This is a genomic window from Pseudomonas sp. CAN1, assembly GCF_030462585.1.
Classification (GTDB): domain Bacteria; phylum Pseudomonadota; class Gammaproteobacteria; order Pseudomonadales; family Pseudomonadaceae; genus Pseudomonas.
This window is the reverse complement of sequence record NZ_JASMRU010000006.1, coordinates 225,396-279,807: the sequence shown is the minus strand read 5'-3', so window position 1 is coordinate 279,807 and position 54,412 is coordinate 225,396. Positions and strand designations below refer to the sequence as shown.

The following is a 54,412-nucleotide window of genomic DNA, read 5'->3' as shown; positions in this document are numbered from 1 at the left end:
CCGGCTTCTAGCTTGAAGCCTTGCCTACCAAGCGCAGCCATTGCATCCGAGGGAGACTGCAATGCCTTCCCCACAGTCTCGGCTGACTGCTCAACGCTGATTCCCAATCGCTCAGCCTGGTCGATGGTTACCTGCAGAGCATCGGGAAACTCCTTCGCCAGGATGTCGGTGTACGACAGCAGCCGCGTCTCCGCGGAGACAATCTCTTCGGTAGAAAGCATCGAGGCATCACGGAGACCCTCTGCCATTTCCAGCAGCTTCTCACTGGTAAGCCCCGCGGCATTGCCGGTGGATTTCAGCGAGGCCTCAAGCTGGGCCATGGCTGCCTCGCCATCGCTCCCATCAGCGATCACTGCTCCAATGCCGTCCTTAATCAGACCGAAGCCCGCTGCAAGCCCTTGGAGCGCCTTGTCGACCAGGTATATGGAGACCAACCATTTGCCGAAGTTGAGCGTCGCCTCGGTCACTCCGGTCTTGATGTTCTGGACGGTCTGGCCCATCCCGCTCGCTGAGTCGGACGTTCTCCGCTGCTGCCGCTCAAGCTCGCGCAGCTCCTGCGTGGCCTGGCTGAGCTTCTCCTTCGCCTGCGACACCTCCGCCGCGAGACGTCTCTCCTCATCTGCCAGCTTGCTGGTATCGACGCCTGCCTCTTTGGCTGCGCGTTCCTGCTCAGCATGCTTGGTCGTCAGTGCGTCCAGATTACGGCGAAGGCTTGCAGCTTCGCGCTCGGCTGCCTTCAGAGACGTCTCAAGCCCTTTACTGCCTGGGTTCTTGTCCAATGCATCGCGCAATGCCCGAACGGTGGTCTCCGCCCGGACAACGGACTTCTCGGTCTGCACGATTGCCCGCTCGGTGTTGGACAGCCCGGCGATCAGACCTCGCGCATCCTTAGCCGAGTCCAGGGCCTGATTCAGCTCACCAGTTTTCGCGCGCAGCGCCTCCATTGCTTCCGTGGCTTGATGGGCGGGGGTAGAAAGATCGTCCTTGCCGCGCAACACGAACTGGATCAGGCGCTGGATTGGGTTTGCCATGAAAATCTCCGGGCAAAAAAAACCCGCCAATTGGCGGGTTTCCTAATAATGAACAGAGTGAGTCAAGGAAGAGAGTACTTTTCCTTCAGCTGCTTCAACCGGCTAGCCTCACGCTCGCTCAGACCTCTTGCGTCGTAGAGCGCTTCGTTATTGGCTCCATCAAGCCGCTCGACTTCAACGGTGAAAACAGCATCAGCCGGTGTCTCGACCTTCCCCCACTCACTGAACGAGTTCGGAGCCAAGGTCCACTCCGCGCTCTCTCCCGGCTCCAGACCTCCAGGGATCTGGTAGTTGAAGTCTTCGACTAGCCAAGGGATCGAACGGCCAGGAGTCGCAATGGTTCCCTTGAAGTAGGCCCTGGACACCGGCTGGTTAGTACCGTTGTGAACGGCGATCTGGATTATCGGCTCCTTCCTGTAGCTGTACTCGCGCTCTCGAAGTGAGAACCTCGACCGAGTGACCGTGAACTTTGCAAGCTGCACTTTTGCTTGCTCTGCCGTATCAAGCTTCGCTTCCAGTTCTTTGATCTCTGCAAGCGCTTGCTCTTTCTCTCGCGCCTCACGCGCCACCCTGATGGCGTCGGCCTGGGCAATCACTTCGTCTGCGGTCTTGCCATTGAGCGAAGCCATTGAGTTCGCCGCAGCCCCTTCCGGGCTCACTTCACCCTTCATGATTGCTTTGAAATCCAAGCCCTGTAGGGCAATGAGCGTGAAAGCTTCCTGGAACTTCTGACGCTTGTCAGGCGGCAACTTCTCAGCAACCTTCTGAGCCGAGGCCTTCATGGCAGCCTCGCTGGAACCATCCAGTTTTGGCTCGCCGCAGCCGGTCAGCGCCAGCGCAATGCACAGCCCTGCAATTTGATGAACTCGCATGGATTCCCTCCCAAGGGCAGCAGACAAGGGAGGGAATCTACATCTACCGGGCCGGCTCCGCCAACTCAGGCAGGCTCGACCAGATCCATCTGGCAGAACTTAGAAATGCCAGCCGCAGTGACAAGCGGATCGGAGAGCAGCTCGGCTGGGCCGGTCAGCTTGGCGTACTCCTGCCCCAGCACTGCGAACTCCTGCAGCATGCCGAACTTCACGCGGCGCGCACGCAAGGTGAAAGGCTCACCAGACTGAGCGTCGTTCAACCCCGCCACGTACAGCTCCAGCTCCTTCTGCGAGCCGTTGAGCATCTGGACAACACTGCTCGGCCGGGGGGTGTAACTGACCGTAATGCCCGTGGCATCAATGTCACCACCGCTGAGAACCTGGATACCGTGCGGAACCAGTTGGTAGTCGGTGCCGACTTCGAGCGGATCGCCCCCAGCCGTCTTGACCACGACCGTCTTGGTCAGGTCCGGCAGATACTTGAACGGGATCAGTTCCAGCGCCACACCCTTCGACACATGCGCCTCGTCGGGAATGGCCGCGGTCGGCGCCATCTGGATGGTCGAACGAGTGACCAGCGCGATGTTCTCCGCGGTCAGGTCGTAGAAACCCACAGACGAGGTGACGTCGGTCACGCGCTCACGCACGTTGCGATTGCCGCCGCCCCCCATGTAGTTGGGCAATGCCTTTCGGTCAGTGGCAAAGCTGATGTTGAAGATGTCGCAGTTGCCGAACGGCAAGAGCGGGTCCTGGGTACCGTATAGGCGGGCATGGACAATGCCCTCGCCGATGAACGAACGGTCAATGATCTGTTGCATATGGCTCTCCTTGGGGCGATGCAGGCGTTGGGTTACTTGACGTCGTCGCCGGCCGGCTGCGGCTCGCGGCCGCGCTGCACGGGCTGGGCGGGTTTCGGCGCCTGGGCGGGCTTTTCATCATCGAGAAAGCCGTGGGCCTTGGCGTGGTCTGCCACTGCCTGGGAAACCTCCACCTCTTCCTCGCTTGCGATGTAACGCTTCACACCCGCGCCCTCGCGGAAGTGGAAGGCTTTGTTGATGGTGACTTTGGGCATGGCGCCCTCCAGAAATGAGAAGGCCGCCCGGAGGCGGCCTTGGGTTACAGGGGTTGTACGTAGGTGAAAGTGATCGGGATGATTCGATACCCCCAGCGTCGGCCCTGATCCGGCAGGCGAACGACTGATGCAGGGAAGTCGACCTTGATCAGGCCCTGCACATCCAGCCCTGCCTTCACCCCTTTCAGGGCGCGCTTGATCTCCAGACGCGCTGTGCGCAGTGATGCGGCTGCGTTGGCCTTACGGGTCATCGCCACGATGTTGAGCGTCCACTCTTCCTGGCAGGTTCCGGTCTGACGAGCGCGCTCGACGGTGTCGCCTTCCTGCAGAACGATCATGTAGTCCGGCAGGCTGTCGTCTCCGGAATCGAGGACGCCGGCCACCGAATCCTCTAGAACGGAGCTGCCAAACAGCGGCACGCCTGCCAGCAGGAGCTGAAGCTGGCCGATGACCCCGGCCTGAACATCGAATACCTGGTTCATGCGGGCACCACGTAGAAGGTGATCCAGTCGCCATCGTCGGCATGGATGCCGGCGATGCTCCAGGCGTTGCCCTCCTCATCGAGGAAGGAGCCCTTGCTGTCGACCCGGGGCAGGAGGCGCTTGAGCACCTCCAGCGTCCTGAAGCGGTCAATCGCGGAAACATCGAGTCGTTCCACGCCCTGCTCGACGATGCCGGCCAGCGATTCGACCAGGCGCACTCCGTTGCGGTCGAGGTAGTCGAATGCACCATCGCCGAGGGCTTCAGCGAGGGTGGCGTCCATGTCATCGACCAGTTCGCTGAAGCCGCCCATGGTCAGATGGTCAGCTGGATGACGGAGCGCGGGCGGGTGCAGAGGTGCAGCGGGTTGGACTGCACCTCGCCGTCCACCCCCTTGTCCATGCGCATGCTTTCCAGCTTGCCGTAGTACGGCAGGCCCAGGGTGTTGACGGTCTCCATGTAGTCCGCCGGAGCGAAGACCGAAATGAACAGGCCTTCGGCCCCTTCGGCTACGACGTAGGCACTGTCGTCGTCCACGAACGGCATGCCCGGCAGCTTGCCGCGGTAGCGATCCCAGGTGATGCCGCCGAAGTCGAAGGCCTTGCGGCGGTCAGCTCGCAAGGCAGAGGCCGCCTCACTCGCCAGGTAGGTCTCGCGGACCTTCGGGTGGGAGATGAGCTTTTTCCAGAAATTCCGGCCGCACCAGGCGCGGGCGCCGGTGCTGGCAAGGCCGTAAAGCTCATCTTCCTGCTGGTCCAGAACGTCCACACAGAGAGCGCTGACGTCGGTGTCAGCGTTGTTCAGCTCCAGGGACATCGGCTTCAGTCGTTTCAGGCCGAAGGACTGGAAGATGTCGACCAGTACGGTTTCACCGTCGGAGTCGATCACCTGCCCCTTGATGGCGCCGATGCGCTGCCATTCATGGGTCGTGTCCAACTGGCGGCGGGCCTTTTCCAGGCGCGCAGTTACTACGTCCTGAACGCCTTGCAGCTCCGTGCGCGAGCCCACGGCGCGGATGCCTTGGATTTCATCCGCCAGGATCTGGAAGGTTTGCGGCAGGTGCACGCTGTTGAACGGCACCAGACGGCGCTTGTCAGCGATCACGGCCTGGCCGCCCGAGCCGCGCGGCTTGGCCTCGACGAGCTGCAGGGTCATACCGTCCTTCTCGATCTGCTGGACGATGGTTTGGCTGCCCTGCTCGGTGAACAGACCGGACGCAGCGATCTGACCGGGGACGACGTGGTCCTCGTTCAGGGTCAGGATCAGGTTGGGGACGCTGAAAGCCTCGTCCTGGAAAATAGAAATCTCAGCCATGAGGGGCTCCTAGAAATGGCGAACCCCGCCGGAGCGGGGTTCATAGTGATGGTGTGGTGAGTGGTTGGGGATCAGGGTCGGATGACGATGCCCAGTGCGGACAAGTCGGCGGCACCCGCGTTGTCGAGACCGGTGAGCAGGCGCTCGATGACTTCGCAGTCGCGCACGACCGCAGTGGCTTTCACATCCACCAGGGTGGCGTCGACCGAAGCGAAGAGGATGCCGTCAGCGGTGCGGCGACCATCGTCGGTGCCGTCGTCGTCATAGGCCGTCCACTCGCCGAGATTGCCCTTCACTACCAGAGTGAAGCTATCGCCCACCACGAAGTCGGTGGAGCCGTCGGCCAGAGTGAAGGTCATACCACCGCCGGTGAACGGCTGGCCTACATGCCCCTCGCCCACCACCACCCCGGCCGGACTGGTTACTTCGTAAACGCCCCCGTTCGCAGCGGCTTCGGTGATGGTCAACACGTAGGTGCCGCTGGCAGCGGCGCTGGTTACAACGACAGCGCCGACAGTGCCGTTGCCGGTGTTACCGGCTTTGGCAGTCGGGGTCAGGGCGTTGGCCGCGGTCAGCTGGGCAATCAGGGTGCCGGCGCTCAGGAGGCCGGAGCCGGCGCAGATCACCACCACATCGCGGCTGCGATAGCCATTGGCCTCCGAAAGGAGGAATTCGCCGGGGTGGATACCTTCGGTCTTGATGGTCATTGCTGCGCTCCTTTCGAGGCGGATTGGCGGCGGCTGGCATAGACGTCGCGGGGGTTCAGGGTTTTGTTGGAGGTGGGCAGTTGGTCATCGTCCACCGGGATCTTGTTGTCGAGCTCGACCTGGCTACTGCGCGCGGCAACCTTGTCGTACAACTTCAGGCGCGCGCCGTTGCCGTCCAGGCCTTGCTCGATCAGCGCCTTTGCCTCGCCGGGCAGCTTGGCCAGCACGCAGACGGCCTTCACTTCCTTGGCACGCGCCACGACTACCTGTACCGCGGAGCGGTCCTTCAGGCCGCTGGCCTTGATGAGGTAGGGCATGCTGTCGTTGAGCCCAGCAGCCGCGCACTCGGAGGCCAACTCGGCTGCCAAGTCCGCAGTCTCTGGATCTGCCGGAGGGTCGCCAGGGTTGTCGTCAGGCTCGTTCTTCGGGGCTGGTTTCGGCTTTTCCGCAGCGAGCAGTTTGCGCGCCGCGTCGGGGGTGTTGAGGTATCGGTTGAGCACCTTGCCCAGGCTGGCATTGATCCCCACCGGCTCGGCCGCACCGAGGACCTCATCCACGAAGCCCTTTTCCTTCGCCTCGGGCGCGGTCAGCCAGGTCTCGTCGTTGATCATGCGCCGCAGCTCTGCATCGTCCACGTTCAGCGCCCGATGCTGGTAGCTGGCCACAATGCCCTCGAAGGCCTGGTCCATCATGTCGGCGACCTTGCGCAGGTCCTCGCTGTCGCCTGCGGCGAAGGTCCACGGGTTATGGATCATAAACAGTGCGTTGTCGGCCATTTCAACGCGGTGTGCGCCACAGGCGGCGACACTGCCCGCGCTGAAGCACGCACCGTCGATGCGCGCCGTGCAACGCTCACCAAGCCCACGCAGGGCATTGTGAATGGCGATGCCATCGAAGAGGTCGCCGCCGATAGTGTCGAAGTGGACCAGCACAGGCGAGGTACCGTCGTCGACCGCCTTCAGGTCGCGGATGAAGTCGGCCGAGGTAATGCCCCAGAAGCCGATCTCTCCGTAGATATAGATTTCAATCGACTTGCCCGCCGCCTCGCTCTCGCCCAGCGCCTTGACGCTGTACCAGTGCTCGGCCTGCAGCTCCGGTGCGCCCTGGGCCTTGTTCATGATCACCGGCTGGGCCGCGGTGCACACACCCAACGTCCCCAGTGCAACAGCCAGGGCGAGGGTGAGATGGTGTCGCTTCATCATGGCTTTTTGTCCTCTTCATCATCCACCAGTGCGTCGGTGGCAGTCGTGTACTTGAGGCCCAGATCGCGGGCCCGTTCGTTGTCCTGGGCGTTCTCTTCGTCCACCACTTCGGCGTCGTAGCCGGTGCGCAGGACGTGCTCGCTCCGACTGGCCAATCCGGCACCGATCTCCAGCAGCTTGCCCTGGACGTCCTGAACCGGATGGATGTATGCCCAGCCCTGAGGCACCCAGCGAGTACGTAGGTACTCCCGGCGTCGGGCGGGGTAATCCGCAAGCGACAGAGCTCCGCTGAGGTACGCCGTGTCGAGCCAGGCCGCCCGGACCGGACGGCAGAGCTGGAAGACGTAAACGCTGAACTGCACCTGCTCGATGCGGCGCCGGAACTCATTGAGCAACACGCGGAGCGTGCGGTCGCTGATGTCGCCCATATCGCCAGTGAGCAGTTCGTAGGGCAGCTCCACGCCAACAGCCGCAGCCATCAGTTGTTGCTTCATGAAATCGACGTAGGTGTTGCCCGCGTCCGGCGGGTCGGAGAAGACAACCTCCTCCCCTTCCAGCAGCTCCTGCATGGTGCCTGGCTCAAGCCCCACCATCGGCGTGCCGTCTCGATCCGCAGCAGGCGCCTGGCCCGTGGTGGGATCGAACATCGGCGGACCGTCCTGCCGTGGTCGGGTGATAAAGCCGGCGAACAGATTCGCCACCTCCTGCCGGAACAGCACTGCGTCGTCGTAGTTGTCCAGCGACTTCAGGCGCAGCAGCACCGGAGCGAGTCGAGGGATGCCGCGCAGTTGGCCGCCTTCCAAGGGCTCGAAGATGTGCAGCACCTGGTCCGCTGGAATGCGGTTGAGCTGGTTGTAACCGCGACGAGGTGCCGTCGGATCACCTGGGTGGCTCTGCCACATCCAATAGGCCACCCGCTGGCCGATGGCGTTGAACTCGATGCCGGCACGCACGATGTTGCCGGCTCGGGTTTTGAAGTTGCGATCCACCGGCACGAAGTCAGGCGGGAGTACCTGGAGCTGGAGCGGCACCGCGAAGCCATCCTCCAGTCGCCGGTTGCGCAGACGCACGAAGCACTCGCCGGACTCTTCGACCATCCGCGACACGACCATCTGCAACCCGTAGAAGTCGGTCAGGCCATCGGCGTCGGCCTCGTCGACCCAGTCCTCCCACAGCTGATTGATCTCCGAGCGCAGGTCCTTGTCCTTGATCTGCGACCGGGGCGTGATGCCGGTGCCAATGATGTTGGTGACCCGGCGGGAGATCGCGCTGAGCGCGTAGGGATCATTACGGACCGCCGCCCGAGAGCGCTTGCGCAGTGTCGGCAATGCCGGCAGTGCAATCGCATTGAGCGCAGCCTCAGGGGCATCCCAGCCCGCAGCGCGCCGGCCAGTGCCGGCTCCCTCGTAGCTGTTGCGCAGCCGCTTGGAGACAATTCGATATCGGCCGGTCATTTGATCCCCTTGCCTCCGCTGTAGAGGCGAATTTGCCGCGGGCGGCGGCTGTTGGCAGCCGCCTCGGCCTGGGCAGCCTCTGCGTACTCGGCTTCGAGAATGCGCAGGCTGGCCAACTGCGCATGGTCGATCTGTCGGTCCCCTTTTCGGACCGACTGGCCTTTCCTGAGGATGACCTTGATTGCCGCCCGGACTTCGTCCAGGCGTTGTTGTGCCGTGTCCATGGTGACCTCGATCTATCGACGGCTGAGATACCCGCTGCGCGAGGTACGCCTGCCAGATGGCTGGGGTTGTGGGGCGGATGCCTTGGCGATGGCCGCAGCAGGAGCCGGACTGCTCTCGGCAGCTTCCAGCGCGTCATCCTCATCGGCGGCGCTGGGCGCAGGCTGCACTCGCTCTGCGAACAGGCTGCCTTGCCCGACCGTGGCGCGAAGATTGGCCCATTGAGGTTCGTGGTACCGGTGCAGACCGAGGAACTGCGCGGCGGCGAGGTTGTAAACCATCAGGTCGAGAGCTTCGTTGCGCTCCGACTTGGCCTTCACCCAGTCGACACGCTTGAAGCCCTTCACGTAACGCACCACCTTGCGCTCGGCCACACACTGCTCGAAGAACTCTTCGGGCAGGTCGGCAGAGAAGTGCAGCGCACCAGGGCCCTCTTCGAACTGGTAGCGGTTGTAGATCCAGTCCTTGGCGGTGTCGGTGCCGACCATCCACAGCTCGGCGCCTTGCTTCTCGGTGTTACCCCGCCAGGTGACGTCGACCTTTGACGGGCGCTGGGCCAGCACAGGGCGGCCACGCTTGCTGGCACCCTTCACCGCCAGTACGTTCCGCCAGCGGCGCAGTCGAGTGAACTGGTACACCTCGTCGGTGTGGTGGCCACCAGAGTCGATGCAGGTGGCGCAGATCGACAGGTCCACGCCACTGACGTGCCGGTACCGCTCCTTCAGCTTCTCGTCCAGCAGGGCCCAGGTGCGCTCGTCCGCCGGGTCACCCGGAATCACCTGGAAGTCGACCGTCCAGCGCTCCAGCCCCTCGCCCCAGCCCATGACCAGCAGCTCAAGGCGGTTGTGCTGGGTGTCCACCGCTGCGGTGAGGATCAGCGCACCAGCAGGCACCAGGCCAAGCCGGTGACCTTCAGCCTCGGCTCGCTTGCGCAGCTCATCGGCCTTGGTCATTTCCTCGGCGCTATCCCACACCTTGGCGAGGCGCGTGTTGTAGAACACCTGCATGGAACCGGGGTCGCCCTTCTCCTGCAGCTTCTTCGCCTCCTCATACTCCTTGGCCATGTCGGTCCAACTCAGCCAGCCGGCAGGCGCATAGAGCGCGCTGAGCGTGAAGCTCACCGTCTCGCCGTCACCCTTGCCGTGTGCTCGCCATTCCCCCGCGGCCAGCATCGCGGCCTTGTGGTGCTCCTCGATGAGAGCGCAGCCAGGCACGCAGCACTGGTACTGAACGAAGCGGAAGTCATCGGTGTACTTCAGCCCTTCCCACTCCAGCACCTGCATCGCTCCACAGTGGGGACAAGGCACGTAGTAGTGGCGCTGGTCGCCCTGCTGGAACAGGTCGTGGATGCGCGAGATACCCTTCAGGGTCGGCGAGCTGGAGTAGTAGTACTTCGCACGACGTCCGAAGGTGGACCCCCGCGCCTCGGCCTGCTTAATGGGATCACCGTCATCGTCGACGTCCATTTCCCAGCGGTCGACCTCGTCGCCGTAGATCCAACGCGCGGACAGCTCAGCCAGGTTGGAGGCCGAGCCGGCGGTGGCGCAGTACAAGGCGCCGCCCTCGAACTCCTTGGTGTCGAGGGTGTTGCGGGCATCCCGGGAACGCGACTTCGCCACGCGCTCCGCCAGCACCTGCACGGCCTTGATGGTCTTGTCGATCCGGCCCGACACCCGCTTGCTCAACTTCTCGGTGGGCAGCAGCACCAGGATGTTGGCCGGCGACATGTGGATGCAGCCGCCGATCCAGTTCAGAGCCACCTGGGTCTTCATCAGCTGCGAGGCGATCATCGTTACCACGCGCTTGGCTGGGTGGACTGGCGACAGGCAGCGCATCGGCTCGCGTGCGTAGGGGGTACGGTCGGTGTGGTACTTGCCCGGCTCAGCTGCACCAGTGTCCTTGGGAATCATCTGGTACTTGTCGGCCCATTCATCAATCCACAGCTCAGGGTCAGGCTTCAGGCCTCGGCGGTATGCCGCCAGGTACGCGGCGGCACCGTCGGCATACGGTTGTTCCATGGCTCAGTTCGGCTCCTTGCCACCCTGCTCGATCTCGGCGTCGAGCTGCAGCAGTCGGTCAGCATCTTCGAGAGCCCGGCGCATCGCCTCGGTCAGGCGGCGCTCGATCTCCCATGGGTCGGTGAGGGTTACCAGCTCCCCCGCGATCTTCGGGGGAACGCCCAGTAGCAGGTCACGCAGCGACCGGGCAGCAGTGAAGGAGGCGGAATCCACACGCTCACGCTCCACCAGCTCCCCACGGCTCTTGCGGTGCTCATCTTCAGCGAGCAGCGCAAGGGCGTGCTCTCGGCGGGCGCGGGCCTTCTGGTAGTCGGGAGTCCCGGTGGCGGTAGCGCCTGCCGGTGGCAGGGCCGGGCTGGGGGCTGCCGTCGGCGCAATGTACGCGTAGACGCCCTTCTCCACCCGCTCTTGCTGGTGCCGCTCGGCGACACCCGCCTTGCTCGGGTCTGCGGTACTGGCCAGCAGTTGGTCGCTGGCCTCCGCATCCACCTTGCCGTCGTCGTTGACGACCAGCCGGCCCTGTTTCACCAGTTTGGACACGTAAGGGCGCGACCAGCCGCGGCTGTCCGCGTACTCAGCCTTGGTCATCAACGCCATAAGAGATACCTGTTAACCACGATGAACCACGGGGGTTAACCGGGTTAACCCTGTTAACTAACTTCCCGGCCCAGTCACTAGCGTGAAAACGGGGTTCGAATCACCCTTACGCCCTCGCCAGCCCCAGGGGCCCCCGGCGTATGCCGACGGACCGCACCGGCTTCCCGGTGGGCCTGCCGCCGGCCCTCCAGGGGGCGCCGCCGTGAGGCGTGAACCCTGCTCGGCGGGCCAGCCAAGGCATCAGCTCGACGCCTTCGCTCGCATCGCCTTGGCGAGTGCCTGCTCGATGTTGGCCTCCAGCCTGGAGTCATCCTCGGCAATGCGTCGGACCACCTCGTAGAACTGCAGGCGTACCTGGTACTGGGGCTGACGAACAAAGGCGAGAACCATGGTCACCGCGCCCTCTCGACGCTCGGCGATGCCAATGGGGACCTTGCCGCGCTTCATCACGAAGTAGGCCTTCTGATGCCCCTTGGCCAGCGAGCGCGCGCTCTGAGTGGCGTTGCCCTTGAAGCCCGAGGTTTGCTCAAGGGCGCCGAGTCCAGACAGGATCTGGATCATCTGGCCTCGACTCATGTTGCCGTACTGGTCCAGACGGGCACCGGCGCCGGGAACGATGAACAGCCCAGCGGGCAGGATGCCCTTGGATCGCAGGCTGCGTTCCGATGCCTTGTCGACGCGTGGACCACCGAACACCTGCGGAGCCACCCAGTCTTCTGGTGCCTGCCCCTTCGAGGCGTTGTCCTTTTCATCTTTCACCCACAACGACGCCTCAAGGCGGTTGGCTGTCGCATTCATGATGCGCACGGCGTTGCGGGTGAATGAGGTGGGCCGGTCGAAGACGTCGTCGATCTCGCTGACCAAGGCCTGGTTGGCCTGGTTCGCCGTGTGGTTCAGCGCATCGGCCAACACCTTGTTGGGCAGGTCGCCGCCCAACACCTGGAGCGATGCCACTGCGTCATCCAGGTCTTTCGCCGAGATACTGCCGCGCATGGCTACTGCGTCCGCCAGACCTGGGCCATGTTGCCCCGCGCCTTGAACACCGCGAAGGTAAACACGCCGAGCAACACCACCAGCGGCCAGCTGTACAGAGGCATCAGCAGCATGCCCTTGAGGATGAACAGTACCGCTGAGCCAGAGCAGCCCATCACCGCCCAGGCCATCCACGAAATGCTACGGCGGAAGCGAGCATCGCCACGCTGGAAGGTGAACAGTCGCAGGAACAACACGACGCAGAGCCAGAAGGTCGTCTGCGTCAGCACCAGTTGCACCAGGTGGTTACCCATCCTGACCTCCTCGCGTCATCGCGCCGGGGCCGGACTTCCCTCGCTTGATCAACCAGAGCGAGATAGTCACCACCAGCAGGGCAGCGACGAAGGCGGCAATCCCGGAGAACTGGAACGGGCGGTAGCCGTAGACATCGACCTCACGGATACCCGGGGCGATCACGTAGCCCATCACGAACGACGCGACCAGGAACAGCAATCGCTGCCAGTTCGGGAATTCTTGCGTGGTGGTCGAGAAGATCAACGCACCGAACAAGGCACCCACGGCAGCCATGATGTCAAAGCCAGCCAGGAAGCCGGCAACGCCAGCGCCCGCGGCGCCGGCAACTACTGCAGCGGTCGTGCTCGCAGGCTCTCCCATCGCTCAACTCCATGCCGAGGCTGAAAAGGGAAAGCCCCTCCGGAGAGGGGCTTTCAGGTTGCCCGGGCGGGTCAGGCGCCGGGGATCTGCACAGCACGTGCATCTTGTTGGTTCGCTCCGCCTTGGCGGAATACGAACATCGTGGGGACTTTCTACCGGGAGAGTGACAAACCGAAAACCCCCTGTTTTCGGTTATTCCTGTACGGCGCCCATCGGAGCCTGACGGGAGCTGATCGGCGCCATGTCGCCCGACGAACGGTCAAGGGCGTCACCCTTGAACAGCTCTACGCCGCGAGCCTTGTGCGCCTTCTGCGCCTGAACAAGAGAGGCCTTGCGCATGCGCTCCCCGTCTCGGCGGCTGGCCTTGCGCTGCCCGCTGGATCGAGCGTGGCGCGCAGCCAGGGCGGCGGCCACTTGATAATGCAAGCGCTCCAGCCGGCGGTAGTACGACCTCTTACCAGCCGCTCCTTGGCCCAGGTCGAGCACCTGGATCTGCTCTGCCAGTGTCAGCCCGTTTCGGTTCACGTAGCGCAGTTCGGCCAATAGGACCAGGGCGCCGCCATCCTCCGCACGGTCCACAACACCCAACGCTGCTTCCACCTCGCTCGCCACGTAATCGTGACCAGCACCGGCTACAAGCAGCTTCGCTCCATACACGCCGCCGCGCGGCGCACAGCCGCCGTACTCCATGATCGTGGCCATGGTGCTGGACAGGGCTCCTGCCTGGCCGCACTTGCGCTGCTGCTCGCCCCAATGCCGCATCAACACCTCGATTCCTTCCATCATCGCGCCGACTCCCCGCCCAAAACCGCAACCCAACACAGAATCCCGCAACCCAACACAAACCCAACACACTCAGAACCCTTCAAAATCAATGCTCTCAGAGCATCTGTGTAAGGTGTGTAAGGTTGGTAAGGTTTTTCAGTTCCTCGCGTAGAGAAAAAACGTCGTTCTGATTCGGGCTGGAGGGTGAAGCTATTTTTTCTGCGCACGCACGCGCGCACGCGCGCAAACCTTACACACCTTACACAGCCGTCCAGAACCCGCGCCGAATGGGGCTTCGCGCTGTGTAAGGTTGCAAAACCAACCCAACACACACCCAACACACCCAACACACTTTTGCGCGCACTCATGCTGCAGCCGCCTTCACGTGGTCCCAGTTGTCCACGTGCCAGCCGGCTTTCCGCGCCCTGGCGCGCCACTCCGTGACGTGCTGGCCCAGCACAGGCGCCGTGGTCTTCGCGGGCGTGAACGCCTCCTCATCCCTGGGGAAGAAGAACGCGCAGAACCTTCGGCTGTTGTTCTCCGTCCAGGGGATCGCCCGCGTCTTGTCAACGCCCGCCGTGGTGACGAACAGGCTGAACTTCGTCTGGCTCATCGAGTGCTCCTTGTTCCGCTGGCACCACTCCAGGAACAAGGCATACAGGTCCGTACTCAGGCACGCACCCCACAGGCCGTTGCCCAGTTCCCCGCTGCGCCAGAGGTGGACGAAGGTCTGCCAGGTCGACCTGCTGAGGTCCACCAGGCGCTCGCGCGCGGGCGTGCTCGGCGGCTTGGTGTGCTGGTCAAAGTCGCCCAGGTCCTGGGCGAGCAACCACGCATAGAGGGCCTCGACGCCGCCGTTGGCCAGCTCGTGGCTGATCGCCTTCTGCCGCTCTGGCGACAGGACCTCCTCCGGCCACATGACCAGGAAGCGGCGGTCCCCCGGGCTGATCGGCCAAGGCATGATCTCGTTCGAGAGGAACACAGCGTTCATGAAGGACGCTTCCTCCCAGCCGTTCACGAACTTGCTCTCGATGCGGACGGTCTGGCCGGTGATGAGCTGCTTGATCTTGCCCACCTGGTTGTACCGCTGGTCCCGGCTGACCACTTCCTCGAACACCGCCCACATCTTCCCGCTCTGCCAGGCGTTGAAGTTGCCTTCGAGCTGCGTCTGCCCGACCGTCGCGGAGTACTGCCCGTACAGCCGCCCCATGACCACCGAGAACAGCAGGCTCTTGCCGGAGCCCTCCATGGTCGAGTGCATGAGTACCGCGGTGTCCATCTTCGCGCCGGTGTGCTGCAGCGGGTAAGCCAGCCACCGGACCAGCCAATCCAGCGCGGCCTGTTCGTGGTTGCACAGGAAGGCGATCAGCCAGCGCAGGTTCTCGCAGGCCGCGTCATCGCGCTTGGGCTCCAGGGGCAGGCCTTCGAAGGTGTTGATGGTCTCTTTCGGATCTGAGGTCAGCGTCGGGTCGAAGACGATGTTGCTCACGTCCACAACCCGCCGCTCTGGGCTGTTCAGCCATAGGCCGTAGGCATCGCCGAGGGCCATCTTCACCGCGCCTTCCGGCACTCGGCGCTTCTTCAGCAGGTCCCACACATCCTTGGTACCGTCGATGTAAACGTACCGGACCAGGGGCGGCATGCTCATCGGCCCGACTGCCTTGCCGGCCATCGTCCGTGCCTGCTCGATCTCCTTGACCTGGTCCTCGCTGATCCGCTTCTTCCGCTTGCGGTCCGTGACGTCCGACCACTCCTTGAAGAGCTTCTGCCCGATCAGGGCGACGAAGGCCGGCTTCTTCATCTTCTTGGCCTTGTCGACGTCCCACACGTGCGTGGTGCCCTCGATGAGGGCGTACCGTCGCAGCGCCTGGGCCAAAGTCAGGCCCTCCCCCGCCCCCCCGTCTTCTGCGGTGTCGTCGTCCGCGTCGGTGTCTGCCAAGGATGGGGCGTGGGGAAGGTCATCAGCGGCCGGGCTGGGCGGCTGCTCCGAAGTCCCCGGCTCGGGGGTTGGCTTCGGAGCCCGCGGCTTGTGCTCGATGCCCAGCATGCGGGCGGCTGCCTTGATCGCTGCGCTCTGGTTGCCGTTGTGCTCGAGCAAGCAGTAGACGTCGAAGGCGTCATTCTGGTGGCCGTTGGCAAGCGGGTCCGAGCCATGGTGCGAGTAGACCTTGCGGTCCTCGCTGACAGTGACGCCTGGCAGGCCGGTACTGCTCTGCGGGCACAACCACTTCTTGCCGCGCTGGATGTAGCCGTGGGCGCTCAGGAGCTGCTCCACATCGTGGGCGCGGTTGAACTCTTCGATCACTGACCCGGCGCTGCCGCCCGGCGCCGCCGGCTTGGACTTGGCTTTCGCTGGCTTCTTCGGTGCAGCTGCCTTCGGCGCCCACGGGCATGCCGCCTCGGCATCGCGCTTGAAGATGTCCCAGTTTTTCCAGATGTTCAGCAGGTCATCCGGCAGGACCGGCAGGCCGTCACCCTTGGGCGGAGTGCGCCAGGTGTAGGGCTTGCCGGTACCAGGGTGGATGGAGGGAGGCAGGACGTCCTGCACCAGGCCCGCGCGGAGTTCGAAGACCGTGAAGCGCTTCAGGCTATCGGCCAGCGCCTGCATCTTCGCCTGTTGTTCGGTATCGCCTTTCTCTTTCGCCTTGAGGAGCGCAGCCTGGGCGAGCTTGAACTTCGAGCCGTCCGGGTCCTGTTCATTCGGCCAGCTCAGCGAGTGACGGCTGAGGTCGAATCCTTCCGGTACCCGGAAGAGCACCCGGAAGCGCTCGGGGTTGCCCACAACGGTGGGGTAAACCACCGGCAGCGCATCCAGGTCCAGGCCGAGGCAGTCCCACAGCACCTGGCGCGTGGATGGCACATCGTCCACGTCCAGCGAGCAAACGCCGCTGGGGCCGAGAACGGCCCCCATGTTGTGATTCGGATTCTTGGTCCAGAAGGCCTCGGCCTTGGCCGCGTCGGTGTAATACCCACCCGGTCGCTGCCAAGCCTTACCCTTGGGGATCTTCTCACCGGGCCCGATGGGGACCAGGGCCAGGCCGAAGACTTCGATATAGCGCCGCGCCCAGGCGGAGATCGGAGTGGCGTTCCCTGCCTTCGTCATGCGCTGCCTCCCATCTTGAAAGCAGCCAAGGCACAATCGGTACGACCAACATCGGAACAACGGACGTTATGACCGAATTTCTCGCGTGGTTTGAGCAGCACCCCGGCCTCGCCTCTTGGCTTCAAGCCGTGGGCGTGGTGGTGTCGCTGGGAGGCGCAATCTGGATATCCAACCTGCAGACCAAGCATCAACAAAGGCTTGAACTGGAACGACACAAACAAGCCGTCTTGCAGCGGATTGAGGCTTTCATTGGCCTCGCAGAGTTCGCCATTCAAGAAATGTCGCGCGCCTTCACACAGATGGGCACGCGCGGTTCGCAGGAAGGGTACGCTCAACGAGTCTACGAAAGGTCGACGTTCAACGGGATGGTTGCCAGCCTGGAAGCCTTCCCCATTCATGACCTTCCCGACGCTAGGGTTGTTGGAGCAGCCATGCGAATAGTTGACTCCGCCCGCATTGGACACTCCCTTGTTGCCACGGTAGTTGAGAGTTACAGAAAGCACCCTCCGACCTTTGATGAGGCGCTGTCCGACCTGGGCTCGCTCTGCCAATACACCAGAGCGCAGCTGGACATTGCTACTGAGGCAGCCATGGAATACATGGCCCAGGTTCGCTGACTGATTCACCGGCGATCCTCCCTGAGTTGCTGGCAATCGACGCAGCACTCGCAACCGGCTACCGCACGCCGCCGCGCCTCAGGGATATCAATTCCGCAGTCATCGCAGTGGGTGTTGCTGATGGTGTGGGCCGGTGCCGGCCGCACTCGCGCTTCCAGCAGCCCCTGCCGGTGGTTTTCTTCCCGCTCTGCCGCCAGTTCGAGGAGATCAGCCATTGGCTTTCACCTCCTCCAGCCGACGCTCCATCGACTGCCGGGCGCCCGCCATGATGCCGAGGACGGCGCGGATGACGTTGGCACCGTGATACTCCAGATCAACTACCTCATGGGGCTCCCACTTGTTGTCGTCGGCGCCCTTCTGCAGGCTGGCCACGAACTCACCTTCACGCTGCAGCAGCTCACCGACAGCCTTGAGCGCTGAGCCCGTAGCCTCGACAGCCTCGGGCCGATACCAGACCGCCCCGACCGGGCGCATCAGCGCGTCGAGCAGACGCGAGTCCTGGGTAAGGCGGATGATCTCTTCGAGCTCGTCCGGCGTCGGCCAGCGGCGCTCCTCGTCGAGCTTTAGTTTCTTCTGGAGGTCCTCATAGGGAAGGACCATGTCGTGGGCAAGGGAGGTAAGACCGCCCTTGTAGTCGCGCCCAGCGCGGTACAGCGCCTGGCGGAGATCGAAGACCGGACCAGCATCCGGCAGCAAGTCTTTCCGGCTCATAGTTGTAGGAACCCCTCAACGGCTGCGCCAAGGAGGGGAACCCATCCATGGCAACTACCGCTTGCGTGCTGTGCTTCCATCACCAGACCAGCAGAGTCAGAGGCTGCGGGTCTGGCACCTACCGCGTCAGGGGTCAGAGTCCTGATGCGGTTGTACCGAAAGTCGCCATTTAACGACATAGCCAGAAGGTAGGCTATCCCCTACTATTCTGGCTACGGCGTCCCGATGCCTCCCCACAAGTGCTGTGCGGGCTTCGGGCGTCGTTGCCAGCCGAGGGGTCAGAGCCTCGACTGGCGCCGCTGGAAAGGGGGGTCAGAGCCCCGATTCAGCGTGATACGGTGGGTACCGCTCATGTGCTGGGTACAAACCGTGTCTCCCCGCCGGCGCGGGGGGTCAGAGCCCCGCGCCGGCACCCTTCAAGTTCTGGCTATGCGGCGCGCGCGCTTCCCCTCAAGTACTGCCAGTCGATATCTGGCCGGACTGCCTCACAAGACACCTGACCAGAAGTGTGACGATCAATCGCGATAGCCAACTGGGCATTCGCCCGACGATGGCCATAGGCGACCTGCTTCAGCTGCCCAACCGATGTAGAACAGCTTTCAGCGAAAGCCTGCAACTCATCCCCACCTAGGGCCTTAAGGAATTCGAGAAGCGTCATAGTCACCTCCATTTCACGCAGACATTAGCACTTGCTAATTCGCATGACAATAGCAAAGCGTAATTTACAAAATGCTAACGGATGGCAATCATCAAAAGATGGACATATACGAAACCCGAATCAAACACCTACGAGAGATCATCGGCGACAACCAGCTGAAGGATTTCGCGCAGGCATTCGACCTAGACGCCTCCTACCTGTCGCAACTACTGAATGGTCACAGGAGGATGGGCGAGCGCGCTGCCGGCGCCATTGAGAGCAAACTTGGCCTCATGCAAGGCACACTGGGCGTACCCAAGTTCCACGTTGGGATAGTCGTCACCCTTCACCATAGGTTCAACGAGGTAGGCCTGAAGCACGGGCCAAAGATCGTTGATCTAGATGATTCGAACGTCATCACCTACTCAATGGATTTTCTTACAGAGGAGGAACTCGCAGAACGGAAGCGTAGGGAAGGACTCTCCTTTCCTGAGGCGATTGAAGAAGACGCCCAGGAGTCTGGAGACTCAGGACACTCCGAACTCGGATCCCTAGACCATCAATTTAGGGCTGTGCCGGAGGTCAAGGAGCTTGGCATCAAACAAGGAAGTGTCCCCGTGATTGGCAAAGCGATGCTTGGCACCGATGGGTATTTCGAAGCGATAGACTTCCCAGTCGGAGTCGGAGACGGGCGCCTGATGGTCCCCAGCAATGACCCCAACGCTTATGGGCTTCGCGTGGTCGGGACCAGCATGACCCCTCGGATTAAGAACGGGGAGTATGTTCTGATCGAGCCTAACCACCCATACGTTTCGGGCGACGAGGTGATGGTTAGGACTGCGTCCGGCCAAGCGATGATTAAGGAATTTATCTATCACCGCGACGGCCTCTACCGTTTTGATAGCGTGAACCCCGGCCACCCTCCTCTACTCATTGAAGAAGAGAAAGTCGATAAAATTCATTATGTTGGCGGGATTCTCAAGTCATCTCGCTTCGTCGACGATCTCGATTTCTAGAAAATCTTAGCGTTTGCTATTGCTATAAATTTTAGCTGTTGCTAATTTCTATCTCGTACCCATCTCTGACCCTGGAGTACGAGACATGCAATCGGCACAGCACATGACCAAAGCCCGCTGCCCGGTGTATCTGCACCCGGCAGCGGCCACCAGCCGCGCCACAGTTGAGGCCATCCAGGCCCAAACTGGCCTTCTGGTGATCGTTGGCACCTCCCAGCGCGCCTGCCTGACCCAGCCGCGCCCTGTCGCCCCCAGCACGGAGGCCGACAGCGGCCCGTGGGGAGGTGCCGCGTGAAGCCCACCATTGAAGAACTCCTGTTCCAGATCCTTTCCACCTGCCTGCTGGTTACCAACCAGGGCAAGTGGCACGTCTTTTTCGACTACTACGGCCACGTTCAAGAGATTTCAATCCGCGTTTCGCCGGCCTCGACCGACTACGACGTCATCGGGCACACCTCGGAAAGGCGGAGCTTCTACCTGAATGAGACCCGCTATAGGTCCCTGGGATCGATCTACCAGGAAGCCGAGGACACGCTGGCCTTCGTTCAAGGGCTCCTTTCCCACAGCGCTATCAGCCAGCCTGTGCGGTACTTCTTCACATCAGGACACGTCGACGCGCTGCCCCTGAGCCCCGAGCGGCGATTCGTTGTGCTCGCCCCGCCGAAGCACCTGCAGTCGATTCGCGACCTGTTCAACGCGAAGCCTGACCTTGGAGCCGCCGCATGAAACCCTTCCTCATCGGCCTCCACGGCCGCGCCCGCTCGGGCAAAGACACCGCCGCCAGCTACATCGCCGCACAGTTCGGCCTGCTGATCTACGCCTTCGCGTCGCCGCTGAAGCGCGCCCTGATCGACATGCTGAACCTGCCGGCATCCGCCTTCGACGGCGCCGACAAGGAGCAGCCCCTCCCTTGGCTGGGCAAGTCCCCGCGCGAGCTGATGCAACTGCTCGGCACCGAATGGGGCCGCCACCAGGTCCACCCGCAGCTGTGGTTGCTGCTGGCCGAGATGAACCTCGCCAACCACCTGGAAGCCAGTCCACACGCCCGAGGCTTCGTGATCAGCGACGTCCGCTTCGAGAACGAGGCGGACTGGATTCGGGCCAAAGGCGGAATCGTTGTGCACCTGCACCGACCGGATGCGCCTGGAGTCGCAGCGCACAGCAGCGAGTCCGGCATCGCAGTGTTCGACAACGACCTGGTGATCCACAACGACGGCACGCTGGAGGACCTCTACGAAGCGCTCGACGCGCTGATGCAGACGGTCCAACTCCGGGCGCTGCAGGCAGCCTGAGGGCCGAGCCATGAATCGGACCATTCGAGAGGCAGCCGCCGTCCTCGGCCAGGGTAAGCGCGCACTGCGCGACCGCCTGAAGGCCGACAAGGTCCTGAACAGGGACGGGACGGTGGCAGCCCAGCACATCGGCAAGGGCCATCTGTTCATGGACCTGCGCGCGACCTGGAACAAGACCAACGGCCGGTACCACCACTACAGCGTGGTGATGATCACCGAGGACGGCATCGCCTGGCTGGCGAAACGCCTCGGGATCTCCATCACCGTCACCCAGCACAAGGATCACGTGGCATGACCGTATCGAACCCCATCACCGACGCAGTGGGCGCGCTCCGGCTGGTCGGCATGCACTTCACCGCTCCGACCGCCTACCCAGCCGACGCTCTCCAGGACGCCGCAGCAGAGTGCATCGAGCGACTCACCGCTGTCCCTCAGGCTTCCATCGACCTGGGCGCCCTGTACGCCCAGCTGTTCGCCATCACCCCGAGCGGCTGGCTCCCTCACGTCACGCTCACCACGGACAAGACCCGCCCCTACGGTGCCGTAGTCACCGACGAAGCCGGCAACGTAGCCGCCCGCGACACCGGGAAGACCATCGAGGGCCTGGTCGCCTTGATCCGGGCACGGCTCCCGGCGGGGCGCGGGGAGGCGCCGTGACCACCATCGAGCAACTGTTCAAGCAGTGGGGCACCGCCACGCTGACGCTGGAGCAGGTCCGTGCGACCTACTTCCCGCACATCAAGACCGAGAAGCGCCTGCGCGCACTGATCAAGAGCCGCGAGGTGGCATTGACCACCCGCACGCTCACCACGTCCCGCCGGGAAAAGCCGGTGGTGTACCTGCAGGACCTGGCTGAGTTCCTCGACGCCCAGTCCACGCAGGCAGCCTGAAGCAAAGCGCCCCAGCGCACCTGGGTGGATCAGCAGGAGGAGTGGCAGCCATGTAAACGCAGCAACAGAGCAGGACGGCACACCCGGACCGCGCTCGAATCGCTCACATACGGAGGCGGTGTGAGTAGGAAGGCCCGCGGACGGGCCTTCCCCATAGCCCTTTCACCGAGAGGGTTATGGGGAATCAACACCAACCACTGAGGCACAGCACATGAAGAAGACTGATGTGGCCGACTTCCTCGGCTCACTGAATGCCGGCGTGTTCGCCAACCAGATCGGGGCCGCACTCTCGGACGTCGGGTCCGGCGTCGTCGAACACGGCAAGAAAGGCAAGGTCGTCATCACCCTGGAGATGAGCCGGGTCGGCGAATCCAACCAGGTGAACATCAGCCACCGGCTCGACTACAAGGTGCCGACCAAGCGCGGCAGCCGCAGCGAAGACACGGCGCTCGACACGCCGATGTACGTCACCCCGGAAGGACTGGAGCTGTTCCAGACCAACCCCACCGCCCAGCTCTTCAAGGAGAGCGAAACCCCCGTCCACCCGCGGTAACTCTGACCTCAACCGCATCTCAACCAAGGAACACAGCACATGAAAGACGCTCTGCAACTGCTACTGGCCAACGCCGTCGCTGCCGCCAATGTCCGCGTCGAGGGCACTACCGGGGCCTTCGCCGTTGTGCCGGAAGGCTACAAGCTCCAGAACATGGAGAAGCTCCACGCCAACCGCGACCGCTTCCGCGGATCCTTGAGCACGTCCTCGCTGGCCGACTTCGTCACCTACGTGAAGGACCGCGCCGATAAGGCCACCCACGGCTTCGTCGACAAGGACAACATGACCTGCCGCGTGATCTTCAACCTGGGCGACTCGGCACTGGCTGGCCACGCCGATGACATCGCCACGCTGCGCCTTGAGCCGACTGCCGCCTATGCCGCACTCCAACGCATCGCCGGCAAGACCCTGTCGCAGAAGGACTTGGCCGAGTGGATGGAGGACTGGCGCGACTTCCTGGAGGCCGTCACCCCGGCTGACGAGTCGATGCCCATCGCCCAGGCCATCGCCGCGGTGCGCAACATCACCATCAAGGCGACCTCCGAGCGCAACAACGTCGAAGGCAACTTCAACGCCGCCCGCAGCGCCATGGACAGGATTGAGGCCGACAGCCAGGACACCCTGCCGGGCTCGCTGATCTTCTCCTGCGCGCCGTTCGAGGGTCTGCCGCTGCGCAACTTCGTCCTGCGCCTGTCGGTGCTGACCGGCAACGACAAGCCTGTGCTGAAGCCGCGCTGGGTGGCCGAGGAGCAGGTCCGCGAAGAGATCGCGCAGGAGTTCAAGGAACTGCTCGCGGCTGACATCGCCGACGCCACCACTCTGACCATCGGCACCTTCGAGCTGGGCGCCTAACAGCCTCCAACTGCAACACCCCGCCGCCGGACTCTGACAGCTATTCCCGGCGGCGGGCCCTACTGAGGACACAGCACATGCAAGCACTTCACGACTACGGGCTGATCATCGTTCTGGTGGTGGCACTCGCCCTCCAGGTCTTCAGCGACTGGATTGTCTCCAACCGCTCCGAAGCCAAGGGCTACGACCTGGGTTATGCCGACTGCAAGCTAGGCCACGCTGCCCACATCGAGGCGCTCCACGATGACATCGCGGAGAAGAATCTCCAGCTGAGGCAGGCCGAGGCGGCACACCGCCTGGAATGCGAAAAACTGATCCAGGACTGCGATGAGCGAATCGCCCACCACGCCAGGCGCGCGAGCCCCTTCACTGACGCAGACGCCGCCGAGCTGATGAAGATCAGCGGGCAACTCAAGGTCACCGCAGTCACCGCCCACCGAGTCGGGGCCACCATCCACAAGGATCAAGCCACCCTGGCAGCTGAATCGGCCGTGCGCATGGCGGAACGCATCCGCGCCGTACTGGCCCACGCCGAGCAACAGGAGAACGCAGCATGAAGAGCGTCCTCGTAGTTGGCCGCCCTGGCTGCGGCAAGACCCGAAACAAGCACCTCATCGCTGATGCACTGGGACTCTCCCGGATCGTCGACAACTGGTACCAGGGTGACGAGATGCCGAAGTTTGACACCCTGATCCTCACCAACGACACCGCCGTGCTCGGGCACCCTGCCGTAGCTGGTCGCGTCCAGGCCATCGCTTACGACGACGTGATGCAACAGGTGTGGCGCCCGCCGCTCTGCGTCTACCACGCTAATTGCGCCGATGGCTTCGGCGCCGCCTGGGTGGTCCGCAAGGCCTTCCCGGAAGTCGAGTTCCACCCCGGCCGCTACGGCGACGCAATCCCCGACGTAGCCGGCCGCACCGTGGTGATGGTCGACTTCTCATATTCCCGGGAAGACCTGCTGCAGATCTCCGAGATTGCCAAGGGCGTTCTGGTGATCGACCACCACAAGACCGCAGCCGAGGCGCTGGCTGGCTTCCCGCAGGTTGACGACTGCCGGACCTGGGCTCATGCCACTGCAGGGTCGCGCTCCATCTTCACATGCTTCGACATGGAGCGCAGCGGCGCCGGGCTGACCTGGGACTTCTTCTTCCCCGACCAGCCTCGCCCCGCACTGATCAATCACATCGAGGACCGTGACCTTTGGCGCTTCGCCCTGGAGGGGACAAGGGAGGTTCAGGCGAATCTCTTCAGCTACCCCTACGACTTCGAGGTTTGGGACCGGTTGGCAGCGACCCCGGCTGAAGCCCTGCGCGCCGACGGCATCGCCATCGAGCGCAAGCACCACAAGGACATCGGAGAGCTACTGCGGGCAGTACAGCGCAGCATGACCATCGGCGGGCACAACGTACCGGCTGCCAACCTGCCGTACATCTACTCCAGCGATGCCGGCCATGTGATGGCGCAGAACGCCCCGTTCGCGGCCTGCTACTGGGACACGCCGAAGGGCCGGACCTTCTCCCTGCGCAGCTCCGATGACGGCCTGGACGTGTCGGCCATCGCCAAGCTCTACGGCGGAGGCGGCCACCGCAACGCCGCGGGCTTCTCGGTCGGCTACGACCACCCGCTGGCCTATAACGCCCCTACCCTGAAGTGCTTCCAGGTGGGCGACAACGAGCTGGTGGCCGCCTACACCCCCGAGCAAGCGATCAAGCTGCTGTGCGCCTTTGCCGGCTACAGCGCGGACGACTTCGACCTGGACGACGTGTCGGAGTGGACCGAGGAGGAGCTGGACCGACAGTGCTTCGAGGAGGACGGCGAAACACCGGCCGAGCCCTGGCGCGCCGCGTTCGCCGCCTGCGTCTACCCGCAGTACCTGGGCGGATGGGAGTAAGGCCATGACCTGGATTCTCACCTTCACCGGCAAGCGCTTCGACCTGTTCGAGCCGACCCCAGACATGATCTGCCCGCACGACATCGCCCAGGCTCTCGGCACCATCGCGCGCTTCAACGGGCACACCCGGGATCACTACACAGTCGCGCAGCACAGCGTGCTGGTGTCCCGCCTGGTGCCCAAGGAGTATGAACTGGTGGCGCTGCTGCATGACGCCACCGAAGCCTACATCGGCGACATGGTTCGGCCGCTCAAGCAGTGCATGCCCGCCTTCTGCGAAGTCGAGGAACGTATCTGGTCAGCCATCTGCCAGCGCTTCGAGCTGGCCGAAGAGCTGCCCGAGTGCGTGAAGCACGCAGACCTGGTCGCATTGGCCACCGAGCGACGGGATCTGATGCCGGCACACCCGGCTTCCTGGGAGTGCCTGGAGGGCATCGAGCCGCTGGAGGCGCGCATCGACCTGTGGACACCACACGTCGCGCGCTGGCACTTCCACCAGCGCCTGCAGGGCCTACTGATCGAGCGCCTGCGCGGACAAGCTCCGATGCTCCACGTCTCCCCCGACTGCAAGGGCTTCACCACGCCCTTGAAGGGGGACGCATGACCTCCTTCCGCACAATCAAGGTGAACGACGCCCAGCGCGCGCTGCCGTTCCAGCGCGAGCTGTACGTCGACCTGTTCGCCGGTCTCGGCGGCGCGAGCAGCGGAGGCCGCAAGGCCTACCGCGACCCGGACATCGCCATCAACCACAACCCCGTGGCCATCGCCGTGTACAAGGCGAATCACCCCAGCACCAGGACCTTCATCACCGACGTCTTCGACGTCGATCCGCTAGAGGCCACCGGCGGGCAGCCCGTCGCCATCCTGTGGGCCTCCCCGGATTGCCGCCACTTCAGCAAGGCCAAAGGCGCCGCCCCACGCAGCCCGCAGGTTCGCTCCCTGGCCTGGGTAGTCGTGCGCTGGGTGCATGCCACCAGGCCGCGCCTGTTCCTGCTCGAAAACGTCGAAGAGTTCCAGAAATGGGGCCCGCTCGACGAGCACGGCCAGCCGATCAAGACGGAGGAAGGTCGCACCTTCAAGGCATTCGTTGCCTGCCTCACCAGCGGCTTGCCAGCGGACCACCCGGATATGCCGGAGATCATGGCGGCCATCGGCCTATGGGTACCGCAGAGCGCCCTGGTCCGCGGCTTGGGTTGCAACGTGGAGTGGCGCGAACGCCGCGCCTCGAATGCCGGCGCGCCGACCATCCGCAAACGCCTTTTCATGATCGGTCGCACCGACGGCCGTCCTATCGTCTGGACCACCCCGAAGCGTCACGAAAACCCGAAGGCCGATCAGATGCCTTGGCGCCAGGCGTCGGAGTGCATTGACTGGAGCAACCTGGGTAAGAGCATGATCGACCGGAAACGCCCACACGCAGACAACACCTGCCGGCGCGTGGCCAAGGGCTTCTGGCGACATACCGTCATGGCGGACAAGCCCTTCCTCGTGCCTATGGACGATGGCCACCTCGCCGCAGCCAACCTCACCGAGTTCGCCAACGCGAGCAACCAGCGCACTTTCAGCGCCGCCGAACCGCTGCGCACCCAAGTCGCTCAGATCAAGGGTGGCCACTTCGCCCTGTCGGCGGCACACCTGACGCACCTCACCCATCACGGCGACCGCGCCGGCTACCCGCTGACCGAAGCAACCAGAACCATCACCGGCGCCAACCGTGGCGAGCAAGCGCTGGTCACTGCAGCAATGGTGACTCTGCGCAACGGCTCCATCGGCGGTTCTATGGACCAGCCGGTCAACGCCATCACCACCAGCTCCGGGCATCACGCAGTTGCCGCCTGCCATTTCGAGCAGGCCAACGGAGGGTTCTACGACGGCGCGGGCCGCGCTGCCGACGCGCCTCTCAGCACCATTACGCAGGCGGGCTCCAACCAGCGCCTGGCCAGCGCCTACCTGGTTAAGTTCTACAGCACTGGCGGTCAATGGCAGGACCTGGCCGAGCCAATGCACACCTTGCCCACCAAGGACCGCATGGCTCTGGTCACCGTTGTCCAGGTCCCAGCGGCCATCCTACCGCCCGAGCTGATGGAGAAGGCCCGGAAGTGCGCAGCCTTCCTGCACAAGCACCTACCCGAGCACTTCCCGCAACTGGTCGACCTGGTGCTGCTGGGCGACTACGTCCTCGTCGATTTCACCCTGCGCATGCTCAAGCCGGTAGAGCTGAAGATCGCCCAGGGCTTTGACCCGGACTACATCACCGACTGGGGCTGGTTCGAGGACAAAGCCACCGGCCAGCTGGTGCGCAAGAACGTTAACAACACAGACCAGATCAAGCTCATAGGCAACAGCGTTAGCCCCTACGAATCAGAGGACCTGATCGCAGCCAACGCCGCCGACCTGATCGACCTGTACAGGAGTGAGGCAGCATGAATGACTACAAAGCCGCCTTCGACTCCATGGCCGCCGACATCAGCGCCATTACCGCCCTGCTCGGGTTCTCCACATACCCCGGCATCGATCTTGTGCTGCGCTCCATCACTGACCTGGTGCTGGCCAAGGCCGAATCCCAGCAGCTCAGGGGCGAGCGCGATGCCGACCAGGCCAGGGTGGCGGAGCTGGAGAAGCTGCACGCGATCATTCGAGTGACCGACACCAAGTCGGTCGCCATGAAGGAAGTCTGCCCTTCCTGCGGCGAGCAGTTCGAATGCTTCCACAACGGCTATATCAACCAATTGGTCCAGAGCAACGAAACCCTGTGGGCCACGACGAAAGCGGCCTCCGAACAGGATATGTACTGGCATGACGACGCACTGGCACTGCGCGACCAATTGGCTGAGCTGGAGAAGCAGGAGCCGGTGGCATTTGTCGTCGACGTGCAGGGTTATAAGCGTCTGATCTGCGCCTCTCGCGAGGAAGCGGCTAGCAACGCCGAGCACTTCGAAAAGCGCGGCAGGAAGTCGCCGATCACCGCGCTCTACGCCGCCCCGGTCGCCCAGGCCGGGCAGGTGCCGGAAGAACTCACAGCAAAGATCAACGAGTGCCTGACCCTGGCGTTCGAAGAAATCGCCCTGTACGTCGAACCGGACAAGTGCCGCCACCCTCGGTCCCGCGCTCGGCGGGCATCTGCACTGGCCACTGAAATTCGCGCCGCACTCGCCGCCGCCCCGCCGCAGGGAATGCCAACCGAGGCCGAGCTTGAAGCAGCCGGGCTCGGGTATCCGCTGTCGAAGGAGGAGGCGGTAGCGCTATGGAATGACCGCAATGGAGCAAAGCCAGCTCAGGGAGGTCGCGATGAGTGACGCAATTCGCATCAAGTGCTGGAGCTGCCGAGAGGGAATGACGCTGTTCGAGCACGGAAAGGCCGATGGCATGTGCCCATGCTGCGGAGTTGAGGTCGACCTGGCCGGATACCTGGAGGAAGCAATCCAGCAGAACCTGCAGCTGGGAGCCGAAGTGGAGGCACTACGGAATCAGGCCAGCACCTATACCGACTTACGTGAGGAGCTCAGGCAAGCGCAGAAAGAAGCCGGACTGTATCGCGAGATTCAGAACGCGGCCCGGGACCTCCCCGGAGCCTGGTCAATCCAGCTCTGCGTGGAGCAAGGTGCCGGCTGGATTGACCTCTTCGATGATGACGGTTGCAAGGTCGACTTCGCCACCAGTTCCGAAGGCCTGGCTACCACAGTGAAGGATGCCATGGAGCACGCGATCGACACAGCCAAGGCCGGCGCACAATGAGCTGCACTATCACCTACACCACCAGCCGTGCGCCCGGCGCAGAGGACCGCGCAGTCACGCGCGGCACTCTGCCTCGTCGCCCAGTCGGCTGGCTGGCCAGTATCTGGATGCTTGCTCCCAACGGCGAGAAGACCACCCACTCTTTCAACGTCCCTTCCTGCATGGCGGCCGACCTGGTACCGGCCATTGGCGAGCAGATCGACGCCCTCGCCGCAGAGAACGGGAACAGCTGCACTCAGTTCGGCTGGTCCGCCAGCGCACACGGAATGGGTTCGAAACCCCGCCGAGGAGGAAAAAGGAAATGACTCAACGACCTCTCGACCGACTCATCAAAATCGAGGAAGTCATGCAGCAAATCGGCATGGGCAGAACCAAGCTGTACGACATGATTCAACTTGAAGAATTTCCTGCCCCGGTGAAACTGGGACGATATTCCAGATGGTCGCAGCTGGAAGTCCAAGACTGGATTGAAGCCCAGAAGAGCAAAAGGGCAGCCTAGCTGCCCTGAGCCTTACACTTTTGACTATTCATCACGTAGCGCTCCCACCACAGCATCATCTCTTTGCGCTCAGGCATGTACAGGGCGTGATTGTATGCAGCCTTAGTTTTGTTGCCTTCAACATGGGCCAGCTGAATTTCAATCACCTCGCTCCGAAACAGGCCGGACTCGTACAGGTGAGTGGACGCTGTGGCACGGAAGTCATGGCAGGTGAATCCCTTCATTCCCATGCGTTCCAGCGCCCGATTGAAGGTAGCTCCATCTACCGGGCGATCCGGATGCCGAAGTCCAGGGAACAATAACAGGCCACCCCCAGTAATACGATGCAGCTCCCGCAGCAGCTTGACCGCATAGGGAGGCAGCGGCACCAGGTGCCGACGCCGCTTCTTCATGAACTCGGCCGGGATGTCCCACACAGCCGCGTCGAGATCCACATCCTGCCATCTGCCCCGCCGGAATTCGACGGTGCGCAGGAAAAGGAGTTGCATAAGCTCCAGGGCTATCGTATTGGCGCGAAATCCTCCATAGCCGGCCACTTGCTGGCGGAACCTCGCCATCTCATCCAGAGACATCGGCCGACTGTGCTCAATAGGCTCACGAACGAAAGCTCCGTACAGGGCTGCGGCCGGATCGGCGTCAGCTCGTAGCGTGCGGATGGCGAACCGGTACATCTGCGACAGCCAGTTGCAGAGGGAAATCGCGTAGTACGTTGCGCCCCGCATCTCCATCCTACGAAGGCACTCAAGCAACTGCGCGGCCGTGACAGCGCGTACCGGTAGCTTGCCAACATAGGGGAAAAGGTTCTTTGAGAATGCTCGGACCAGTTGGTCCCGGTAGCTGTCGCTAATGCCAGTCTTGCTCTCGATCCACTCGAGCGCGACCACCTTCAGAGATGACTTGTTCTCGACGACTTGGCGCGCGCGCTCTGTACGCCGCACATGCGAGGGATGTCGCCCTTGTTTGACCAAGGCTCTCGCTTTGTCACGCTCCGCCCGGGCCTCGGCGAGCCCCATTTCGGGATACTCCCCCAACGCGAAGACGTTCTCCTTGCCCTCGATCTTGTAGCGGTATCGCCAGTACTTCGCCCCGGTCGGGCGTATCTCTATAAAGAGGCCTCGCTCGTCGCTGAGCTTGCGGGGTTTGTCGGAGGCCTTGGCCTGACGAATCTGGATGTCGGTAAGCGGCATAGCGGGTATCACCTGAGAGGAAAATCTACCCCGCTTTGATACCCCCTTTTGTCATGACTGGGACAGCACGGCAACGGACGCTCACGAACAGAAAAGCCGCGCAGGGCGCGGCTTTCAAGGGTGTGACGAACGAAGAAAAACCAGAAAAAACTTCATGCGCAGTCAATGTGGATGATCTTTCGTTGCCGGGTCACGGAGAAAGCGCCTGCCTACTTGCGGGAAGTCGCCCTGAAGGACGACGGAAACCTGTCCATGGTAATGCAATTCCGGCTGCTGCCGGTGTTGCCCGCGAGCGCCCGCATCAAATGCACGAAACCCTGGCGCTGACCGCCCGGCAAACCCCGCCGTTGAGCTAAGCGACTGATAAAAAATCACTTTTTCCAAACTTTAGATTGACATGAAGGCCGTTCTGCGTAGAATGGCCGGCGCGGGATGGAGCAGTCTGGTAGCTCGTCGGGCTCATAACCCGAAGGTCGTAGGTTCAAATCCTGCTCCCGCAACCAGATACAGAGAAAGGCCACTCTTCGGAGTGGCCTTTTTCGTTTGCGCACGATTTAAATTATTGATCGAAATCGAAATATCGATTGACAAGACCTTTCATCCGCGTAGAATTGCAGCCGCGGGATGGAGCAGTCTGGTAGCTCGTCGGGCTCATAACCCGAAGGTCGTAGGTTCAAATCCTGCTCCCGCAACCAGACACAGGGAAAGGCCACTCTTCGGAGTGGCCTTTTTCGTTTGCGCGCGATTTAAATGATTGATCGAAAACGAAATATTAATTGACACCAAGCCTCACGCGAGTAGAATTGCCGCCGCGGGATGGAGCAGTCTGGTAGCTCGTCGGGCTCATAACCCGAAGGTCGTAGGTTCAAATCCTGCTCCCGCAACCAGACACCAAGAAGAAAGCCACTCTTAGGAGTGGCTTTTTTCGTTGTGGCAGAAAAATGTCCCCCTGCGGGTGGCGTCTCACGACTGAGGAAAATACTCTTCGGGGACTTGGGAATTCGCGTCAGTACCCCTACTCTGTCGCGCTAAATCGATTGAGGTGCCCGATGAGCGCCAACCCCGCCACACCCGATACCCCTGCCACCGAAGACATCGAGCCACGAGCGGCCTGGCTCACCTGGATCAACAGCAACCGCCAGGCACTCGGCCTGGGCGTTACCCTGGTGCTGTTCTGCCTCGCACTGATCGCCTGCTATCACCTGCTGCGCGACATCGACGCCTATTCCCTGCATGACGCCCTGCTCGACGTGCCCAGCACCTCGCTGTTCGGCGCCTTCGCCGCGACCGTTATCGGCTTCATCATCCTGCTTGGCTACGAATGGTCTGCGAGCCGCTTCGCCGGTGTGAAACTGCCGCTGCCGGCGCTGCTGACTGGCGGCTTCTCCGCCTTTGCTATCGGCAACGCCGTGGGCCTGTCGATGCTCTCCGGCGGCTCGGTGCGCTATCGCCTGTACGCCCGCCAGGGCCTGGGCGCCGGCGATGTCGCGCTGATGACGCTGTTCGCCAGCCTGTCGCTGGGCTGCGCGCTGCCGGTACTGGCTGCACTTGCCGCACTCAGCGATGTCTCCGACGCCTCCCTCGCCCTGCACCTGCCGGAGTGGCTGGTCACCGTCCTCGCGCTGGCGATCATCGCCCTCTGCATCGTACTGGTGGTCAGCATCGAGCGCCGCCGCCTGCCCGAGCAACCGTCGCCGGACAGCCACCTGGTGCGCTTCGGCCGCCGCACCCTGCGCCTGCCGGGCCTGCGCCTGTCGCTGCTGCAACTGCTGATCACCGCGCTGGACGTGGCCGCCGCCGCGACCGTGCTCTATCTGCTGCTGCCCGAAGCGCCGCCGTTCGGCGCCTTCCTGCTGGTCTACCTGATCGCCCTGGCCGCCGGCGTGCTCAGCCATGTGCCGGGCGGGGTCGGCGTGTTCGAGGCCGTGCTGCTGGCGGCCTTCGCCGGCCAACTGGGCGCAGCGCCACTGGCCGCCGCGCTGCTGCTCTATCGCCTGATCTATGTGGTCATGCCGCTGATCGTCGCCTGCCTGCTGCTGCTGTTCCTCGAAGCGCGCCGGGTGCTGGTGGCCAAGCAGGCGGTGCGCATCACCTCCGGTTTTGCCGCACAGATCCTGTCCCTACTGGTGTTCATTTCCGGTGTCGTGCTGCTGTTCTCCGGCGCCACGCCGTCCATCGATACCCGCCTGGACGATATCGGCTTCCTCGTTCCCCATCGCCTGATCGATGCCTCGCACCTGGCCGCCAGCCTGATCGGCGTACTCTGCCTGCTGCTCGCCCATGGCCTGCGCCGTCGGCTGTCCGCCGCCTGGGCGCTGACCATCGGCCTGCTCAGCGCCGGCGCGGTGCTCTCGCTGCTCAAGGGCTTCGACTGGGAAGAAGCGCTGATCCTCAGCTTCACCGCCGTGCTGCTGGTGATCTTCCGCAGCGCCTTCTACCGCCGCAGCCGCCTGATGGACCTGCCGTTCTCGCCGCTGTACCTGGGCGCAGCCGCCTGCGTCATTGCCGCGTCGATCTGGCTGCTGCTGTTCGCTTACCAGGACGTTCCGTACAGCCAGGAGCTCTGGTGGCAGTTCGCCCTGGATGCCGACGCCCCGCGCGGCCTGCGCGCCGCCCTGGGCAGTTGCCTGCTGCTGGCAGCCCTGGCGCTGTACTGGCTGCTGCGCACCGCGCCACCGGCGATCCATGCCCCAAGCCGTGAAGACCTGGACACCGCCGCCGGCATCCTCGCCAACTCCTCGCAGCCCGACGGCGGCCTCGCGCTGTCCGGCGACAAGGCGCTGCTGTTCCACGCCGGCAACGACGCCTTCCTGATGTACGCCCGCCGCGGCCGCAGCCTGGTGGCACTGTTCGACCCCATCGGCCCGGCCCAGGCCCGCGCCGAGCTGATCTGGCAGTTCCGCGACCTTTGCGACCTGCACCATGCCCGCCCGGTGTTCTACCAGGTACGCGCGGAGAACCTGCCGCTGTACATGGATATCGGCCTGACCGCGCTCAAGCTCGGCGAGGAGGCGCGGGTCGACCTGCGCCGCTTCGACCTGGAGAGCAAGGGCAAGGAGATGAAGGACCTGCGCTACACCTGGAACCGCGGCCAGCGCGACGGCCTGAGCCTGGAATTCCACGAAGCCGGACAGGCGCCGCTGGACGAACTGCGGGCCATCTCCGATGCCTGGCTGGGCGGCAAGAATGTCCGCGAGAAGGGCTTCTCCCTCGGTCGCTTCACCCCCGAATACCTGCACTATTTCCGCGTCGTCATCGTCCGCTTCCAGGGCCGTGCCGTGGCCTTTGCCAACCTGCTGGAAACCGGCAGCAAGGAACTGGCCAGCATCGACCTGATGCGCGTGGTACCCGACGCACCCAAGCTGACCATGGAATTCCTCATGCTCGGCCTGATCCTGCATTACAAGGAGAGCGGGCACACCCGCTTCAGCCTCGGCATGGTGCCCCTGGCCGGCTTGCAGCCGCGCCGTGGCGCCCCGCTGACCCAACGTCTCGGCGCGCTGGTTTTTCGCCGGGGTGAGCAGTTCTACAATTTCCAGGGGCTGCGGCGCTTCAAGGACAAGTTCCAGCCCGACTGGGAACCCCGTTACCTGGCCGTGCCCGCCGGACTGGATCCGCTGGTGGCCCTGGCCGATACGGCCGCCCTCATTGCAGGCGGCCTGAGTGGATTGGTAAAACGCTGACATGTTGAAAAGACGCTGGCGACACCTGCTCGCCCTCCTCCTGCTGATCGTCATTGCCATCGGCCTGCTGCTGTGGAGCCGCCCCGCTCCGCAGGCCTCCCTGGACCACCGCCAACTGCCCGACGGCAGCGCGGTGAGCCTCGCCAACCCGGGCAAGCAACCCAATGCCCGTGTGCTGCTCGCCGTGCAGCCCGACCAGAAACTGGACGACGCTCAGCTGCTGGCCCTGGCCCACGACAGCGGCGCCCGCGTGGTGCAGTTCGTCTTCCCGGAGAACGACTGCAACGCCCAGCAGGCCCGCATCAAGGCCGCCGGCGAACTGCTCGACGGCCAACCGACGCTGGTCGCTGGCATCGGTCCGGGCAGCGCCTGGGCCTTCCGCTGGCTGGCCGCACAGACTGACGACAAGGCCAAGGCCCTGTCGGTGGGCTTCTCCCTGGAGAAGCCCGACTGCGCCGCGGACCCGCTGCCGAAAAGCGCTCCCCACGGCCACTGGCTGGCCGCCTGGAACGACAACCCGGACGACGCCAGCGCGCGCTTCGCCCGCGGCCTGCAGAACGCCGAGACGGTGATCACCGACTACGACACGCCGCTGCCCAAGGTCCTCGCCGACCAGCTGCGCCAGCAGCTGCAAGGCGGCGGCGACAACGTGCCGGTGGTGGAAGTCCCGGCCGCCAAGCCGTCGGAAACCGTCACCCTGTTCTACTCGGGCGACGGCGGCTGGCGTGACCTCGACCGCGACGTCGCCGCGCAGATGGCCGAGCTGGGCTATCCGGTGGTCGGTGTCGATGCGCTGCGCTACTTCTGGGAGCACAAGACCCCGGAACAGAGCGCCGCCGACCTCGCCCTGCTGATGCAGCACTACCGCGAGAAATGGGGCGCCAAGCACTTCGTGCTGGCCGGCTATTCCTTCGGCGCCGACGTGCTGCCGGCGATCTACAACCGCCTGCCGGCGGACGCCAAGAAGGACGTCAGCTCGGTGATCCTGTTGGCCTTCGCCCGCAGCGGCAGCTTCGAGATCGAGGTGCAGGGCTGGCTCGGTAAGGCCGGCCAGGAAGCCTCCACCGGCCCGGAAATGGCCCGCCTGCCGGGGCCGAAGGTGCTCTGCGTGTACGGCATCGAAGAGAAGGACGAGAGCGGCTGCACCCAGCCGCAGGCCGTGGGTGAGAACCTGCAGCTGCCTGGCGGTCACCACTTCGACGAGGATTACCCGGCCCTGGCCAAGCGGCTGGTGAATGCCATCCGCTCCCGACAGAGCGCCGACGACGAAGGTTGATCGACAGCAAAAGGGCCGCACATCGCGGCCCTTTCACTTTGGCTTAACGGTTTTTCAGGCACGCTTAAGGCTCTATGCTGAGACTGACAGCCCCGTCGTCAGAACGCGGCGTACAGAAAAGAGCCACACAAGGAACCGTCATGAGCCTTTCCAAGTCCCCGTCCCGCTACGGCAGCCTGTCCATTGCCCTGCACTGGATCATGCTGTTGCTGATCGCCGCCACGTACTTCTGCATGGAGTACCGCACCAACTTCCCCAAAGGCAGCGACACCCGCGCGCTGTTTTCCCAGTTCCACTTCATGTTCGGCCTGAGTGTCTTCGTGCTGGTCTGGCTGCGCCTCATCGGCCGCTTCATCTATCCCACCCCGGCGATCATCCCGGCGCCACCGGCCTGGCAGATGATCCTGGCGAAGCTCATGCACCTGGCACTCTACGGCCTGATGATCGGCCTGCCGCTGGCCGGCTGGATCATCCTCAGCGCCGCCGACAAGCCGGTGCCCTTCTGGGGCCTGGAACTGCCACACCTGGTGGACAAGAACCCGGACCTGGCCAAGCAGGTGAAGTACTGGCACGAGACCATCGCCGTGCTCGGCTACTGGCTGATCGGCCTGCACGCACTCGCCGCGCTGTTCCACCACTACATCAGCCGCGACAACACCCTGGTGCGCATGCTGCCGGGCAAGGGTGAGGCGAAGCCGGAGTAGCCCCTATCCCGTCGCGCCTGCCGGCCCGCGGCAGTATCAAATCCTGTAGGAGCGAGGGGGACGCCTAGTACTTGCTCGTGAACCGCTCCACTCCGCCCCCTGCAGGAGTGGACCCTGTCCGCGAAATCCTTCCGGCAGAAATCGCAGTAGCAGGGATACTCCTCCGACCATCGCCTGTCGGCGAATCGCGGAGAAGCTCCGCTCCTACAACAGCATTCCCCCCGTCACGTAGGGCGGATAACCCGGAACGGGTTATCCGCCGATGCCACGACGGCGGATAACGCTGGCGCGTTATGCGCCCTACGGTCTGTTCACGAGGAGTCGAGGTTCGGCTCGTGTAGGAGCGGACCCTGTCCGCGAAGCCCTGACCAATGCGCAGGGCGCTCGGCGCAGGTTCTGGCCCCCAAAGAAAAAGCGCGCCAATTGGCGCGCTTTTTCATACAGCCAAAACTCAGATTTCCACCTGTGTTCCCAGCTCGATAACCCGGTTAAGCGGCAGGTTGAAGTAGCGCAGGTTGCCATTGGCGTTCTTCAGCAGGAAGGCGAACAGCGCCTCGCGCCAGCGCGCCATGCCGATCAGCTTGGACGGGATCACCGTCTCGCGGCTGAGGAAGTAGGTGGTGCGCATCGGGCTGAAGTCCAGCTCGTTGAGGTGGCACAGCTTGAGCGCCTGGGGGATGTCCGGATCTTCCATGAAGCCGAAGTGCAAGACCACGCGGAAGAAGCCCTCGCCGTAGGCGTCCACCTCGAAGCGGCGGTCCGGCGAGACGCGCGGGCTGTCTTCGTTGACTACGGTGAGCAGCACCACCTGCTCATGCAGCACCTGGTTGTGCAGCAGGTTATGCAACAGCGCGTGGGGCACGGCATCGGGGCGTGCGGTGAGGAACACGGCAGTGCCCTGCACGCGGTGCGGCGGTTGCGCGCGGATGCTGGAGATGAACAGCGGCAGCGGCAGCGAGCCTTCGTCCAGGCGATCCACCAGCAGTTGGCGACCGCGCTTCCAGGTGGTCATCAGGATGAACAGGCCGATCCCGGCGATCACCGGGAAGGCACCGCCCTGGACGACCTTGGGCAGGTTGGCGGCGAAGAACAGGGTGTCGACGAACAGCATCATCAGGAAGAACGGAACCGCCAGCCACAGCGGCCATTTCCACAGCAGCCAGACCACCACGCCCATCAGCAGGGTGGTCATCAGCATGGTCCCGGTCACCGCCACGCCGTAGGCCGAGGCCAGGGCGGCGGAGGATTCGAAGCCCAGCACCAGCAGGACCACGCCAACCATCAGCGCCCAGTTCACGCCGGGGATGTAGATCTGCCCCTGCTCGTGGCTGGAGGTGTGCTGGATCGACATGCGCGGCACATAGCCCAGCTGGATGGCCTGGCGGGTCAGCGAGAAGGCGCCGGAAATCACCGCTTGCGACGCGATCACCGTGGCCGCGGTGGACAACGCCACCATCGGCACCAACGCCCAGCTCGGCGCGGTCAGGTAGAAGGGGTTACGTGCGGCCTCGGCATTGACCAGGATGGTCGCGCCCTGGCCAAAGTAGTTGAGCACCAGCGCCGGCAGTACCAGGGCGAACCAGGCGCGGGCGATGGGTTTGCGGCCGAAGTGGCCCATGTCGGCGTACAGCGCCTCGGCGCCGGTCAGCGCCAGCACGGTAGCGCCGAGGATGGCGACGCCGATGCCGGGGTGGGAAACGAAGAAGTTGAAGGCCCAGGCCGGGTTCATCGCCTTCAGCACTTCCGGCTGCTGCGACACGCCATAGATGCCCAGTGCCGCGAGGGCGAGGAACCACGCCACCATGATCGGCCCGAAGAGGATGCCGATACGCGCGGTGCCGTGCTTCTGGATCAGGAACAGGCCGACCAGCACGATCAGCGACAGCGGCACCACCCAGTGCTCCAGGCCGTCGAAGGCGATCTCCAGGCCCTCGATCGCCGAGAGTACCGAGATCGCCGGGGTGATCATGCTGTCGCCATAGAACAGTGCCGCGCCGATCAGCCCGGCGACCACCACGAACGCCTGCAGCCGGCGGCGGCCGGTCGCCGCGCGCCGGGCCAGGGCCGACAGTGCCATCACCCCACCCTCGCCCTGGTTATCCGCGCGCAGTACGAAGATCACGTACTTGATCGACACCACCCAGATCAGCGACCAGAAGATCAGCGAGAGCACGCCGAGCACGCCGTCGTGGTTGGCCTGTACGCCATAACCGCCGACGAAGACTTCCTTGAGGGTATACAGCGGGCTGGTGCCGATATCGCCGTAGCAGACGCCCACGGCACCGACCATCAGGCCGACGGCGGAACTGGAATGGGGCTGCTCATGTTCAGCGGTGCCGGCGCTTGCATCGGACATGTAACAAGATTCCTCAAAAAAATTCGGCGCATCCTGCTCCGACCCTTTCGTCGATGCAAGAGCCGGGTGCGAAGGTTCTGAATGACTATAGAGCCTGTTGCCCACAATTACCGGGCAAACCGGGCTGTCGGACGGCCTGCGACTGCTTGTCCCAGAGAGGCTGGTCAAGTGCGCGGGACGCCGCTAGAATTGCGCACTTTTTGATCAGAGGCGCCGCCAGCGCGCCCTTCGAGGTTAGCCGCACATGTCCACCGCCACACCTAAAGTAGGATTCGTCTCGCTCGGATGCCCGAAAGCGACTGTCGACTCCGAACGCATCCTCACCCAGCTGCGCATGGAAGGGTACGAAATCGTCCCCACCTACCAGGACGCGGACGTGGTGGTGGTGAACACCTGCGGCTTCATCGACAGCGCCAAGGCCGAGTCCCTGGACGCCATCGGCGAGGCCATCGCCGAGAACGGCAAGGTGATCGTCACCGGCTGCATGGGCGTCGCCGAAGACAGCATCCGTGACGTACACCCCAGCGTGCTGGCCGTGACCGGCCCGCAGCAGTACGAGCAGGTGGTCAATGCCGTCCACGAGGTGATCCCGCCCAAGGCCGAGCACAACCCGCTGATCGACCTGGTGCCGCCGCAGGGCATCAAGCTGACCCCGCGTCACTACGCCTACCTGAAGATTTCCGAAGGCTGCAACCACAGCTGCAGCTTCTGCATCATCCCGTCCATGCGCGGCAAGCTGGTCAGCCGCCCGGTCGGCGACGTGCTCAGCGAAGCCCAGCGCCTGGTCAAGGCCGGCGTGAAGGAGCTGCTGGTCATCTCCCAGGACACCAGCGCCTACGGCGTGGACCTGAAGTACAAGCTCGACTTCTGGGACGGCCAGCCGGTGAAGACCCGCATGCTGGAGCTGTGCGAGGCGCTCTCCTCGATGGGCGTCTGGGTACGCCTGCACTACGTGTACCCGTACCCCAACGTCGACGACGTGATCCCGCTGATGGCCGAAGGCAAGCTGCTGCCCTACCTGGACATCCCCTTCCAGCACGCCAGCCCGAAAGTGCTGAAGTCCATGAAGCGCCCCGCCTTCGAGGACAAGACCCTGGCGCGCATCAAGAAGTGGCGCGAGATCTGCCCCGAGCTGACCATCCGCTCCACCTTCATCGTCGGCTTCCCCGGCGAGACCGAGGAAGACTTCCAGTACYTGCTGGACTGGCTGACCGAAGCCCAGCTCGACCGCGTCGGCTGCTTCCAGTACTCCCCGGTGGAAGGCGCCCCGGCCAACGACCTGGGCCTGGACGTAGTGCCTGACGACGTCAAGCAGGACCGTTGGGAGCGCTTCATGGCGCACCAGCAGGCGATTTCCGCCGCGCGCCTGCAGCTGAAGATCGGCAAGGAAATCGACGTACTGATCGACGAAGTGGACGATGAAGGCGCGGTCGGCCGCTCCTACGCCGACGCCCCGGAAATCGACGGCGCCGTGTACATCGACAGCTTCGACGTGAAGCCGGGCGACAAGGTGCGGGTACGCATCACCGACGCGGACGAGTACGACCTCTGGGCCGAACTGGTCTGATCCGCAAAAGCCCCGCCTCGCGGGGCTTTTCATTTCTGCTATCGGAAAGCACATGATCAACAACGACGTACTGCGCAGCCTGCGCTACCTGCTGGACATCCGCGACGCACAGGTCGCCGAGATCACAGCGCTGGCCGGCTTCAACATCAGCGCCGAGGAAGTCGGCGCCTACCTCGCCCGCGACGACGAGCCGGACTTCAAGCCGTGCAGCGACCGCGTACTGGCGCACTTCCTCGACGGCCTGATCGTCCATCGCCGTGGCCGCGACGAGTCGCGCCCGCTGCCGCCGGTGGAGCTGCCGCTGACCAACAACATCACCCTGAAAAAGCTGCGCGTCGCCTTCGAGCTGCGCGACGACGACATCCTGGCAATCCTCGACAGCGTCAGCTTCATCGTCACCAAGACCGAACTGGGTGCGCTGTTCCGCAAGCCCGGCCACAACAACTACCGCCCCTGCGGCGACCAGTTGCTGCGCAACTTCCTCAAGGGCCTGACCCAGCGCCAGCAGCGCTGAGGCCGTCATGCTCTACCGCCTCGCCGCCGACGCCGTGGTCCTGCTGCACCTGGGGTTCATCCTCTTCGTGCTGCTCGGCGGTCTGCTGGTGCTGCGCTGGCCGCGCTTCGCCTGGTTGCACGTGCCGGCGGCGGCCTGGGGCATGGCGGTGGAGTTCCTCCACCTCTACTGCCCGCTCACCCCGCTGGAAAACCACTTCCGCGCCCTGGCCGGCGGCCAGGGCTATGACGGCGGCTTCGTCGAGCACTACCTGATCCCGCTGATCTACCCCGCCGGGCTGACCGAGGCGACCCAGGTCGTCCTCGGCCTGGTAGTGCTGGCGGTCAATCTGCCGCCTTATCTGCTTCTGCTGCACCGGGCGCTGCGTTCGCGCTGAGTGGTTCAGCGATGGGCGACTTGGCAATTGGCAAATAGGCCAGACTCGCCTCCTTGTTCTTCGCATGCCCCAGGCGCTGGCCGTTGTTGAGCTGCGACTCGATCAGCCGGTGATCCGCCGTCAGCCAGTTCAGCGGCTGCTCGCCCCCATGGGTCACCTGGGAGATGATCAGGGTCCGCGCCGGGTCCCAGTCCTCGCCGGTGTGCTGGCGTAGCCAGGTGAACAGCGCGGCGCTGTCGCCCTGTGGATAACCGGAATGGATATAGAGGAACGGATGGGCTTGCGGGTCCCCGTGCTGCTCCAGGTACATCGGCAGACGGGCATCGTCGTCGCCGAGGAACAGCACCCGCCACTGCGACCAGGGCGCAGTCTGCTCCGCCGCTGCACGCACCTCCTTGGCGAAGGCCGGAACGCCACCGCCGCCGTTGCTCCACGGATAGGCGACGCCCAGCACCAGCAGCATCAGCGCCGCGCCCGCCCCTACTACTCTTGGCCAGACGCGGCCCAAGCCGGCCAGCCCAAGCTCCTGCCGCGACTCGACCACCCACCAGGCCGCTAGCAACTGGGCGAAGGGCACCAGCGGCAGTACGTAGTAGCTGCGTCGACTGCCACTGGCAGTGAAGAACACGAACAGCAGCACCAGCGCCCAGACCAGCCAGCGCGCATTCGGCTGCAACTGCTTCCAGCGGCGCACGGCGTACCACAGGCCGATGATCCACAGCGGCGCCCAGGGCAGCGTGTAGGCCGGCAGGTAGACGAGGTACGTATAGATCGGCCCCATATGGTCGAAGGGGTCGAAGAAGCGCACCACGTTCTCCTTGAACACCAGCGCCAGCCCGCTCTGCTCATAACTGGGCTGGCCGTAGAGGTGTGACAGCACAAAGGGAATCGCGTACACGGCACCCGCCACCACCAGCGCTGCCGGCAGCCGCAGGTTCAGGTGTCGACGCCAGCGCCCTTCGCCCAACAGATGCGGCAGCAACACCAGGCCCGGCAGGATGAAGCCGATCAGCCCCTTGCACAGCGAGGTCAGCGAGAGGATCAGGAAGAAGCCCAGGTAGCCGGAGAACCTCGTGTCCTCCGGGTCACGCCAGTACCAGGCCAGCGCCGCCAGCACGCCGAACACGGTAAGCATGTCCGCCGTCGCCACCCGCGCCCAGAACAGGAAATAGAAGGTGGTCGCCAGCAACCAGCCGGCCAGCAGCCCGGTGCCCTTGCGCAGCAGGCGCTCGCCCAGCCACCAGGTCAGCCATACGCTGCCCAGCCCGGAAAGCACGGTGCTGATGCGCAAGGTCCAGTGATTGAGGCCGAACAGGCTGGCCGGTGCGGTGATCAGCCAGTACGACAGCAGCGGCTTGTCGTAGTACGGCGAGCCCCGCAGATACGGGTCGAAGTAGTTGCCCGACTGCAGCATGTGCAGGGAGATATCCGCCCAGCGTACCTCCGGTCCCCAGGCCTCACGGTAGCCCAGGCCAAACACCAGCAACACCAGCGTGACACCCAGCAGAAGCGCCAGCGCCTTGCGATCTTTGTTCCAGTCCTGCATCACCCTTCCTCGGGGTCGGCGCAAATTTGCGCGGACACTAGGGGAAGTCGGGTTACGCAAGGGTTAAGGAATTGCCGGAATTTCGTAATGCGCGGCCATTTGCCAACTGGATAGTGCTCGGAGCGCCACGGCGATCCCGCTAGGGTGAGGCGAAAAACCAGCCAGGAGAGCCTCATGCACCCGTACTTTTCCCTTGCCGGCCGGACCGCCCTGGTCACCGGCGGCACCCGCGGCATCGGCCGGATGATCGCCCAGGGCCTGCTCGAAGCTGGCGCCAGGGTGATCATCTGCGCCCGCGATGGCGCTGCCTGTGCCGACACCGCCGCCGAGCTGTCGCAGTTCGGTGAGTGCATCGGCCTGCCGGCCAACCTCGCCACCGAGGAAGGCGCCAGCGCCCTGGCCGCCGAGCTGAACCAGCGCCTGGACCACCTCGATATCCTGGTGAACAACGCCGGCACCACCTGGGGCGCACCGCTGGAAAGCTACCCGGCCTCGGGCTGGGAGAAGGTCATGCAGCTCAACGTCACCGCCGTGTTCAGCTGCATCCAGCAACTGCTGCCGCTGCTGAAGAAAGGCGGCAGCGCGCAGAACCCGGCACGGGTGATCAACATCGGCTCGGTGGCCGGCGTCACTTCCCACGGCGAGAACGCCTACGCCTACGGCCCGAGCAAGGCCGCACTGCACCAGCTGTCGCGCATGCTCGCCCGCGAACTGGTGAAGGACCACATCAACGTCAACGTCATCGCCCCCGGCCGCTTCCCCAGCAAGATGACCCGCCACATCGCCAACGACGAGCAGGCCATGGCCGAGGACACCGCGGTGATCCCCATGGGCCGCTGGGGCCGCGAGGAAGAGATGTCCGCCTTGGCGATCAGCCTGGCGAGCGCTGCCGGCGCCTACATGACCGGCAACATCATCCCCATCGACGGCGGCTTCCACCTCGGTTGAGTGCCTGAATCAGGTACCATGGCGGCCCCTGCAACAGCCCGTGCCGCCATGTCCCACAGCATCTCGCCGATCGGCCACGTCCGCTCCTGCTTCAAGGAGAAGTTCGCCATCCCGCGCCAGCCGCAACTGGCCCCGGCCGCGACCGGCGTGCTGGAACTGCTGCCGCCGTTCGACACGGGCGACGCGGTGGCTGGCCTGGAGCAGGTCAGCCATGTCTGGCTTATCTTCCTCTTCCACCAGGCGCTGGAAGACAAGCCGCGGCTGAAGGTGCGCCCGCCGCGCCTGGGCGGCAACCAGTCGATGGGCGTGTTCGCCACCCGCGCCACCCACCGGCCCAACGGCCTCGGCCAATCCGTGGTGAAGCTGGAGAAAGTCGAGCCCGGCCGGCTCTGGCTGTCCGGCATCGACCTGCTGGACGGCACCCCGGTAATCGACATCAAGCCCTACGTGCCTTACGCCGACATCGTGCCGGACGCGCGCAACGCCATCGCCGACGCGCCGCCAGCGCCCATCGTTGTGCACTGGAGCGACGAAGCCCTGCACCAGGCCCATGAGCACGGACTGCGCCTCGGCCAGCCGGTGCGCGAACTGGTCGAGCAATGCCTCGCCCAGGACCCACGCCCGGCCTACCAGAAGCCACCGCCCGAGCGCCGCTATGGCGTGCGCCTGTGGGACCTCGACGTGCACTGGCACTACCCCACCGAAGACGAAATCCGCGTACTCGACCTGCAACGCGCCGCTGACTGAGCCTTTTTTCAGGTCAGCGGATTGAGGGCGATCACGTCGCTCTCGAAGCACTCCTGCTCGACGATCAGCGGCTCCACCAGCGGACGGCTGTCGCGGAAATGCGTAGTCTGCGTGTGCGCCTCATACGCCGCATCGTCGCGGTAGATCTCGTAGAGGTAGATCAGCTCCGGATCGAGGCGATCCTGGGATACGTCGAAGACCAGGCAACCCGGCTCGCTGGCCACGGAAGCAGCGGCGTTGGCCTTGATGGCATGCAGAAAATCCTCGGCGCTGCCGGGCTTCACACGGGTCTTGATGAACAGACTGTACACAGGGCGTTCCTTTTGTTTTAAATTTGAAAACAAATTGTATACAAAAAAGGAACCACGTCCATGTCCGATCTCCCTGCCCGTCCCGGCCGCCTCAACGGCCTGCGACACCTCGCCCTGCTGGTTCCGAACCTGGAGGAGTGCGAGCGCTTCTACGTCGAGGTGCTCGGCATGCAGGTGCTCAACCGCGCCAACGAAGACCTGGTCTATCTCACCTGCGGCAACGACAACCTCTCCCTGGGACGCGGCTTCGGCGCGGCCAATGGCCTGCAGACCATGGACCACTACGGCTTTGTCGTCGACAGCGTGGAAGAGCTGGAAGCCTGGTACCAGTACTTCAAGGCCCGCGGCGTGACCCTGCTGGACCGCCCTTTCGACCATGGCGACGGCGCGCGCAGCTTCCACCTGCTCGACCCGGCGGGGAACAAGGTGCAGCCGCTGTATCACCCGGCGGTGTCCGGCCAGCGCCTGGCGTGAGCCGTGCCTCGACGCGCGCGTAGGGGGTGAGGTTCCTGTAGGAGCGAGCTTGCTCGCGAACGTGCACGGCACGGTGCTTCCCTGGTGTGAGCGACGATTTCCGGCGCGATGCGGGCCTATCGCGGACAGAGTCCGCTCCTACATCAAGCCGGGCCCCGCAAGAAACTCGGGCCATAAAAAACGCCGCGTTCCCAAAGGAATCGCGGCGTTCTTTTGACCGAACGGTACGGCTTACTTCTCGGCTTACTTTTCTACGAAAGCACGCTCGATCAGGTAGTCGCCCGGCTCACCCATGCGCGGGGAGATCTGCAGGCCGAAGCCGTTCAGCACTTCGCTGGTCTCGTCGAGCATGCTCGGGCTGCCGCAGATCATCGCGCGGTCGTCCTGCGGGTTCATCGGCGGCAGGCCGATGTCGGCGAACAGCTTGCCGCTGCGCATCAGGTCGGTCTGGCGGCCCATGCTGTGGAACTCTTCACGGGTAACCAGCGGGCAGTAGATCAGCTTCTCTTTCACCATGTCGCCGAAGTACTCGTGTTCCGGCAGGACCTTGGTGATGAAGTCGGAGTAGGCCAGTTCGCTGACCCAGCGTACGCCGTGGACCAGGATGACCTTCTCGAAGCGCTCGTAGACTTCCGGGTCCTGGATCACCGACAGGAACGGCGCCATGCCGGTGCCGGTGCTCAGCAGGTACAGGTGACGGCCGGGCTTGAGGTCGTCCAGCACCAGGGTGCCGGTGGGCTTGCGGCTGACCATCAGTTCGTCGCCTTCCTTCAGGTGCTGCAGACGCGAAGTCAGCGGACCGTCCGGGACCTTGATGCTGAAGAACTCCAGGTGCTCTTCGTAGTTCGGGCTGGCGATGCTGTACGCGCGCATCAGCGGACGACCATTGACTTCCAGGCCGATCATCACGAACTGACCGGTCTTGAAGCGCAGACCCGGGTTACGGGTGGTCTTGAAGCTGAAGAGGGTGTCGTTCCAGTGGTGCACGCTGAGAACGCGCTCGGTGTACAGGTTGCTCATCAAGGACTCCTAGGAGAAACGTGGCGCACCCCAGCAGAACCCGGACGTAGCGCAATTGCGCGACATTTTATAGGCGGCGACAATATCCGCAAAATAAATTATCTGGATATTGCTAATCCAAAACGCAGATAAGGCCGCCCAGTCGCCGCAAAAGGATACCGTCAGGTACTTCCTACGCCGGGGTGACGAAATGTCGCGCAGCCCTTTCCGGAGCCCAAAGAATGAAGTTCACCCTGCGCCAGCTCGAAGTCTTCGTCGCCGTCGCCCAGCAGGAAAGCGTCTCCCGCGCGGCACAGGCCCTGTCCATGTCGCAGTCAGCCACCAGCACCTCGCTGGGCGAACTGGAACGGCAGTTCGACTGCAAACTGTTCGACCGCTCCGGCAAGCGCCTCACCCTCAACGCCCTCGGCCGCCAGTTGCTGCCCCAGGCGGTGGCCCTGCTCGACCGCGGCGGCGAGATCGAGAACATGCTCAACGGCAAGAGCGCCTTCGGCTCGCTGGACCTGGGCGCCACCCTGACCATCGGCAACTACCTGGCAACCCTGCTGATCGGCACCTTCATGCAGCGCCAGCCCGACTGCCGGGTGCGCCTGCATGTGCACAACACTGCCCACGTGGTGCAGCGCGTGGCCCACTACGAGCTGGACCTGGGGCTGATCGAAGGCGACTGCCAGCACCCGGACATCGAGGTGCAGCCGTGGATGGAAGACGAACTGGTGGTGTTCTGCGCGCCGCAGCACCCGCTGGCCCGTGACGGCCGCGCGAGCCTGGAGCGGCTGACGGAGGAGGCGTGGATCCTGCGGGAACAGGGCTCGGGCACGCGGCTGACCTTCGACCAGGCCATGCGGCATCACGTGGAGCCACTGAACGTGCGGCTGGAGCTGGAGCACACCGAAGCAATCAAGCGTGCGGTGGAATCGGGCCTGGGGATCGGCTGCATCTCGCGCCTGGCCCTGCGCGACGCCTTCCGCCGTGGCAGCCTGGTGCCGGTGGAAACCCCGGACCTGGACCTGCGCCGGCAGTTCTACTTCATCTGGCACCGGCAGAAGTACCAGACCGCGACCATGCGCGAGTTCCTCGACCTGTGCCGCAGCGAAACCGCCGGGGTGACGCGCAGCGACGATATCGTCCTGCCGATGATTCCCTGAGCTGCGTTTTTCGTAGGAGCGGACCTTGTCCGCGATCCGGCCGGCAGGCCGGGCTCCGGGATCGCACCACTGGCGCGGTGTTCGCGGAGAAGCTCCGCTCCTACAAGAACAGAGCCGTCACGTGGGCGCAGGCTGCATCCGGACCAGGCGTAGGGCGAATAACCTGGAACAGGTTATCCGCCGGCTCTTCGCGGCGGATAACGCTGACGCGTTATTCGCCCTACGAAAGGCCCTGCAGAAAACCGTTTAGCCGAGCAGGATGCCTGCCCAGGTCACGGTAATGATGGTCAGCGCCACGAACTGGGCGGCGCTGCCCATGTCCTTGGCGTTCTTCGACAGCGGATGGCGTTCCAGGGAAACCCGGTCCACCACTGCCTCGATGGCGGAGTTGAGCAGCTCGACGATCAGCGCCAGCAGGCACACGGCGATCATCAGCGCGCGCTCGCCACGGGTCACGTCGCAGAAGAACGACAGCGGGATCAGGATGACGTTGATCAGCACCAGCTGGCGGAAGGCTGCTTCACCCTTGAAGGCGGCGGCGAAGCCAGCCAGGGAATAGCCGGCGGCGTTGAAGATGCGTTTCAGGCCGGTCTGGCCCTTGAAGGGGGAGGCGGACACGTGGGGTTCTCACAGGCAAAGGTCGCGGCACTCTATACCAGCGATCGTCAAAAAGGGGTCAAGGCCATTACAGAATGTGACGGCCCCTCAACCGCAATAACGGAGCGGCCTCAGGCCCCCGGCACCGACTCCATCTGCGCCAGCAACAGCGCCGCCTGGGTGCGAGTGCGCACGTTCAGCTTGCGGAAGATTGCGGTCACATGAGCCTTCACCGTGGCTTCGGAAACGCTCAGCTCGAAGGCGATCTGCTTGTTCAGCAACCCTTCGCAGACCATGGTCAGCACGCGGAACTGCTGCGGCGTGAGGCTGGCCAGACCGGCGCTGGCTGCACGCACGTCGTCGCTCATCTCGGTCACGGCGTCCACCTGCGGCGGCCACCAGACGTCACCGTCGAGCACCGCACGCACGGCCTGCTGCAGTACGCTCAGTTCGCTGGACTTGGGGATGAAACCACTGGCACCGAACTCGCGGGAGCGCTGCACCACGGCGGCGTCCTCCTGGGCCGAGACCATCACCACCGGAATCTGCGGGTACTGCCCGCGCAGCAGCACCAGGCCGGAAAAGCCGTAGGCGCCGGGCATGTTCAGGTCCAGCAGCACCAGGTCCCAGTCGGCCTTCTCGTTCAGGCGCGTCTCCAGCTCCGCGATACTCGCCGCCTCCGACAGCCGCGCCTCGGGGCCAAGACCGATGGTCAGGGCCTGGTGCAGGGCACTGCGGAACAGCGGGTGATCGTCAGCGATCAGGATCTCGTAGGAAGCCATGAATTTTCCTTGAAGGCCGCGCCGAAGTTCCGCTGTGGATAACAGCCGGACTTGCGCAGGAAAGGGCGGAGCACGGATAGAGCACTACTTGTCACATTGTACGCAAAGAGCGGCTTCGCTGTCCGCCGCGAATACGTCCCTCGCAGTACATGCACAATGGCCTGAAAGCCCCTGCCACTGTGCCCGCCGACACACCCCGCCCCTTTCCAAAGGCCCGGCGTTACGGCAGAGTTCCGCTTTTTTCCTGCCTGTTACGAGAACAAGATGAAAAGCCAAGCGCTGCGCGCCGATTTCCTGATGCTGTTTACCGCGATGATCTGGGGGGTCTCCTTCGTCGCGCAACGCCTCGGGATGGATGCCATCGGTCCCTTCCTCTATACCGGCCTGCGCTTCACCCTTGGCGCCGTGGCACTGCTGCCGCTGCTGGCCTGGTCGAGCAAGCGCGGCGCCCAGCCGTTCAACCGTGGCCTGATCCTCGCGGGCCTGGCCATCGGCACCGCGCTGACCGTGGGGATCAACCTGCAGCAGGTCGGCCTGATGTTCACCAGCGTGACCAACTCCGGCTTCATCACCGGCCTGTACGTGATCATCGTGCCGCTGCTCGGCCTGCTGATCGGCCATCGCGCCGGTATGGGCACCTGGCTCGGCGCGGCGCTGGCGGTGGCCGGCATGGCCATGCTGAGCATCGGCCCGGACTTCCACGTCGCCTCCGGTGACTGGCTGCAGCTGGCCGGCGCCTTCGTCTGGGGCGGACATGTGCTGCTGGTGGGGCTGTTCGCCAGCCGCTACGACCCGATCCGCCTGGCCTTCCTGCAATTCGCCACCTGCGCGGTGGTGAGCATGATCCTGGCGCTGGCGTTCGAGGAGATCCACCTCGACGCCATCATCCAGGCCGGCCCCGCCCTGCTCTACGGCGGCCTGTTCGGCGTCGCCACCGGTTTCACCCTGCAGGTCATCGCGCAGAAGCACGCCATCGCCTCCCATGCGGCAATCATCCTCTCGCTGGAAGCCGTGTTCGCCGCCATCGCCGGCGCGCTGTTCCTCAGCGAAACCCTGCATGTGCGCGGCTACTTCGGCTGCGCGCTGATGCTCGCCGGCATGCTGGTCGCCCAGCTTTGGCCGAAGAAGGCCGTGGCCACGACGGCCTGAGCGCCTTGGCTTATGGAGCGAAGCTTTTCGCGAGCAAGCTCGCTCCTACATAAAGCACGCCTGGCCGACGACGCCATTTCGCCGAATGCCACTCCTGTAGGAGCGAGCTTGCTCGCGAACCGAATGCATCCGCGCCTGCCAACGCTGCATTCGTAGGAGCGGACTCTGTCCGCGATCGACTCAACCCCGCTCCGACCGAACAATTGGCACCCAGCCAACCCATCGCGGACGAAGTCCGCTCCTACGTTCGTCCGAACGTAGGAGTAAATGGCTGAACACGGTCAGCTCTGGGTAAACGGCCTTAACGCCTGATGCGCCGCGCTCTGCTCGTCCAGCGGCTGCTGGCGTTTGGAGCCCAAGTAGCGCTCGCTGAACACGTCCAGATAGGCATCCAACGCGTCGCCGGCGGGGCGGTCGCCGGCCAGGCCCAGGCATAACGCCGCCACTTCGGCGGTGCACAGGTGCTCGTCGAACTTGGAGCGACGCAGGCGATAGCGCGACAGCGCATCGGGGGTAATGCTCAGGACCGGGAAGCGATCCAGGTACGGGCTCTTGCGGAACATCTTGCGCGCTTCGTTCCAGGTGGCGTCGAGCAGGATGAACAGCGGGCGCTTGCCATCCTGCGGCTCCACCGTAGTGACAACGCGCTCGGGCTGGACGAACTCGCCGGGGAACACCACGTACGGCTGCCACTGCGGATCATCGAGCAGCGCCAGCAGCGCCGGATCAACCTCGATGCGCGACCAGCCGAAGGCCCAGGTCTCGGGCACGGTTTCGGCGATCAGCCAGCCGGTGTTGCTGGGCTTGAGCGGTTCGGTGTCGAACATCACCAGGCACATCGCCGAGTTGGACTCGACCTGCGGGCGCAGGCTGCACATGCAGTAGTTCGGCCGCAGGCGGCAGCCGGGGCAGCGCGGCGAGCGCGAGCCACGGGCGAAGAACGGCTTGATGCAGCGGGCCAGGCGTTCATCGCGAAGGCGGGCGACGGCGTGGCTCATGCGGCAGCCACCGGAATCAGGCAAAGGAAGCGGGACATCGAAGGCTCGAACGGGACGACGGTTGCGGACCGCCGATTGTACCAGAGCCGCCGCCCACCTCCCTGCGAGCGGCGCAGTGGCTTTCCAAACAAGTGGCTTTCAGTTGCGCTCAGAAGCTGTGGTTGAGCGCCAGGCCGATGAACTGGATCTGCTGCTTGTATTCCCCTTTGTAGTTGCCGCCGTTACCGGTGCAGCGCACGCCACTGTCGACATACAGGCCGCCTGCGCCCGGAGCCCAGCCGGCCGGCGAGCAGCCGTCGGCGTAGTCCATCTTGCCGCTGTCGAACTTCACGAAGCTGTAGGCCAGGTCCACCGAGGTGTCCTTGGTGAAGTGGTAGTTGGCGCCCAGTGACAGCCACTTGCGGTTGGCGTCGGGGAAGGCCGGGTGGCGCAGGCCGTCGCCGCTCACCGGGGTCTTGTCGTAAGCGATGCCACTACGCAGCATCAGGTCGTCGCTGAACTGGTAGTTCATCCCCAGGGAGACCTTGTAGGTGTTCTTCCAGTCCTGCTTGACGCTCAGGTCGCCCTCGTTGACACCGTTGAAGTACGGATAGCCCTCGACCTGGTCGATGCCGATATCCACCGAATCCAGCCGCGAATGGCGCGTCCAGGTCACGTCGGCCATCAGCGCCACCTTGTCGTTGAGCTGGTGGAAGCCGTTGATCGACAGCGACTCCGGTGTATCGATGGTGACCTTGGCATCGGAGTTGGGGTGCAGCCGGGTGGCGGCGAACTGGCCGGGGTTGACCCACCGGTCCGGGTCGAACAGCTGCTGGATGGCGTCCTTGGGCGGCAGCTCGATGATACCCAGGTCCAGGCCGCCGCTGAGGTCGGTATCCGGCGACGGCACCGTGCCCTGCACGTCGGAGAAGCTCCACTTGGTCTTACCTTCCAGCTCGTGCTTGATCCGCGAGCGGTAGGCGATGCCGAAGCGCGTGCGCTCGGTGGGCTCCCACAGGTAGCCGAAGTTCCAGCCGTAGCCCCAGTCATCGCCCTTCACGCGGAAGTAGCCGTCGCCCTGGACGTTGTCGGAAAAGTTCTTCGCCACGCAATCGACGAAGGCGTCGCCGTTCTGGCCGTTACAGCTGGTCACCTCCTCCGGCACCTGCACCCCATAGACCAGCGGGATCACCGCCTGCCCCAGGGGCGAAGCGGCCAGCTCGGTGACGTCCTGGTTATCCTTGACGAACTGCCCGGCCAGTTGCCGCGAGGCGCCCTTCACGTCGGCGGCGCCGCGCTGGATGGAGCGGATGTACTGGGCCGAGACGCCGAAGCCGACACTGTGGTGCTCGTTGAGGCGGAAGGAAATGCTCGGGTTGAAGGTGACGGTTTCCAGCGAGGCGGACTGGATGCCATAGCGGCCGCTCCAGTCCTTTTCGTAGTCCAGCTTGGCCCCGTACGGCGTGAAGATGCCGAGGCCGATGTTGATGGTGTCGTTCACCTGGTGGGAAAAGTAGAAGTTCGGCGCGGCGGCCGCGTCTGGCAGGTACGAGCCGGCATCGCCGTCGCCCTCGCCGGTACGGTTGCCGAAGACGTCAGTGGAGCCGTCGTCATCGTACTCGCCCTTGGGCAGCAGGATGGTCAGGCCGCCGGTGACCTGATTGCCGGGCAGGCGCGCCATGCCGGCGGGGTTGTAGAAGATGGTCGAGGCGTCGGCCGCTTCGGCGCCATTGGCATGGGCAGTGCCCTGGGCAGACACCGACTGTGAGCCGAAGTGGTAACCGGACGCCTCGGCCTGCTCCGCGGGAATCGCGATCAGGCACCAGGAGCCCAGGGCAAGCGGCCAGGGGCGCAATACTCTTGTCATTGTTCTTCTCCTGCGATGGGATGATTCGCCCGACGCATCGACAAGAGTCCGCCCTACCGCAGAAGCAGCATGAAAGTGGCACCGCCTTGCGCGGCGGCTGGACCTCCCGATGGTCGACCCTCCCGCTTGGAGGGCAGAGGTTGTGACCGGAGAGTTGCGCGAACCTCCCCCGATCCTTTGACGGGGTTGGCCGCCCGGCGGCGCACCCTGGGGTCTGAGGTAACAGTTCCTCGGCACGCGCGCCGTTTTAAGGGACAATAGGCGGCTTTAATGACCGTCGAACCCGGAAGGCCCGGCACGGTCGAATCGGCACCATTGTCAGGAGATGCCTATGCTGCGCCTCACCGCCCTCGCCCTCTGTCTCGTCATTCCCGTTGCGCACGCCGCCTCGAAGAAGGACTTCGAACTGACCAAGACCCTGGAAAAGGTCGCCAAGGAAAGCAGCGAAGGCACCCCGCGCGCGATCAACGAGGACATCCTCGACCAGGGCTACACCGTCGACGGCCCGCAGCTGATCAACCACCTGAGCGTGCGCGCCAGCCATGCCGAGCGCATGCGCGAGAACCCCGACAGCGTGCGCAGCCAGTTGGGTGACAGCGTCTGCAGCAACACCGCCTACCGCCAGTTGCTGGCCGAGGGCGCGATCCTCACTTACAGCTTCACCGAGTACAAGACCAACGCCCCGGTCGCCACCGAGCGCTTTGACGCCGGCAGCTGCAAGATCAAGCTGAAGAAGTAAGCCGCGGCGATGCTCGACAAGGAACAGCTGCTGAAGATCGCGCGTACGCCGATGCCTTTCGGCAAGTACCAGGGCCGCATGCTGGTCGACCTGCCGGACGAGTACCTGCTGTGGTTCTACAAGAAGGGCCAGTTCCCGCCCGGTGAACTGGGCCGGCTGATGCAGCTGACCCTGGAACTGAAGATCGACGGCCTCGACGGCCTGATCAAACCGCTCAAGCACTGAGGATTGCGCAACCGCCCGAAGGCGGTTGCGCACTTCTCGTCAGCGCAACACCAGCGGACTTTCCTTGCCCGCCACTGCCACCGCCTCATCGGGCGTCAGCAGGGCGCTGCGCGGCACATCCAGCAGCCGCGCACAGGCGGCCAGCACATGCGCCCAACTGCAGCGGTTGGCAAACAGCATGCCCGCCTCGTCCAGCGTCCCACCCTGGTTGCGATAGCCCAGCACCGCCGTTTTCAGCGCATCCGGCAGGATTGGCCAGAGATGCCCGCGCGCCACTTCCGGACGCATATGGGTGAGCAGCACGCGGCGCTCGTAGTGATCAGGGAACAGCCGCGCGGCGACGGACTCGTCCGTCAGCGCCTGCAACTCCCAGTTGTCCCGCGGAGCGCGGAAGCGCCCCGGCTCCTGCAGGTAGACCAGCCGGTAGGGATAGCCGGCCTCCTCCAGGCGCAGCGCGGCACGGCGCATCTCTGCCAGCTGGTAGCTGCCATTGGCGATCAGCAGTAACGGCTCAGCGCCAGGATGCTCATCCAGCAGGATCGCGCCATCGCGGGCCAGTTGCTCGGCCTGGGGCTGGCTGAATACCGCCGGGCGCTCGCGCTTGGGCGCCACGATGCAGGCCAGTTGCCCGCGGCTGCGGTAGATGTCCGGCAGCAGCGCCAGCAGGCTGTTGTGGTCAGCCGGGAAGATCACCCGCACCATGTCGCTCATCTCACCCAGCAGCGCTTCGCAGAAGGTGGTGTCCTGGTGGGATTGCTGGTTCTTGCCGTTCTCCCAGGTGTGCGAGGTCGCCACCAACGGCCAGCCGAGCCAGCCCGCCGGGCGCCCGACCTCCTTCTGCTGGCGGGCGAAGATCAGTGTCTGGCGCACCGCGCCAAGCATCTTCACGCAGAACGCCTCGTAACTGGCCACCAGGTTCAGCCCGCCCTGGTTGGCCAGGCAGGCGGAGACCACCGCCTCTTCGTTGAGCGCGGTGATGATCCGGCCATCCACGGCCTCCAGCTCGCTTTCCGGCTCGCTCACCCGGTGCCGCAGAGCC

At 64.0% G+C, this 54,412-nt stretch carries 61 protein-coding genes and 3 tRNA genes (2 of these 64 only partly in view); 33 read left to right on the top strand and 31 right to left on the bottom strand.

The features are described 5' to 3' along the window. The 18 genes from QO207_RS11820 to QO207_RS11735 form a co-directional block, all read right to left on the bottom strand. Positions 1–1,031, bottom strand: partial view of a phage tail length tape measure family protein gene (locus QO207_RS11820; RefSeq protein WP_301532596.1) — the 5' end (the start) only. Its footprint begins 2,239 nt before the window's first position; 1,031 of the gene's 3,270 nt are visible here — the first part of the coding sequence; the start codon lies at positions 1,029–1,031; the stop codon falls past the left edge of the window. Between the two features lie 62 nt (positions 1,032–1,093). Next, complete coding sequence (locus QO207_RS11815) at positions 1,094–1,903, bottom strand: DUF6694 family lipoprotein (RefSeq protein ID WP_301532595.1); 810 nt, start codon at positions 1,901–1,903, stop codon at positions 1,094–1,096. 65 nt (positions 1,904–1,968) lie between these two features. Then, positions 1,969–2,721 carry a hypothetical protein gene (locus tag QO207_RS11810; protein WP_301532594.1) on the bottom strand — a complete coding sequence of 251 codons (753 nt, stop codon included), beginning with the start codon at positions 2,719–2,721 and terminating at the stop codon, positions 1,969–1,971. Between the two features lie 32 nt (positions 2,722–2,753). Next, a complete protein-coding gene (locus tag QO207_RS11805) occupies positions 2,754–2,975 on the bottom strand; it encodes a hypothetical protein (protein ID WP_301532593.1) in 222 nt (73 codons plus the stop codon). A gap of 44 nt (positions 2,976–3,019) precedes the next feature. Then, complete coding sequence (locus QO207_RS11800; protein ID WP_301532592.1) at positions 3,020–3,457, bottom strand: hypothetical protein; 438 nt, start codon at positions 3,455–3,457, stop codon at positions 3,020–3,022. Then, positions 3,454–3,768 (bottom strand): hypothetical protein, encoded by a 315-nt coding sequence (locus QO207_RS11795; protein ID WP_301532591.1) that lies wholly within the window; start codon positions 3,766–3,768, stop codon positions 3,454–3,456. The genes QO207_RS11800 and QO207_RS11795 overlap by 4 nt, the downstream gene beginning before the upstream one ends. Positions 3,769–3,770: 2 nt before the next feature. Continuing rightward, positions 3,771–4,769 carry a major capsid protein gene (locus QO207_RS11790; RefSeq protein WP_301532590.1) on the bottom strand — a complete coding sequence of 333 codons (999 nt, stop codon included), beginning with the start codon at positions 4,767–4,769 and terminating at the stop codon, positions 3,771–3,773. Between the two features lie 71 nt (positions 4,770–4,840). Beyond that, positions 4,841–5,476, bottom strand: a complete 636-nt coding sequence (locus QO207_RS11785; RefSeq protein ID WP_301532589.1) for a head decoration protein — start codon at positions 5,474–5,476, stop codon at positions 4,841–4,843. Then, the gene (locus QO207_RS11780; RefSeq protein ID WP_301532588.1) at positions 5,473–6,678 is read right to left on the bottom strand and encodes a head maturation protease, ClpP-related; all 1,206 of its coding nucleotides are present in this window, start codon (positions 6,676–6,678) and stop codon (positions 5,473–5,475) included. The genes QO207_RS11785 and QO207_RS11780 overlap by 4 nt, the downstream gene beginning before the upstream one ends. After that, a complete protein-coding gene (locus QO207_RS11775) occupies positions 6,675–8,132 on the bottom strand; it encodes a phage portal protein (protein WP_301532587.1) in 1,458 nt (485 codons plus the stop codon). Before QO207_RS11775 ends, QO207_RS11780 begins: the two co-directional genes overlap by 4 nt. After that, positions 8,129–8,356, bottom strand: coding sequence for a hypothetical protein (locus QO207_RS11770; protein ID WP_301532586.1), 228 nt, complete (start codon positions 8,354–8,356; stop codon positions 8,129–8,131). The genes QO207_RS11775 and QO207_RS11770 overlap by 4 nt, the downstream gene beginning before the upstream one ends. A 12-nt stretch (positions 8,357–8,368) precedes the next feature. Further along, a complete protein-coding gene (locus tag QO207_RS11765) occupies positions 8,369–10,372 on the bottom strand; it encodes a phage terminase large subunit family protein (RefSeq protein ID WP_301532585.1) in 2,004 nt (667 codons plus the stop codon). Between the two features lie 3 nt (positions 10,373–10,375). After that, a complete protein-coding gene (locus QO207_RS11760) occupies positions 10,376–10,969 on the bottom strand; it encodes a terminase small subunit (protein ID WP_301532584.1) in 594 nt (197 codons plus the stop codon). 240 nt (positions 10,970–11,209) lie between these two features. Continuing rightward, positions 11,210–11,962 (bottom strand): hypothetical protein, encoded by a 753-nt coding sequence (locus tag QO207_RS11755; RefSeq protein WP_301532583.1) that lies wholly within the window; start codon positions 11,960–11,962, stop codon positions 11,210–11,212. Positions 11,963–11,964: 2 nt separating this feature from the next. Continuing rightward, a complete protein-coding gene (locus QO207_RS11750; RefSeq protein ID WP_037007849.1) occupies positions 11,965–12,255 on the bottom strand; it encodes a phage holin family protein in 291 nt (96 codons plus the stop codon). Next, positions 12,248–12,616, bottom strand: a complete 369-nt coding sequence (locus QO207_RS11745) for a putative holin (protein WP_024767129.1) — start codon at positions 12,614–12,616, stop codon at positions 12,248–12,250. Before QO207_RS11745 ends, QO207_RS11750 begins: the two co-directional genes overlap by 8 nt. Positions 12,617–12,808: 192 nt before the next feature. Next, complete coding sequence (locus tag QO207_RS11740) at positions 12,809–13,402, bottom strand: hypothetical protein (RefSeq protein WP_301532582.1); 594 nt, start codon at positions 13,400–13,402, stop codon at positions 12,809–12,811. 343 nt (positions 13,403–13,745) lie between these two features. After that, complete coding sequence (locus QO207_RS11735; protein ID WP_301532581.1) at positions 13,746–16,484, bottom strand: bifunctional DNA primase/polymerase; 2,739 nt, start codon at positions 16,482–16,484, stop codon at positions 13,746–13,748. A gap of 68 nt (positions 16,485–16,552) precedes the next feature. Here QO207_RS11735 and QO207_RS11730 point away from each other — a divergent pair, with 68 nt between their 5' ends. Beyond that, positions 16,553–17,101 carry a hypothetical protein gene (locus QO207_RS11730; RefSeq protein WP_301532580.1) on the top strand — a complete coding sequence of 183 codons (549 nt, stop codon included), beginning with the start codon at positions 16,553–16,555 and terminating at the stop codon, positions 17,099–17,101. Between the two features lie 5 nt (positions 17,102–17,106). Here the strand turns inward: QO207_RS11730 and QO207_RS11725 are convergent, their stop codons facing one another. The 3 genes from QO207_RS11725 to QO207_RS11715 all read right to left on the bottom strand — a co-directional run bounded on the left by QO207_RS11725 (position 17,107) and on the right by QO207_RS11715 (position 18,470). Further along, positions 17,107–17,316 carry a TraR/DksA C4-type zinc finger protein gene (locus QO207_RS11725; RefSeq protein ID WP_301532579.1) on the bottom strand — a complete coding sequence of 70 codons (210 nt, stop codon included), beginning with the start codon at positions 17,314–17,316 and terminating at the stop codon, positions 17,107–17,109. Next, positions 17,309–17,812: a phage regulatory CII family protein gene (locus QO207_RS11720; RefSeq protein ID WP_301532578.1), complete on the bottom strand. Its 504-nt coding sequence runs from the start codon at positions 17,810–17,812 to the stop codon at positions 17,309–17,311. The genes QO207_RS11725 and QO207_RS11720 overlap by 8 nt, the downstream gene beginning before the upstream one ends. A 427-nt stretch (positions 17,813–18,239) precedes the next feature. Next, positions 18,240–18,470: a YdaS family helix-turn-helix protein gene (locus QO207_RS11715; RefSeq protein ID WP_301532577.1), complete on the bottom strand. Its 231-nt coding sequence runs from the start codon at positions 18,468–18,470 to the stop codon at positions 18,240–18,242. A gap of 98 nt (positions 18,471–18,568) precedes the next feature. On the opposite strand from QO207_RS11715, the gene QO207_RS11710 reads away from it, so the two are divergent. The 16 genes from QO207_RS11710 (at position 18,569) to QO207_RS11635 (ending at position 29,180) form a co-directional block, all read left to right on the top strand. Beyond that, a complete protein-coding gene (locus QO207_RS11710; protein ID WP_301532576.1) occupies positions 18,569–19,465 on the top strand; it encodes a S24 family peptidase in 897 nt (298 codons plus the stop codon). An 85-nt stretch (positions 19,466–19,550) separates the two neighbouring features. Then, complete coding sequence (locus QO207_RS11705; RefSeq protein WP_301532575.1) at positions 19,551–19,760, top strand: hypothetical protein; 210 nt, start codon at positions 19,551–19,553, stop codon at positions 19,758–19,760. After that, complete coding sequence (locus QO207_RS11700) at positions 19,757–20,191, top strand: hypothetical protein (protein ID WP_301532574.1); 435 nt, start codon at positions 19,757–19,759, stop codon at positions 20,189–20,191. The genes QO207_RS11705 and QO207_RS11700 overlap by 4 nt, the downstream gene beginning before the upstream one ends. Continuing rightward, entirely contained in the window at positions 20,188–20,757 is a 570-nt protein-coding gene (locus tag QO207_RS11695) for a deoxynucleotide monophosphate kinase (protein WP_301532573.1), read from the top strand. The genes QO207_RS11700 and QO207_RS11695 overlap by 4 nt, the downstream gene beginning before the upstream one ends. 10 nt (positions 20,758–20,767) lie before the next feature. Further along, positions 20,768–21,052: a phage antirepressor KilAC domain-containing protein gene (locus QO207_RS11690; protein ID WP_301532572.1), complete on the top strand. Its 285-nt coding sequence runs from the start codon at positions 20,768–20,770 to the stop codon at positions 21,050–21,052. After that, entirely contained in the window at positions 21,049–21,414 is a 366-nt protein-coding gene (locus QO207_RS11685) for a hypothetical protein (protein ID WP_301532571.1), read from the top strand. Before QO207_RS11690 ends, QO207_RS11685 begins: the two co-directional genes overlap by 4 nt. After that, the gene (locus tag QO207_RS11680) at positions 21,411–21,647 is read left to right on the top strand and encodes a pyocin activator PrtN family protein (protein ID WP_301532570.1); all 237 of its coding nucleotides are present in this window, start codon (positions 21,411–21,413) and stop codon (positions 21,645–21,647) included. The genes QO207_RS11685 and QO207_RS11680 overlap by 4 nt, the downstream gene beginning before the upstream one ends. 211 nt (positions 21,648–21,858) lie before the next feature. Continuing rightward, entirely contained in the window at positions 21,859–22,200 is a 342-nt protein-coding gene (locus QO207_RS11675; protein WP_301532569.1) for a hypothetical protein, read from the top strand. A 39-nt stretch (positions 22,201–22,239) separates the two neighbouring features. After that, positions 22,240–23,052 (top strand): DUF2303 family protein, encoded by an 813-nt coding sequence (locus QO207_RS11670; protein WP_301532568.1) that lies wholly within the window; start codon positions 22,240–22,242, stop codon positions 23,050–23,052. Between the two features lie 77 nt (positions 23,053–23,129). After that, positions 23,130–23,609, top strand: a complete 480-nt coding sequence (locus tag QO207_RS11665) for a hypothetical protein (protein ID WP_301532567.1) — start codon at positions 23,130–23,132, stop codon at positions 23,607–23,609. Continuing rightward, a complete protein-coding gene (locus tag QO207_RS11660) occupies positions 23,606–24,946 on the top strand; it encodes a DHH family phosphoesterase (RefSeq protein ID WP_301532566.1) in 1,341 nt (446 codons plus the stop codon). The genes QO207_RS11665 and QO207_RS11660 overlap by 4 nt, the downstream gene beginning before the upstream one ends. A gap of 4 nt (positions 24,947–24,950) precedes the next feature. Beyond that, entirely contained in the window at positions 24,951–25,550 is a 600-nt protein-coding gene (locus QO207_RS11655) for a phosphohydrolase (protein WP_301532565.1), read from the top strand. Beyond that, positions 25,547–27,373: a DNA cytosine methyltransferase gene (locus QO207_RS11650; protein WP_301532564.1), complete on the top strand. Its 1,827-nt coding sequence runs from the start codon at positions 25,547–25,549 to the stop codon at positions 27,371–27,373. The genes QO207_RS11655 and QO207_RS11650 overlap by 4 nt, the downstream gene beginning before the upstream one ends. Next, a complete protein-coding gene (locus tag QO207_RS11645; RefSeq protein WP_301532563.1) occupies positions 27,370–28,242 on the top strand; it encodes a hypothetical protein in 873 nt (290 codons plus the stop codon). The genes QO207_RS11650 and QO207_RS11645 overlap by 4 nt, the downstream gene beginning before the upstream one ends. Then, a complete protein-coding gene (locus QO207_RS11640) occupies positions 28,235–28,681 on the top strand; it encodes a hypothetical protein (protein ID WP_301532562.1) in 447 nt (148 codons plus the stop codon). The genes QO207_RS11645 and QO207_RS11640 overlap by 8 nt, the downstream gene beginning before the upstream one ends. 301 nt (positions 28,682–28,982) lie before the next feature. Beyond that, positions 28,983–29,180: an AlpA family transcriptional regulator gene (locus QO207_RS11635; RefSeq protein ID WP_301532561.1), complete on the top strand. Its 198-nt coding sequence runs from the start codon at positions 28,983–28,985 to the stop codon at positions 29,178–29,180. Here QO207_RS11635 and QO207_RS11630 read toward each other — a convergent pair. After that, the gene (locus QO207_RS11630) at positions 29,177–30,367 is read right to left on the bottom strand and encodes an integrase arm-type DNA-binding domain-containing protein (RefSeq protein WP_301532560.1); all 1,191 of its coding nucleotides are present in this window, start codon (positions 30,365–30,367) and stop codon (positions 29,177–29,179) included. The genes QO207_RS11635 and QO207_RS11630 overlap by 4 nt on opposite strands. Positions 30,368–30,793: 426 nt before the next feature. Between QO207_RS11630 and QO207_RS11625 the strand changes: the two genes are divergently transcribed. The 6 genes from QO207_RS11625 (at position 30,794) to QO207_RS11600 (ending at position 36,030) form a co-directional block, all read left to right on the top strand. Continuing rightward, a tRNA-Met gene (locus tag QO207_RS11625) sits at positions 30,794–30,870 on the top strand. Positions 30,871–30,985: 115 nt separating this feature from the next. Then, positions 30,986–31,062, top strand: a tRNA-Met gene (locus tag QO207_RS11620). A gap of 115 nt (positions 31,063–31,177) precedes the next feature. Next, positions 31,178–31,254: transfer RNA gene (locus QO207_RS11615), tRNA-Met, on the top strand. Between the two features lie 162 nt (positions 31,255–31,416). After that, entirely contained in the window at positions 31,417–34,050 is a 2,634-nt protein-coding gene (mprF, locus tag QO207_RS11610) for a bifunctional lysylphosphatidylglycerol flippase/synthetase MprF (protein ID WP_301532559.1), read from the top strand. A 1-nt stretch (position 34,051) separates the two neighbouring features. Next, positions 34,052–35,326: a virulence factor family protein gene (locus QO207_RS11605; RefSeq protein WP_301532558.1), complete on the top strand. Its 1,275-nt coding sequence runs from the start codon at positions 34,052–34,054 to the stop codon at positions 35,324–35,326. A 140-nt stretch (positions 35,327–35,466) separates the two neighbouring features. Then, positions 35,467–36,030, top strand: a complete 564-nt coding sequence (locus QO207_RS11600; RefSeq protein WP_301532557.1) for a cytochrome b — start codon at positions 35,467–35,469, stop codon at positions 36,028–36,030. Positions 36,031–36,481: 451 nt separating this feature from the next. Here the strand turns inward: QO207_RS11600 and QO207_RS11595 are convergent, their stop codons facing one another. Next, positions 36,482–38,386 carry a potassium transporter Kup gene (locus tag QO207_RS11595; protein ID WP_301532556.1) on the bottom strand — a complete coding sequence of 635 codons (1,905 nt, stop codon included), beginning with the start codon at positions 38,384–38,386 and terminating at the stop codon, positions 36,482–36,484. 244 nt (positions 38,387–38,630) lie between these two features. Here QO207_RS11595 and rimO point away from each other — a divergent pair, with 244 nt between their 5' ends. Genes rimO through QO207_RS11580 form a run of 3 tightly spaced genes read left to right on the top strand, consistent with a single transcriptional unit; the run spans position 38,631 to position 40,843 of the window. Next, on the top strand, positions 38,631–39,953 hold the full coding sequence (gene rimO / locus QO207_RS11590; protein ID WP_253443208.1) for a 30S ribosomal protein S12 methylthiotransferase RimO: 1,323 nt from the start codon (positions 38,631–38,633) through the stop codon (positions 39,951–39,953). Between the two features lie 52 nt (positions 39,954–40,005). Then, positions 40,006–40,467, top strand: coding sequence for a DUF1456 family protein (locus tag QO207_RS11585; protein ID WP_301532555.1), 462 nt, complete (start codon positions 40,006–40,008; stop codon positions 40,465–40,467). Positions 40,468–40,474: 7 nt separating this feature from the next. Then, positions 40,475–40,843: a DUF2784 domain-containing protein gene (locus QO207_RS11580; protein ID WP_301532554.1), complete on the top strand. Its 369-nt coding sequence runs from the start codon at positions 40,475–40,477 to the stop codon at positions 40,841–40,843. On the opposite strand, the gene QO207_RS11575 is transcribed toward QO207_RS11580, so the two are convergent. After that, positions 40,791–42,389: a glycosyltransferase family 39 protein gene (locus QO207_RS11575; RefSeq protein WP_301532553.1), complete on the bottom strand. Its 1,599-nt coding sequence runs from the start codon at positions 42,387–42,389 to the stop codon at positions 40,791–40,793. The genes QO207_RS11580 and QO207_RS11575 overlap by 53 nt on opposite strands. 174 nt (positions 42,390–42,563) lie before the next feature. Between QO207_RS11575 and QO207_RS11570 the strand changes: the two genes are divergently transcribed. Beyond that, on the top strand, positions 42,564–43,337 hold the full coding sequence (locus tag QO207_RS11570; protein WP_301532552.1) for an SDR family oxidoreductase: 774 nt from the start codon (positions 42,564–42,566) through the stop codon (positions 43,335–43,337). A 48-nt stretch (positions 43,338–43,385) separates the two neighbouring features. Next, on the top strand, positions 43,386–44,084 hold the full coding sequence (gene tsaA / locus QO207_RS11565) for a tRNA (N6-threonylcarbamoyladenosine(37)-N6)-methyltransferase TrmO (protein WP_301532551.1): 699 nt from the start codon (positions 43,386–43,388) through the stop codon (positions 44,082–44,084). An 8-nt stretch (positions 44,085–44,092) separates the two neighbouring features. On the opposite strand, the gene QO207_RS11560 is transcribed toward tsaA, so the two are convergent. Next, entirely contained in the window at positions 44,093–44,395 is a 303-nt protein-coding gene (locus QO207_RS11560; RefSeq protein WP_301532550.1) for a putative quinol monooxygenase, read from the bottom strand. 60 nt (positions 44,396–44,455) lie between these two features. Between QO207_RS11560 and QO207_RS11555 the strand changes: the two genes are divergently transcribed. After that, positions 44,456–44,869 carry a VOC family protein gene (locus QO207_RS11555; protein ID WP_081517927.1) on the top strand — a complete coding sequence of 138 codons (414 nt, stop codon included), beginning with the start codon at positions 44,456–44,458 and terminating at the stop codon, positions 44,867–44,869. Positions 44,870–45,112: 243 nt separating this feature from the next. On the opposite strand, the gene fpr is transcribed toward QO207_RS11555, so the two are convergent. Next, positions 45,113–45,889, bottom strand: coding sequence for a ferredoxin-NADP reductase (gene fpr / locus QO207_RS11550; RefSeq protein WP_081517926.1), 777 nt, complete (start codon positions 45,887–45,889; stop codon positions 45,113–45,115). Positions 45,890–46,110: 221 nt separating this feature from the next. On the opposite strand from fpr, the gene QO207_RS11545 reads away from it, so the two are divergent. Then, positions 46,111–47,037, top strand: coding sequence for a LysR family transcriptional regulator (locus tag QO207_RS11545; protein ID WP_301532549.1), 927 nt, complete (start codon positions 46,111–46,113; stop codon positions 47,035–47,037). 246 nt (positions 47,038–47,283) lie between these two features. On the opposite strand, the gene QO207_RS11540 is transcribed toward QO207_RS11545, so the two are convergent. Continuing rightward, positions 47,284–47,655, bottom strand: coding sequence for a diacylglycerol kinase (locus QO207_RS11540; protein ID WP_024765290.1), 372 nt, complete (start codon positions 47,653–47,655; stop codon positions 47,284–47,286). A gap of 110 nt (positions 47,656–47,765) precedes the next feature. Next, positions 47,766–48,416, bottom strand: a complete 651-nt coding sequence (erdR, locus tag QO207_RS11535; RefSeq protein ID WP_024765291.1) for a response regulator transcription factor ErdR — start codon at positions 48,414–48,416, stop codon at positions 47,766–47,768. Positions 48,417–48,680: 264 nt separating this feature from the next. Here erdR and QO207_RS11530 point away from each other — a divergent pair, with 264 nt between their 5' ends. Continuing rightward, complete coding sequence (locus QO207_RS11530) at positions 48,681–49,565, top strand: DMT family transporter (RefSeq protein ID WP_301532548.1); 885 nt, start codon at positions 48,681–48,683, stop codon at positions 49,563–49,565. A gap of 281 nt (positions 49,566–49,846) precedes the next feature. Here the strand turns inward: QO207_RS11530 and QO207_RS11525 are convergent, their stop codons facing one another. Continuing rightward, positions 49,847–50,563 carry a tRNA-uridine aminocarboxypropyltransferase gene (locus QO207_RS11525; RefSeq protein WP_301532547.1) on the bottom strand — a complete coding sequence of 239 codons (717 nt, stop codon included), beginning with the start codon at positions 50,561–50,563 and terminating at the stop codon, positions 49,847–49,849. Positions 50,564–50,711: 148 nt separating this feature from the next. Beyond that, complete coding sequence (locus tag QO207_RS11520) at positions 50,712–52,409, bottom strand: OmpP1/FadL family transporter (protein WP_301532546.1); 1,698 nt, start codon at positions 52,407–52,409, stop codon at positions 50,712–50,714. Positions 52,410–52,740: 331 nt separating this feature from the next. On the opposite strand from QO207_RS11520, the gene QO207_RS11515 reads away from it, so the two are divergent. Beyond that, positions 52,741–53,148 (top strand): quorum-sensing-regulated virulence factor family protein, encoded by a 408-nt coding sequence (locus QO207_RS11515; RefSeq protein ID WP_138212695.1) that lies wholly within the window; start codon positions 52,741–52,743, stop codon positions 53,146–53,148. Between the two features lie 9 nt (positions 53,149–53,157). After that, positions 53,158–53,373 (top strand): DUF3820 family protein, encoded by a 216-nt coding sequence (locus QO207_RS11510; protein WP_301532545.1) that lies wholly within the window; start codon positions 53,158–53,160, stop codon positions 53,371–53,373. A gap of 39 nt (positions 53,374–53,412) precedes the next feature. Here the strand turns inward: QO207_RS11510 and QO207_RS11505 are convergent, their stop codons facing one another. Continuing rightward, positions 53,413–54,412: the 3' end of a xylulose 5-phosphate 3-epimerase gene (locus tag QO207_RS11505; protein WP_301532544.1), read on the bottom strand. 1,412 nt of this gene lie beyond the right edge of the window; 1,000 of the gene's 2,412 nt are visible here — the last part of the coding sequence; its start codon lies off the right edge, out of view; the stop codon is at positions 53,413–53,415.

Excerpts from the sequence above, each read along its gene's own strand:
- QO207_RS11515 (WP_138212695.1), top strand. The coding sequence starts at position 52,741 with ATGCTGCGCCTCACCGCCCTCGCCCTCTGTCTCGTCATTCCCGTTGCG.
- QO207_RS11790 (WP_301532590.1), bottom strand. The coding sequence starts at position 4,769 with ATGGCTGAGATTTCTATTTTCCAGGACGAGGCTTTCAGCGTCCCCAAC.
- QO207_RS11650 (WP_301532564.1), top strand. The coding sequence starts at position 25,547 with ATGACCTCCTTCCGCACAATCAAGGTGAACGACGCCCAGCGCGCGCTG.
- QO207_RS11800 (WP_301532592.1), bottom strand. The coding sequence starts at position 3,457 with ATGAACCAGGTATTCGATGTTCAGGCCGGGGTCATCGGCCAGCTTCAG.
- QO207_RS11605 (WP_301532558.1), top strand. The coding sequence starts at position 34,052 with ATGTTGAAAAGACGCTGGCGACACCTGCTCGCCCTCCTCCTGCTGATC.
- QO207_RS11585 (WP_301532555.1), top strand. The coding sequence starts at position 40,006 with ATGATCAACAACGACGTACTGCGCAGCCTGCGCTACCTGCTGGACATC.
- erdR (WP_024765291.1), bottom strand. The coding sequence starts at position 48,416 with ATGGCTTCCTACGAGATCCTGATCGCTGACGATCACCCGCTGTTCCGC.
- QO207_RS11770 (WP_301532586.1), bottom strand. The coding sequence starts at position 8,356 with ATGGACACGGCACAACAACGCCTGGACGAAGTCCGGGCGGCAATCAAG.
- tsaA (WP_301532551.1), top strand. The coding sequence starts at position 43,386 with ATGTCCCACAGCATCTCGCCGATCGGCCACGTCCGCTCCTGCTTCAAG.
- QO207_RS11695 (WP_301532573.1), top strand. The coding sequence starts at position 20,188 with ATGAAACCCTTCCTCATCGGCCTCCACGGCCGCGCCCGCTCGGGCAAA.
- QO207_RS11595 (WP_301532556.1), bottom strand. The coding sequence starts at position 38,386 with ATGTCCGATGCAAGCGCCGGCACCGCTGAACATGAGCAGCCCCATTCC.
- QO207_RS11525 (WP_301532547.1), bottom strand. The coding sequence starts at position 50,563 with ATGAGCCACGCCGTCGCCCGCCTTCGCGATGAACGCCTGGCCCGCTGC.
- QO207_RS11640 (WP_301532562.1), top strand. The coding sequence starts at position 28,235 with ATGAGTGACGCAATTCGCATCAAGTGCTGGAGCTGCCGAGAGGGAATG.
- QO207_RS11815 (WP_301532595.1), bottom strand. The coding sequence starts at position 1,903 with ATGCGAGTTCATCAAATTGCAGGGCTGTGCATTGCGCTGGCGCTGACC.
- QO207_RS11730 (WP_301532580.1), top strand. The coding sequence starts at position 16,553 with ATGACCGAATTTCTCGCGTGGTTTGAGCAGCACCCCGGCCTCGCCTCT.
- QO207_RS11675 (WP_301532569.1), top strand. The coding sequence starts at position 21,859 with ATGAAGAAGACTGATGTGGCCGACTTCCTCGGCTCACTGAATGCCGGC.
- QO207_RS11545 (WP_301532549.1), top strand. The coding sequence starts at position 46,111 with ATGAAGTTCACCCTGCGCCAGCTCGAAGTCTTCGTCGCCGTCGCCCAG.
- QO207_RS11600 (WP_301532557.1), top strand. The coding sequence starts at position 35,467 with ATGAGCCTTTCCAAGTCCCCGTCCCGCTACGGCAGCCTGTCCATTGCC.
- QO207_RS11635 (WP_301532561.1), top strand. The coding sequence starts at position 28,983 with ATGACTCAACGACCTCTCGACCGACTCATCAAAATCGAGGAAGTCATG.
- QO207_RS11745 (WP_024767129.1), bottom strand. The coding sequence starts at position 12,616 with ATGGGAGAGCCTGCGAGCACGACCGCTGCAGTAGTTGCCGGCGCCGCG.
- QO207_RS11575 (WP_301532553.1), bottom strand. The coding sequence starts at position 42,389 with ATGCAGGACTGGAACAAAGATCGCAAGGCGCTGGCGCTTCTGCTGGGT.
- QO207_RS11720 (WP_301532578.1), bottom strand. The coding sequence starts at position 17,812 with ATGAGCCGGAAAGACTTGCTGCCGGATGCTGGTCCGGTCTTCGATCTC.
- QO207_RS11715 (WP_301532577.1), bottom strand. The coding sequence starts at position 18,470 with ATGACGCTTCTCGAATTCCTTAAGGCCCTAGGTGGGGATGAGTTGCAG.
- QO207_RS11805 (WP_301532593.1), bottom strand. The coding sequence starts at position 2,975 with ATGCCCAAAGTCACCATCAACAAAGCCTTCCACTTCCGCGAGGGCGCG.
- QO207_RS11660 (WP_301532566.1), top strand. The coding sequence starts at position 23,606 with ATGAAGAGCGTCCTCGTAGTTGGCCGCCCTGGCTGCGGCAAGACCCGA.
- QO207_RS11775 (WP_301532587.1), bottom strand. The coding sequence starts at position 8,132 with ATGACCGGCCGATATCGAATTGTCTCCAAGCGGCTGCGCAACAGCTAC.
- QO207_RS11645 (WP_301532563.1), top strand. The coding sequence starts at position 27,370 with ATGAATGACTACAAAGCCGCCTTCGACTCCATGGCCGCCGACATCAGC.
- QO207_RS11655 (WP_301532565.1), top strand. The coding sequence starts at position 24,951 with ATGACCTGGATTCTCACCTTCACCGGCAAGCGCTTCGACCTGTTCGAG.
- QO207_RS11810 (WP_301532594.1), bottom strand. The coding sequence starts at position 2,721 with ATGCAACAGATCATTGACCGTTCGTTCATCGGCGAGGGCATTGTCCAT.
- mprF (WP_301532559.1), top strand. The coding sequence starts at position 31,417 with ATGAGCGCCAACCCCGCCACACCCGATACCCCTGCCACCGAAGACATC.
- QO207_RS11580 (WP_301532554.1), top strand. The coding sequence starts at position 40,475 with ATGCTCTACCGCCTCGCCGCCGACGCCGTGGTCCTGCTGCACCTGGGG.
- QO207_RS11760 (WP_301532584.1), bottom strand. The coding sequence starts at position 10,969 with ATGGCGTTGATGACCAAGGCTGAGTACGCGGACAGCCGCGGCTGGTCG.
- QO207_RS11755 (WP_301532583.1), bottom strand. The coding sequence starts at position 11,962 with ATGCGCGGCAGTATCTCGGCGAAAGACCTGGATGACGCAGTGGCATCG.
- QO207_RS11555 (WP_081517927.1), top strand. The coding sequence starts at position 44,456 with ATGTCCGATCTCCCTGCCCGTCCCGGCCGCCTCAACGGCCTGCGACAC.
- QO207_RS11690 (WP_301532572.1), top strand. The coding sequence starts at position 20,768 with ATGAATCGGACCATTCGAGAGGCAGCCGCCGTCCTCGGCCAGGGTAAG.
- QO207_RS11710 (WP_301532576.1), top strand. The coding sequence starts at position 18,569 with ATGGACATATACGAAACCCGAATCAAACACCTACGAGAGATCATCGGC.
- QO207_RS11685 (WP_301532571.1), top strand. The coding sequence starts at position 21,049 with ATGACCGTATCGAACCCCATCACCGACGCAGTGGGCGCGCTCCGGCTG.
- QO207_RS11765 (WP_301532585.1), bottom strand. The coding sequence starts at position 10,372 with ATGGAACAACCGTATGCCGACGGTGCCGCCGCGTACCTGGCGGCATAC.
- QO207_RS11520 (WP_301532546.1), bottom strand. The coding sequence starts at position 52,409 with ATGACAAGAGTATTGCGCCCCTGGCCGCTTGCCCTGGGCTCCTGGTGC.
- QO207_RS11705 (WP_301532575.1), top strand. The coding sequence starts at position 19,551 with ATGCAATCGGCACAGCACATGACCAAAGCCCGCTGCCCGGTGTATCTG.
- QO207_RS11570 (WP_301532552.1), top strand. The coding sequence starts at position 42,564 with ATGCACCCGTACTTTTCCCTTGCCGGCCGGACCGCCCTGGTCACCGGC.
- QO207_RS11670 (WP_301532568.1), top strand. The coding sequence starts at position 22,240 with ATGAAAGACGCTCTGCAACTGCTACTGGCCAACGCCGTCGCTGCCGCC.
- fpr (WP_081517926.1), bottom strand. The coding sequence starts at position 45,889 with ATGAGCAACCTGTACACCGAGCGCGTTCTCAGCGTGCACCACTGGAAC.
- QO207_RS11785 (WP_301532589.1), bottom strand. The coding sequence starts at position 5,476 with ATGACCATCAAGACCGAAGGTATCCACCCCGGCGAATTCCTCCTTTCG.
- QO207_RS11630 (WP_301532560.1), bottom strand. The coding sequence starts at position 30,367 with ATGCCGCTTACCGACATCCAGATTCGTCAGGCCAAGGCCTCCGACAAA.
- QO207_RS11665 (WP_301532567.1), top strand. The coding sequence starts at position 23,130 with ATGCAAGCACTTCACGACTACGGGCTGATCATCGTTCTGGTGGTGGCA.
- QO207_RS11780 (WP_301532588.1), bottom strand. The coding sequence starts at position 6,678 with ATGATGAAGCGACACCATCTCACCCTCGCCCTGGCTGTTGCACTGGGG.
- QO207_RS11510 (WP_301532545.1), top strand. The coding sequence starts at position 53,158 with ATGCTCGACAAGGAACAGCTGCTGAAGATCGCGCGTACGCCGATGCCT.
- QO207_RS11740 (WP_301532582.1), bottom strand. The coding sequence starts at position 13,402 with ATGATGGAAGGAATCGAGGTGTTGATGCGGCATTGGGGCGAGCAGCAG.
- QO207_RS11750 (WP_037007849.1), bottom strand. The coding sequence starts at position 12,255 with ATGGGTAACCACCTGGTGCAACTGGTGCTGACGCAGACGACCTTCTGG.
- QO207_RS11530 (WP_301532548.1), top strand. The coding sequence starts at position 48,681 with ATGAAAAGCCAAGCGCTGCGCGCCGATTTCCTGATGCTGTTTACCGCG.
- QO207_RS11735 (WP_301532581.1), bottom strand. The coding sequence starts at position 16,484 with ATGACGAAGGCAGGGAACGCCACTCCGATCTCCGCCTGGGCGCGGCGC.
- QO207_RS11725 (WP_301532579.1), bottom strand. The coding sequence starts at position 17,316 with ATGGCTGATCTCCTCGAACTGGCGGCAGAGCGGGAAGAAAACCACCGG.
- QO207_RS11795 (WP_301532591.1), bottom strand. The coding sequence starts at position 3,768 with ATGGGCGGCTTCAGCGAACTGGTCGATGACATGGACGCCACCCTCGCT.